Origin of the sequence: Shinella granuli, from assembly GCF_004341885.1 — a bacterium.
Taxonomy (GTDB): Bacteria; Pseudomonadota; Alphaproteobacteria; order Rhizobiales; family Rhizobiaceae; genus Shinella; species Shinella granuli.
This window is the reverse complement of the sequence record NZ_SLVX01000020.1, coordinates 56,055-113,562: the sequence shown is the minus strand read 5'-3', so window position 1 is coordinate 113,562 and position 57,508 is coordinate 56,055. Positions and strand designations below refer to the sequence as shown.

At 64.5% G+C, this 57,508-nt stretch carries 50 protein-coding genes (2 of these 50 only partly in view); 36 read left to right on the top strand and 14 right to left on the bottom strand.

What is annotated here, in order from left to right; all coding sequences use genetic code 11:
- From EV665_RS24425 to EV665_RS24415, 3 genes are all read right to left on the bottom strand, one after another.
- Nucleotides 1–971, bottom strand: partial view of a DUF6250 domain-containing protein gene (locus tag EV665_RS24425; RefSeq protein ID WP_133036037.1) — the 5' portion only. 322 nt of this gene lie to the left of the window's left edge; the window shows 971 of its 1,293 coding nt (coding positions 1–971); its start codon is at nt 969–971; the stop codon falls past the left edge of the window.
- Between the two features lie 47 nt (nt 972–1,018).
- Nucleotides 1,019–3,067, bottom strand: coding sequence for an O-linked N-acetylglucosamine transferase, SPINDLY family protein (locus EV665_RS24420; RefSeq protein WP_133036036.1), 2,049 nt, complete (start codon nt 3,065–3,067; stop codon nt 1,019–1,021).
- Nucleotides 3,068–3,247: 180 nt separating this feature from the next.
- Entirely contained in the window at nt 3,248–7,327 is a 4,080-nt protein-coding gene (locus tag EV665_RS24415) for a beta strand repeat-containing protein (RefSeq protein WP_133036035.1), read from the bottom strand.
- A gap of 749 nt (nt 7,328–8,076) precedes the next feature.
- On the opposite strand from EV665_RS24415, the gene EV665_RS24410 reads away from it, so the two are divergent.
- The 20 genes from EV665_RS24410 to EV665_RS24315 all read left to right on the top strand — a co-directional run bounded on the left by EV665_RS24410 (nt 8,077) and on the right by EV665_RS24315 (nt 26,319).
- On the top strand, nt 8,077–9,039 hold the full coding sequence (locus EV665_RS24410) for a flagellin N-terminal helical domain-containing protein (RefSeq protein WP_133036034.1): 963 nt from the start codon (nt 8,077–8,079) through the stop codon (nt 9,037–9,039).
- A 313-nt stretch (nt 9,040–9,352) separates the two neighbouring features.
- Nucleotides 9,353–10,006: a hypothetical protein gene (locus EV665_RS24405; RefSeq protein ID WP_133036033.1), complete on the top strand. Its 654-nt coding sequence runs from the start codon at nt 9,353–9,355 to the stop codon at nt 10,004–10,006.
- Nucleotides 10,003–11,217 (top strand): MotB family protein, encoded by a 1,215-nt coding sequence (locus EV665_RS24400; protein WP_133036032.1) that lies wholly within the window; start codon nt 10,003–10,005, stop codon nt 11,215–11,217. Before EV665_RS24405 ends, EV665_RS24400 begins: the two co-directional genes overlap by 4 nt.
- A 31-nt stretch (nt 11,218–11,248) precedes the next feature.
- Nucleotides 11,249–12,547 (top strand): chemotaxis protein MotC, encoded by a 1,299-nt coding sequence (motC, locus tag EV665_RS24395; RefSeq protein WP_133036031.1) that lies wholly within the window; start codon nt 11,249–11,251, stop codon nt 12,545–12,547.
- On the top strand, nt 12,544–13,965 hold the full coding sequence (fliK, locus tag EV665_RS24390; protein WP_133036030.1) for a flagellar hook-length control protein FliK: 1,422 nt from the start codon (nt 12,544–12,546) through the stop codon (nt 13,963–13,965). Before motC ends, fliK begins: the two co-directional genes overlap by 4 nt.
- On the top strand, nt 13,889–14,467 hold the full coding sequence (locus EV665_RS24385; RefSeq protein WP_064328893.1) for a transglycosylase SLT domain-containing protein: 579 nt from the start codon (nt 13,889–13,891) through the stop codon (nt 14,465–14,467). Before fliK ends, EV665_RS24385 begins: the two co-directional genes overlap by 77 nt.
- Nucleotides 14,468–14,748: 281 nt before the next feature.
- Nucleotides 14,749–15,423, top strand: a complete 675-nt coding sequence (rem, locus tag EV665_RS24380) for a transcriptional activator Rem (protein WP_064328894.1) — start codon at nt 14,749–14,751, stop codon at nt 15,421–15,423.
- 100 nt (nt 15,424–15,523) lie between these two features.
- Nucleotides 15,524–17,086: a flagellar hook protein FlgE gene (locus tag EV665_RS24375; protein ID WP_133036029.1), complete on the top strand. Its 1,563-nt coding sequence runs from the start codon at nt 15,524–15,526 to the stop codon at nt 17,084–17,086.
- 44 nt (nt 17,087–17,130) lie between these two features.
- On the top strand, nt 17,131–18,543 hold the full coding sequence (flgK, locus tag EV665_RS24370) for a flagellar hook-associated protein FlgK (protein WP_064328896.1): 1,413 nt from the start codon (nt 17,131–17,133) through the stop codon (nt 18,541–18,543).
- A 3-nt stretch (nt 18,544–18,546) separates the two neighbouring features.
- On the top strand, nt 18,547–19,587 hold the full coding sequence (locus EV665_RS24365) for a flagellar hook-associated family protein (protein WP_133036028.1): 1,041 nt from the start codon (nt 18,547–18,549) through the stop codon (nt 19,585–19,587).
- Between the two features lie 38 nt (nt 19,588–19,625).
- On the top strand, nt 19,626–19,979 hold the full coding sequence (gene flaF, locus EV665_RS24360) for a flagellar biosynthesis regulator FlaF (protein ID WP_064328898.1): 354 nt from the start codon (nt 19,626–19,628) through the stop codon (nt 19,977–19,979).
- Complete coding sequence (gene flbT / locus EV665_RS24355) at nt 19,976–20,422, top strand: flagellar biosynthesis repressor FlbT (RefSeq protein WP_024270944.1); 447 nt, start codon at nt 19,976–19,978, stop codon at nt 20,420–20,422. Before flaF ends, flbT begins: the two co-directional genes overlap by 4 nt.
- Nucleotides 20,416–20,865, top strand: a complete 450-nt coding sequence (gene flgD, locus EV665_RS24350; RefSeq protein ID WP_064328899.1) for a flagellar hook assembly protein FlgD — start codon at nt 20,416–20,418, stop codon at nt 20,863–20,865. The genes flbT and flgD overlap by 7 nt, the downstream gene beginning before the upstream one ends.
- Nucleotides 20,862–21,128, top strand: a complete 267-nt coding sequence (gene fliQ / locus EV665_RS24345) for a flagellar biosynthesis protein FliQ (protein WP_064328900.1) — start codon at nt 20,862–20,864, stop codon at nt 21,126–21,128. The genes flgD and fliQ overlap by 4 nt, the downstream gene beginning before the upstream one ends.
- A gap of 200 nt (nt 21,129–21,328) precedes the next feature.
- Complete coding sequence (flhA, locus tag EV665_RS24340; RefSeq protein WP_133036027.1) at nt 21,329–23,416, top strand: flagellar biosynthesis protein FlhA; 2,088 nt, start codon at nt 21,329–21,331, stop codon at nt 23,414–23,416.
- Nucleotides 23,413–24,165 (top strand): flagellar biosynthetic protein FliR, encoded by a 753-nt coding sequence (gene fliR, locus EV665_RS24335; protein ID WP_064328902.1) that lies wholly within the window; start codon nt 23,413–23,415, stop codon nt 24,163–24,165. The genes flhA and fliR overlap by 4 nt, the downstream gene beginning before the upstream one ends.
- A gap of 2 nt (nt 24,166–24,167) precedes the next feature.
- On the top strand, nt 24,168–24,566 hold the full coding sequence (locus tag EV665_RS24330; RefSeq protein WP_064328903.1) for a hypothetical protein: 399 nt from the start codon (nt 24,168–24,170) through the stop codon (nt 24,564–24,566).
- Nucleotides 24,567–24,850: 284 nt separating this feature from the next.
- Complete coding sequence (locus EV665_RS24325; RefSeq protein ID WP_133036026.1) at nt 24,851–25,408, top strand: rod-binding protein; 558 nt, start codon at nt 24,851–24,853, stop codon at nt 25,406–25,408.
- A gap of 15 nt (nt 25,409–25,423) precedes the next feature.
- Nucleotides 25,424–25,792, top strand: a complete 369-nt coding sequence (locus EV665_RS24320) for a hypothetical protein (RefSeq protein ID WP_064328905.1) — start codon at nt 25,424–25,426, stop codon at nt 25,790–25,792.
- Complete coding sequence (locus EV665_RS24315; protein WP_064328906.1) at nt 25,789–26,319, top strand: hypothetical protein; 531 nt, start codon at nt 25,789–25,791, stop codon at nt 26,317–26,319. The genes EV665_RS24320 and EV665_RS24315 overlap by 4 nt, the downstream gene beginning before the upstream one ends.
- A gap of 42 nt (nt 26,320–26,361) precedes the next feature.
- Here the strand turns inward: EV665_RS24315 and EV665_RS24310 are convergent, their stop codons facing one another.
- On the bottom strand, nt 26,362–27,165 hold the full coding sequence (locus EV665_RS24310) for a WecB/TagA/CpsF family glycosyltransferase (RefSeq protein WP_133036025.1): 804 nt from the start codon (nt 27,163–27,165) through the stop codon (nt 26,362–26,364).
- 526 nt (nt 27,166–27,691) lie between these two features.
- Here EV665_RS24310 and folD point away from each other — a divergent pair.
- Entirely contained in the window at nt 27,692–28,591 is a 900-nt protein-coding gene (folD, locus tag EV665_RS24305; RefSeq protein WP_133036024.1) for a bifunctional methylenetetrahydrofolate dehydrogenase/methenyltetrahydrofolate cyclohydrolase FolD, read from the top strand.
- A 74-nt stretch (nt 28,592–28,665) separates the two neighbouring features.
- Here folD and EV665_RS24300 read toward each other — a convergent pair whose 3' ends face one another.
- Nucleotides 28,666–29,694: a substrate-binding domain-containing protein gene (locus EV665_RS24300; RefSeq protein WP_064328909.1), complete on the bottom strand. Its 1,029-nt coding sequence runs from the start codon at nt 29,692–29,694 to the stop codon at nt 28,666–28,668.
- Between the two features lie 329 nt (nt 29,695–30,023).
- Between EV665_RS24300 and EV665_RS24295 the strand changes: the two genes are divergently transcribed.
- The 6 genes from EV665_RS24295 to EV665_RS24270 all read left to right on the top strand — a co-directional run bounded on the left by EV665_RS24295 (nt 30,024) and on the right by EV665_RS24270 (nt 37,026).
- Nucleotides 30,024–31,364: an ABC transporter substrate-binding protein gene (locus tag EV665_RS24295; RefSeq protein WP_380687830.1), complete on the top strand. Its 1,341-nt coding sequence runs from the start codon at nt 30,024–30,026 to the stop codon at nt 31,362–31,364.
- 188 nt (nt 31,365–31,552) lie between these two features.
- Nucleotides 31,553–32,563: a carbohydrate ABC transporter permease gene (locus tag EV665_RS24290; RefSeq protein ID WP_133036022.1), complete on the top strand. Its 1,011-nt coding sequence runs from the start codon at nt 31,553–31,555 to the stop codon at nt 32,561–32,563.
- A 1-nt stretch (nt 32,564) separates the two neighbouring features.
- Complete coding sequence (locus tag EV665_RS24285; protein WP_133036021.1) at nt 32,565–33,710, top strand: carbohydrate ABC transporter permease; 1,146 nt, start codon at nt 32,565–32,567, stop codon at nt 33,708–33,710.
- A 32-nt stretch (nt 33,711–33,742) separates the two neighbouring features.
- Complete coding sequence (gene bglA / locus EV665_RS24280) at nt 33,743–35,395, top strand: beta-galactosidase BglA (protein WP_133036020.1); 1,653 nt, start codon at nt 33,743–33,745, stop codon at nt 35,393–35,395.
- Between the two features lie 21 nt (nt 35,396–35,416).
- Nucleotides 35,417–36,508, top strand: coding sequence for an ABC transporter ATP-binding protein (locus EV665_RS24275; protein WP_133036019.1), 1,092 nt, complete (start codon nt 35,417–35,419; stop codon nt 36,506–36,508).
- 104 nt (nt 36,509–36,612) lie between these two features.
- The gene (locus EV665_RS24270; protein ID WP_084437704.1) at nt 36,613–37,026 is read left to right on the top strand and encodes a hypothetical protein; all 414 of its coding nucleotides are present in this window, start codon (nt 36,613–36,615) and stop codon (nt 37,024–37,026) included.
- A gap of 178 nt (nt 37,027–37,204) precedes the next feature.
- Here EV665_RS24270 and edd read toward each other — a convergent pair whose 3' ends face one another.
- The 5 genes from edd to EV665_RS24245 form a co-directional block, all read right to left on the bottom strand.
- Entirely contained in the window at nt 37,205–39,025 is a 1,821-nt protein-coding gene (gene edd, locus EV665_RS24265) for a phosphogluconate dehydratase (protein WP_133036018.1), read from the bottom strand.
- A 120-nt stretch (nt 39,026–39,145) separates the two neighbouring features.
- The gene (gene pgl / locus EV665_RS24260) at nt 39,146–39,844 is read right to left on the bottom strand and encodes a 6-phosphogluconolactonase (RefSeq protein ID WP_133036017.1); all 699 of its coding nucleotides are present in this window, start codon (nt 39,842–39,844) and stop codon (nt 39,146–39,148) included.
- A gap of 9 nt (nt 39,845–39,853) precedes the next feature.
- Nucleotides 39,854–41,326 carry a glucose-6-phosphate dehydrogenase gene (gene zwf / locus EV665_RS24255; protein WP_064328917.1) on the bottom strand — a complete coding sequence of 491 codons (1,473 nt, stop codon included), beginning with the start codon at nt 41,324–41,326 and terminating at the stop codon, nt 39,854–39,856.
- Between the two features lie 96 nt (nt 41,327–41,422).
- Nucleotides 41,423–42,706: an NAD(P)/FAD-dependent oxidoreductase gene (locus EV665_RS24250; RefSeq protein WP_133036016.1), complete on the bottom strand. Its 1,284-nt coding sequence runs from the start codon at nt 42,704–42,706 to the stop codon at nt 41,423–41,425.
- Nucleotides 42,707–42,802: 96 nt separating this feature from the next.
- Entirely contained in the window at nt 42,803–44,242 is a 1,440-nt protein-coding gene (locus EV665_RS24245) for a glutamine synthetase family protein (RefSeq protein ID WP_084437706.1), read from the bottom strand.
- A 169-nt stretch (nt 44,243–44,411) separates the two neighbouring features.
- Here EV665_RS24245 and EV665_RS24240 point away from each other — a divergent pair, with 169 nt between their 5' ends.
- The 3 genes from EV665_RS24240 to EV665_RS24235 all read left to right on the top strand — a co-directional run bounded on the left by EV665_RS24240 (nt 44,412) and on the right by EV665_RS24235 (nt 48,653).
- Entirely contained in the window at nt 44,412–45,593 is a 1,182-nt protein-coding gene (locus EV665_RS24240; protein WP_133036015.1) for a BaiN/RdsA family NAD(P)/FAD-dependent oxidoreductase, read from the top strand.
- Between the two features lie 159 nt (nt 45,594–45,752).
- Nucleotides 45,753–45,890 (top strand): hypothetical protein, encoded by a 138-nt coding sequence (locus EV665_RS32445; RefSeq protein ID WP_162853151.1) that lies wholly within the window; start codon nt 45,753–45,755, stop codon nt 45,888–45,890.
- Between the two features lie 240 nt (nt 45,891–46,130).
- The gene (locus EV665_RS24235; protein WP_064328920.1) at nt 46,131–48,653 is read left to right on the top strand and encodes a methyl-accepting chemotaxis protein; all 2,523 of its coding nucleotides are present in this window, start codon (nt 46,131–46,133) and stop codon (nt 48,651–48,653) included.
- 42 nt (nt 48,654–48,695) lie between these two features.
- On the opposite strand, the gene EV665_RS32440 is transcribed toward EV665_RS24235, so the two are convergent.
- Nucleotides 48,696–48,842, bottom strand: a complete 147-nt coding sequence (locus EV665_RS32440; RefSeq protein WP_162853150.1) for a hypothetical protein — start codon at nt 48,840–48,842, stop codon at nt 48,696–48,698.
- Nucleotides 48,843–48,999: 157 nt separating this feature from the next.
- Between EV665_RS32440 and EV665_RS24230 the strand changes: the two genes are divergently transcribed.
- Entirely contained in the window at nt 49,000–49,872 is an 873-nt protein-coding gene (locus EV665_RS24230) for a LysR family transcriptional regulator (RefSeq protein ID WP_133036014.1), read from the top strand.
- Nucleotides 49,873–49,926: 54 nt separating this feature from the next.
- On the opposite strand, the gene EV665_RS24225 is transcribed toward EV665_RS24230, so the two are convergent.
- Nucleotides 49,927–50,166, bottom strand: a complete 240-nt coding sequence (locus EV665_RS24225; RefSeq protein WP_023516665.1) for an SMc00767 family acetate metabolism repressor — start codon at nt 50,164–50,166, stop codon at nt 49,927–49,929.
- 101 nt (nt 50,167–50,267) lie between these two features.
- A complete protein-coding gene (gene aceA / locus EV665_RS24220; RefSeq protein WP_133036013.1) occupies nt 50,268–51,557 on the bottom strand; it encodes an isocitrate lyase in 1,290 nt (429 codons plus the stop codon).
- Between the two features lie 218 nt (nt 51,558–51,775).
- Here aceA and EV665_RS24215 point away from each other — a divergent pair, with 218 nt between their 5' ends.
- From EV665_RS24215 to EV665_RS24195, 5 genes are all read left to right on the top strand, one after another.
- Nucleotides 51,776–53,191, top strand: coding sequence for a helix-turn-helix domain-containing protein (locus EV665_RS24215; protein ID WP_133036012.1), 1,416 nt, complete (start codon nt 51,776–51,778; stop codon nt 53,189–53,191).
- Between the two features lie 169 nt (nt 53,192–53,360).
- On the top strand, nt 53,361–54,470 hold the full coding sequence (locus tag EV665_RS24210) for a polyamine ABC transporter substrate-binding protein (protein ID WP_210234668.1): 1,110 nt from the start codon (nt 53,361–53,363) through the stop codon (nt 54,468–54,470).
- A 78-nt stretch (nt 54,471–54,548) separates the two neighbouring features.
- Complete coding sequence (locus tag EV665_RS24205) at nt 54,549–55,691, top strand: ABC transporter ATP-binding protein (protein WP_064328925.1); 1,143 nt, start codon at nt 54,549–54,551, stop codon at nt 55,689–55,691.
- 4 nt (nt 55,692–55,695) lie between these two features.
- Nucleotides 55,696–56,607, top strand: coding sequence for an ABC transporter permease subunit (locus EV665_RS24200; RefSeq protein WP_064328926.1), 912 nt, complete (start codon nt 55,696–55,698; stop codon nt 56,605–56,607).
- 4 nt (nt 56,608–56,611) lie between these two features.
- The gene (locus EV665_RS24195) at nt 56,612–57,430 is read left to right on the top strand and encodes an ABC transporter permease subunit (RefSeq protein WP_064328927.1); all 819 of its coding nucleotides are present in this window, start codon (nt 56,612–56,614) and stop codon (nt 57,428–57,430) included.
- Between the two features lie 12 nt (nt 57,431–57,442).
- Here the strand turns inward: EV665_RS24195 and EV665_RS24190 are convergent, their stop codons facing one another.
- A protein-coding gene (locus EV665_RS24190; RefSeq protein ID WP_133036010.1) for an AsmA family protein crosses the window boundary here: on the bottom strand, nt 57,443–57,508 show its 3' portion. Its footprint extends 1,776 nt past the window's final position; the window shows 66 of its 1,842 coding nt (coding positions 1,777–1,842); the start codon falls outside the window, past its right edge — the gene reads right to left on this strand; the stop codon is at nt 57,443–57,445.

The following is a 57,508-nucleotide window of genomic DNA, read 5'->3' as shown; positions in this document are numbered from 1 at the left end:
CCGCCCTGGTCGAGGAAGAAGTCGTGAAGCTTCACGGCCCGCTCGGCGCTCTCCCAGAGGCTGCCGCCGAAGCCGCCCGGCGGCAGTTCGAAATGGCCGACGCCCGGTGGAATGGAACCGGCCGCTTGCTGGAAATAGGCGCAGACGCCGTTGTTCACCACATTGGCCGAGACGACGAAGTAATGCGGATTGTTCCGGCGGAACTGGATGAAGCCGTCCAGTTCGTCGATGTCGAGATAGACGATGTCGTCGTCGCATTTCAGGAACACCGCGTCGGAGAAGGCCTCCAGCCGCGTGGCGTAATAATCGTAGGCCTGCCAGTAGGGCATCTGATCGCCCGGATTGCCGATATAGCGCCGCGTGGCCGCGCCGGCATCGCAAAGCTCGAGGTCCGCACCCCAGCCGCCGCGCATGCGCACGCTCGCGCCGGCGGAAATGTCGAGCTCCGGCCAGCTGCCGATGGTCACGCCGTTGACGCGCAGCGTCGGCACGCCGGCCGCGTCGAGCGACAGCACGACATCGTTCGGCCGGCCGGGGGAGAGCACGCCGGGCGTCGGCGCGCTCCACAGATTGGTGTCGTCGCCGCGCTCGGGGTTCTCCAGCTTCTCGCGCGGGATCTTGCGCAGCGCCGAATGGGTGTTCTTCCAGCCGCCGACCACGAATTCATAATGGTCGTTCGGGCGGTCGTGTGGGGTGAGGGTGATGTGCAGGTCGTGCCGGATGCGGGCGCTGGTGCGGAACGCGGCCTGGCGCGAGACGCTGCCGACCGGCTGGTAGGGCACTTTCGCGCCCATGTAACGCACCGGGCCGAATTCCCGGCTCACCCAGGCATGATCCTTTGCCGAGCGGGTGAAGTCCCAGATGTGCCACTCGTCGATGATCCCGAGGTCCATCGCCCGGCGGACATACTGGGTGAGGATCTCCATCCGCTTCTGCCGTCCGGCAAAGGTCACCAGGATTACGGGGGTCATGTTGTCCTCGTCATTCAGAACTTCGGGTTGCGGGCGGGCCGGAGCGGTCAGGCGGCCGGCGCCGGCCAGAGGCGGGCGTCGTGCCAGAGCGGTGCGTGTTCATCGAGGCCGGCAAGCGCCGCGCGGTAGCGCTGCCGGTAGGCCTCGTCGTCCTCGAATTCGATGCCGGCGGCGGCAAGCTCGGCGCCGACCTCGTAGTAGACGTCGAGATTGCGCAGGTCGGGCACGGGCGTTTCCCCCCGCTCGGCATCGCCCTGCATCTGCCAGAACAGCTCTTCAAGGCGGCGGGCAAGGCCCGGCATGTCGCGCAGCGCGCAGGTTTCACGCTGGCGCTGCAGCGAATCCTTCACCGCCGCAAGGCTCGCCGGGTTCCGGGCGAAGGCGACGGCCTTGTGCACGTAGTCGTCCGGGCCGGCGCAGACCATCTCGGGAATGCCGGCGGCCGAAACGATGCTGGCGCAGAAGCGCGAGGCGAAGCTCTTGCCCGCGATGGTCAGCACCGGCAGGCCCTGGGTGATGGCGTCGGCCGCGGTGGAGTGGGCGCCGTAGGGAAAGGTGTCGAGGAAGAGATCGGCAAGGCCGATGCGGGCAAGATGGTCGGGATTCTGCGCCTTGCCGGCGAAGATGATGCGCTCCGGCGCGACCCCGTTCTGTGCCGCGAGCTGTTTCAGGCGCTCGTTGACGCTGTCGTCGCCGGCGAGCAGCCACAGCACGCTGCCGGGCGTTGCCAGCAGGATCGCCATCCAGCGGCCGAAGCAGGCGGCGGTGATCTTCTGCATGCCGTTGAAGCTTGCGAAGACGAAGGCGTTTTCCGGCAGGCCGACGCTGGCGCGCGTCGGGCGCGGCGAGACCGCGCGCTTGCGGTCCACCGGCTGGTTGCAGGCGATGCGCAGGACCTTCTCGGTGTAGTAGATCTCGTTTTCCGGCGGCACGATGCGTTCGTCGGCGATCATGTACTGGTGGTAGGGGCTCGCCATGGTGCCGGGATAGCCGCAGAAGTTCACGATGACGGGTGCCGGACGGTAGGCGAAGATCTTGGTGCGGGCATTGCGGGTATAGCCGTTGACGTCGACGAGCACGTCGATCTCGTCGGCGGCGATCTGGCGGGCGGCGTCGATGTCGCTGAGCGTGTCGATGTCGCGCCAGTGGTCGACCGCCAGCTTGATGCGGGCCTGGGTCTGGTCGAGGGGCGCCGGGTCGCCGCAATAATAGGCGAAGACCTCGACACTCGCCTTGTCATGCAATTCGAGCACTTCGCTGAGCGCAAAACCGACCGCGTGCTGGCGCAGGTCCGAGGAGAGGTAGCCGATGCGCAGCCGCTGCCCGGTTCCCGACCTCTGCCGCACCGGATTGCGTGTGAAGGCCGCAAGATCGGCGGGGCGGCCGACATTCGTGCGGCAGTAGCGATGAGCCTTTGCCATGTGGAAAATGGGATCGTCCGTATAGCAGGCGATCGTCATGGACGAGGTCGCATCCATGAAATGGCGCGGCGTGACATGGAGAGAAGGGGTGAAGACCGGCCATTTGCACTGGCGCATGCGCAGCGAGATCCAGTGCTGCGCGGCCTCCGGGCGCGAGGGCTGCAGTTCCATGGCCTGCCAGAGGGCGGCCTCGGCTTCCTCCAGATGCCCGGTGCCTTCCAGAACGCGGCCGATATGCTGGAGGCTGAGCAGGCGGTTGTTGATCCTGTCCGGCGTGACGTCGGCGGTCGCATCGGCATAGACGCGCCATTGCTGGACGGCCTGGCCGGTCAGCCCGCAGTCCTCCAGCGTCCTGCCGAGATTGATATGGGCCTGGCCGAACTGCGGGTTGATGCGCACGGCGGCGCGCAGGGCGTGCAGCGCGCCGGCGGCATCGCCGGCCTTCGAGAGCGAGACCGCATAGTTGAAATAGGCAAGATGCAGCAGCGGGTTGCTGTCGTTGAAGGCGATCCAGAGCTTGTAGAGTTCGCCCGCCTGTGCCGTCGCCCCGGCCGCCGTCAGGCTTTCCGTCATCTGGAACAGCTCGGTCAGCGAGAGCTGCTGGTTGCGGGCCCGCCCGAGGATGTTGAGGAACGAAGCGGCGGGATCGGCGAGAATGGGAGTGCTGACGGTCATGACATCCTGCGGCAAGGGGGCCTGCTGGCCGGGCTGTTGAACGGCTCGAAGGGAGCTCGTCTGCCTTGCTATCGGAGTTGACTTGCGTCGGGCTGATCGTTTTGCGCGAAGGAAGGGTCGCCGTCGGGGGCGGAAGAAGGAACGGCGGCGCGATATGGACCGCGCCGCCGCATGTCGGGGTTAGATCGAGGCGTAGGCCTGGATGACGGCTTCGACCTGTGCCGTGTTCATGGCCGCGATCTGCTCGGCCTTGAGGGCCATGATCTGGGCGGAGCCGAGGGCTGCGATGTCCTCGGTGGCCAGACCCTGCAGGGCCTTCAGGCTGATTGCAGCGATTTCGTCGGTCGTGAAGGTCTTGATGCCGTCCGAGCTCATCGCCTGGATGGCGGCTGCGCTGAGACCTGCGATCTGCGAGCTGGTCAAGGCGGCGACCTGGGTCGTCGACAGAGCCCCGATCTGGCCGCCGGTCAGACCCGCAATCTGCTTGGCATCGAGAGCGGCGATCTGGCCGGTGCCGAGGGCCGCGATCTGCGCGCTGTTGACCGTAGCGATCTGCTTGGCGCTGAGGCCGGCGAGCTGGCCGGTCGAGAGCGCTGCGAGCTGGCCGGTGGACAGGGCGTTCAGCTGGGTGCTGGTGAGGGCACCGATCTGCTTGCTGTCGAGGGCTGCGATGGCCGCGGTGGTGATGCCGGCAAGCGCCGAGGTTTCGAGACCGGCAAGAGCCTTGACGTTGATGGCAGCCAGCTCATCCGTGCTGAACAGAGCCAGCTCGGCCGAGTCGATGGTCTTCAGGGCAGCGGCGCTGAGCGCGGCGACCTGCGAGGTCGTCAGGGCTGCGATCTGGTCCGTCGACAGGGCTGCTGCCTGGACGCTGGTCAGGGCGCCGATCTGGGCGCTCGACAGGCCGGCGATCTGGCCGGTGCCGAGGGCTGCGATCTGTGCCGAGCCGATCGTGGCAACCTGCTTGGCGCTCAGGCCGGCGAGCTGACCGGAGCCGAGGGCTGCGACCTGACCGCTGGAGAGTGCATTGAGCTGGGTGCTGGAGAGGGCGGCGATCTGCTTGCTGTCGAGGGCGGCGATGGCGGCCGTCGTGATGCCGGCAAGCGCCGCGGTTTCGAGGCCGGCGAGAGCCTTGACGTTGATGGCGGCCAGTTCATCGGTGCTGAACAGGGCAAGTTCCGCCGAGTCGATGGTCTTCAGGGCGGCGGCGCTGAGCGCTGCGACCTGTGCGCTGTTGAGGGCAGCGATCTGGCCCGTCGACAGGGCTGCCGCCTGGTTGCTGGTCAGGGCGCCGATCTGGGCGCTGCCCAGCGAAGCGACCTGGCCGGTGCTGAGGGCAGCGATCTGCGCGCTGTTGACCGTAGCGACCTGCTTGGCGCTGAGGCCGGCGAGCTGGCCGGTCGAGAGCGCTGCGAGCTGGCCGGTGGACAGCGCGTTCAGCTGGGTGCTGGTGAGGGCAGCGATCTGCTTGCTGTCGAGGGCTGCGATGGCGGCGGTGGTGATGCCGGCAAGCGCTGCGGTTTCGAGGCCGGCGAGGGCCTTGGCGCTGATGGCTGCCAGCTCATCGGTGCTGAACAGCGCCAGTTCCGCCGCGTCGATGGTCTTCAGGGCAGCGGCGCTGAGCGCGGCGACCTGCGAGGTCGTCAGGGCGGCGATCTGGTCCGTCGACAGGGCTGCTGCCTGGGCGCTGGTCAGGGCGCCGATCTGGGCGCTCGACAGGCCGGCGATCTGGCCGGTGCCGAGGGCTGCGATCTGTGCCGAACCGATCGTGGCGACCTGCTTGACGCTCAGGCCGGCAAGTTGGCCGGAGCCGAGGGCTGCGACCTGGCCGCTGGAGAGCGCATTGAGCTGGGTGCTGGTGAGGGCGGCGATCTGCTTGCTGTCGAGGGCTGCGATGGCGGCGGTGGTGATGCCGGCGAGTGCCGCCGTTTCGAGGCCGGCAAGGGCCTTGACGTTGATGGCGGCCAGTTCATCCGTGCTGAACAGGGCGAGTTCCGCCGAATCGACCGTCTTGAGGGCTGCGGCGCTGAGTGCTGCAATCTGCGAACTGGTGAGCGCTGCGATCTGGCCGGTCGACAGGGCTGCTGCCTGGCTGCTGGTCAGGGCGCCGATCTGGGCGCTGCCCAGCGAAGCGATCTGGCCGGTGCTGAGGGCAGCGATCTGAGCCGAGCTGATCGTGCCAACCTGCTTGGCGCTGAGGCCGGCGAGCTGGCCGGTCGTCAGGGCTGCGAGCTGGCCGCTGGACAGGGCATTGAACTGGGTGCTGGTGAGGGCACCGATCTGCTTGCTGTCGAGGGCGGTGATGGCAGCGGTGGTGATGCCGGCGAGAGCTGCGGTTTCGAGGCCGGCAAGGGCCTTGACGTTGATGGCTGCCAGCTCATCGGTGCTGAAGAGGGCGATTTCCGCCGAGTCGATGGTCTTGAGGGCAGCGGCGCTGAGCGCTGCGGCCTGCGAGCTGGTGAGCGCTGCGATCTGGTCCGTCGACAGGGCTGCTGCCTGGGCGCTGGTCAGGGCGCCGATCTGGGCGCTCGACAGGGCGGCGACCTGGCCGGTGCCGAGGGCTGCGATCTGTGCCGAGCCGATCGTGGCAACCTGCTTGGCGCTCAGGCCGGCGAGCTGGCCGGTCGAGAGAGCCGCAACCTGACCGGTGGACAGGGCATTGAGCTGGATGCTGGAGAGGGCGGCGATCTGCTTGCTGTCGAGGGCGGCGATGGCGGCCGTCGTGATACCGGCAAGCGCCGCGGTTTCGAGGCCGGCGAGGGCCTTGACGTTGATGGCGGCCAGTTCATCGGTGCTGAACAGCGCCAGCTCGGCCGAGTCGATGGTCTTCAGGGCAGCGGCGCTGAGTGCTCCGACCTGCGCGCTGTTGAGCGCAGCGATCTGGCCGGTCGACAGGGCTGCTGCCTGGCTGCTGGTCAGGGCGCCGATCTGGGCGCTCGACAGGCCGGCGATCTGGCCGGTGCCGAGGGCGCCGACCTGTGCACTGTTGAGGGTCGCGAACTGCTTGGCGCTCAGGCCGGCAAGCTGGCTGGTGCCGAGGGCAGCAACCTGGCCGGTGGACATGGCGTTGAGCTGGGTGCTGGAGAGGGCGGCGATCTGCTTGCTGTCGAGGGCTGCGATGGCGGCCGTCGTGATGCCGGCAAGCGCCGCGGTTTCGAGGCCGGCGATGGCCTTGGCGCTGATGGCGGCCAGCTCATCGGTGCTGAAGAGGGCCAGTTCCGCCGAATCGATCGTCTTCAGGGCGGCGGCGCTGAGCGCGGCCACCTGCGAGCTGGTCAGGGCTGCGATCTGGTCCGTCGACAGGGCCGCTGCCTGGCTGCTGCTCAGAGCTGCGATCTGGGCGCTGTTCAGGCTCGCGATGCTGGCCGATGCGATGCCGGCAAGGGCGGAGGCATCGAGGCTGGAGAAGGCCTTGGCGTTGATGGCGGCCAGTTCATCCGTGGTGAAGAGGGCGATTTCCGCCGAATCGAGGGTCTTGAGAGCGGCAGCGCTGAGGCCGGCGACCTGCGTTGCGGAGAGGGCCGCGATCTGGCCCGTCGAGAGCGCCGCAGCCTGGCCGCTGGTGAGAGCGCCGATCTGCGCGCTGGACAGCGATGCGATCTGCGTGGTGCTGAGGGTTGCGATCTGCGTCGTGGAGAGCGTGCCAACCTGCTTTGCCGTCAGGCCGGCGATCTGGCCGGTGCTGAGGGCGCCGAGCTGGCCGCTGGAGAGCGCGTTGAGCTGGGCGCTGGAGAGGACGGCGATCTGGCCGGTGCCGAGGGCGGCGATGCTGGACGATGCGATGCCCGCGAGCGCTGCCGTGCTGATGCCGGCGATCGCCTTGGCATTGATGGCGCCGAGCTCATCGGTGGTGAACAGTGCCAGTTCGGCGGAATCGATGGTGGTGAAGACCTGGTAGCCGAGGGCCGCGATCTGCGCGGAGTTCAGCACGGCGATTTCATCCGTGGTGAAGGTCGCGACCTGGGCGCTGGTGAGAGCCGCTGCCTGCGTGGCCTTGAGGCCTGCAATGTGGCCGGAGGTCAGGGACGAGATCTGGGCGGCGCTGAGGCCGGCGATGGACTTGACGGCGATCGAGCCGATCTGCTCCGAGGTAAAGGAGAGAAGGCTGCTCGACTGGAAGGCGTTGAGCTGGGCAGCGCTGAGCGCTGCGACCTTTTCCGAGGTCAGCGCCGCGACATCCTCGGTGTTGAGAAGCTGGATCGCACTCGTGGAAAGGTTCCGGATCTGGCTCGGAGTCAGATTGGTAATGATTGAAGTCATGGACGCGCGCCCTTGTGTTAGCGGATGACAAACGTCGTTTTCGTTCCACCGACCGTGCGGGAAGAGGTTCGTTCTTCTCCTCGGGTCCCCAGGCGCGCAAAGCACCCGCCGTGTACCGCTCGGTCGAGCGCCATCGACGGCGCCAACGGTCCGGACGTCCGGTTGGACGAAAACAATGTCACATGAAACATGGCTCGAACGAGCCAGCGCATTGGAAGGGCATCATGCGCGGAGCTGAACCAGCCCCGATCCCTACGCCATCGGTCGCAAATGCCATGCATTGGCTATGCTTTTTCAGGGCAGGCAGCGCCGGGCAGAAAAATTGCCCCAGCCAGCCCTTTTCGACCACGTAAAGTTCTAATCGGCAGCGTTTAATTTTGGGTTAACAGGCGCGCAGCTCAGGTTGTATCCCATCCCGGCCGATGCTCCGACAGGCACTGTCCCGGCGGCAAAGCACGGCGGTTGTGAGGCAGCTTGCCGAAAGGGGGCGGGTTGAGCCCCCGCGTCGGATCTTCCGGCTGACTGCGAAAACTGGCTTTGGAAAATAAACGTTATCTTCACTTTTCTTCCGATGCGCCCAAGCCTGTTAACCATTTGTTAACCATTCGCCATTAACCCTTTGTTAAGAACGATGGACTGGCGCCCAGGGCAAACGAGCGGCGCCGGATGCATGAAGCCGCTTCGTCGTTACCGGTCCCCGCCTCACTCCGGCATGTCCCCCGACAATTCCTTTTTCAGGGCAAGTGCCAATGACCAGCATATTGACCAACTCCGCCGCCATGGCGGCGCTGCAGACCCTTCGTTCCATCGACAACGGACTTGAAACCACGCAGGGGCGCGTCTCGTCCGGCATGCGCGTCGAGACCGCCGCCGACAATGCCGCCTACTGGTCGATCGCGACCACCATGCGCTCCGACAACCGCGCCATCTCGACCGTCGCCGACGCCCTCGGCCTCGGCGCGGCCAAGGTCGACACCGCCTACACGGCGCTCGAGAACGTCATCGAGGTGATGAGCGAGATCAAGGCGAAGCTGGTGGCCGCCCGCGAGCCGGGCGTCGACAAGAACAAGATCAACGACGAATTGAAGGAATTGAAGAACCAGCTCGTCTCGGCCGCCCAGTCGGCATCCTTCTCCGGCGAGAACTGGCTCTATAATTCCGGCGCGGACGCGCTCGGCGTCAAATCCGTCGTTGCCTCCTTCGTGCGAACCGCGAGCGGCAACGTCAAGGTCGCCACGCTCGATTTCGACACCGCCAATTCCGTGCTGATCGATATCCAGGAGCCCGATCGCGGCTACCTCACCAGGGCCATCGACGCCGATGAACTGGTGGACGAGCCGACGGGCACCGCCCGGGAATATTATCTGATCGCATCGAACCCGGTGACCAGCGGCGAACCTATCGAGATCGACGGCAGTACGGACTATGAGGCTCTCGACGACATGATCAGCGTCGTCGACAACATCCTCAAGGACCTGACGAACGCCGCATCCACGCTCGGCGCCATCACCAGCCGCATCGAGATGCAGGAGAGCTTCGTCGCCAGCCTCAACGACGTGATCGACAAGGGCATCGGTCGTCTCGTCGATGCGGACATGAACGAGGAATCGACCCGCCTGAAGGCGCTGCAGACCCAGCAGCAGCTCGGCATCCAGTCGCTGTCGATCGCCAATTCGAGTGCCGAAAACATCCTCCAGCTCTTCCGTCAGTAAGGGCAGGCAGGTTCTCTTCCGCCCCGGCCGTTGGTCATCGGCCGAGGCGGGCGGTTGGGCCGCGTTATTTGCCCTGGCGCGGCCCAACACCTTTCATCTTCATCCTCGCACAAGTTTGACCCCCTAGGCTCGGTGGCACGATCAGGAAGATTGTGTGCCTTTCGCCTCACGGAAGGTGCGGTGTCCGAGGAGACGGGTCAGCGGTGGTGTCAGGTTCCAGTGTTTTCGAGAGCGAGCGTTGCAGCGGTCCGCGGGGTTCCCGCCGGACCTTTCATGCGTTCGTCCGGCACGCGGCGAAGCGGGAGGATGCGCGATGAGCGTGCAGCTCGCTCGTTACCTCAAGGATTTCGGCGCCCCCCCGCGCCCCAAGATACCTGCCTTCCAGCCGCCGTCCTTCGGCGAGGAGGGGGGCGGCGCTGCGGCCCAGGCCTTTGTCATGCCGCCGGCCGAACCGCCGGTGGACCTGGCTGCCGAGCGTGCCGAGGCCTTTGCGGATGGCAAGGCGGAGGCCGAGATGGAGCTTCGCAGCAAGCACGAGGCCGAGATCGCGGCCCTGAAGGAGGCGCACCAGGCCGAACTCGACAGCCTGAAGGCGCGCTACGAGAGGGACTATGCCAGCGCCCTTGCCGAGCGGTTTTCCACGTTGACGGGCGAGGTGGCCGAGCGTGTCGCTGCCGATACGGCCGAGGTTCTGGCACCGGTGATGAACGATGTGCTGGCGCGGGGCGCGGTCGCCGACCTTGCCCGCATGATCACCGAGGGCCTGCAGGGCGACGAAGGCCTGACGATAACGGTGAAGGGGCCGGCAAACCTCTTCCAGCAACTGGAAACGCATTTCGACGAACCCGCGCCGGTCTTCCGGCATGTCGAGATGCAGGATGTCGATTTGACGGTGGAGTTCGGCGAAACCGTCCTGGTAACGCGGATGGCGGCCTGGGCTGACACCGTACGCAAGGTGCTTGCATGAGCGAAGGCGAAAATCACCACCACGGCAAGAACGAGATCATCATCGTCAAGCGCCATGGCGACCACGAGGGCGACCACCATTCGGCCGCCTGGAAGATCGCCTATGCCGACTTCATGACCGCGATGATGGCCTTCTTCCTTGTGATGTGGCTCGTCAATGCCGCCAACGAGAAGACCCAGGCTTCGGTCGCCTCCTATTTCAACCCGATCAAGCTGACCGACGACAAGCCGGCCGACAAGTCGGTGAAGAAGCCGGCCAACAGCGCCGAAGGCGAGGCGACGCAGGACAAGTCCAAGGAACAGGGCCAGCAGCAGGCGAGCGGCAACGGCGCGGAAAGCGGTAAGGACGAGAAGACGACGGCCGGCGAGGAAGCGAAGTATTCCGAGGCCAACTTCTTCGAGAATCCCTATTCCGTGCTGTCGGAAATCGCGCAGGAAGTCGGCCAGCAGGCAAATGTCAGCGCCAAGGGCGAGGGCGGCGCGGCGACCTCCGGTCCGGCGACCGGCGCCAATGGCGGCGAAGCCTATCGCGATCCGTTCGATCCCGATTTCTGGACCCAGCAGGTCGATATCTCGCAGGCGACGGACGCCGGCAGCGAGAGCCAGCAGATGGCGGCTGCCAGCGACGACACCGTGAAGGAGGCTCTCGCCAGGGAAGAGGCGGAAAAGGCCGCGGTCGCGAAGGCCGAAGCGGAAAAGGTCGTCGCCGAGGCCGCCAAGGCGAGGGAAGACGAGAAGAAATCCGCCGAGGAAAAGAAGGCGGACGAATTGAAGAAGCAGTTGGCCGATGAGATCGGCACGCTCGGCAAGCTGGCCGAGGGACTGAGCGTGACGCCGGCCGAAGGCGGCCTGCTCGTCAGCCTCACCGACCAGCTTGACACGCCGATGTTCAATGTCGGCTCGGCCGTGCCCAAGCGCGAAATGGTGCTGGCGATGGAGAAGATCGGCAAGGTCCTCGAGGGCCGGCCGGGTGCCATCGCCATCCGCGGCCATACCGACGCCCGTCCCTTTGCCGGCGGCAAGAACGACAACTGGAAGCTTTCCATGGATCGTGCGCAGAGCGCCTATTACATGCTGGTGCGCGGCGGCCTGGAGGAAAAGCGCGTGAGCCAGGTGACCGGCTTTGCCGATCGTCGCCTGAAGGTTCCCGCCGATCCGATGGCGGATGCCAACCGCCGCATCGAAATCCTCATCCAGGCCGAGGGCAGCTGACGCCATGGGCTTCTTGCGGCGCTCTCTCCTGATGGGAACGGTCTTGTGCACGGTGCTTTCCGCCGTCGCGCCCGCGCGTGCCGAAGACCTCGACAATCTTGCGCCCTACAAGATGATCCGCTCGCTGCAATATGTGCAGGACACGGTGGCGCTTGGCGACCATTCGGCGATGGAGATGCAGCGCTTCCTGCTGAGCACCATCGACGAGCGGCTGCGCACCGGAGAATCCGTGCTCTTCGACGACCCGCGCAATGTGGACGCCGCGCTCGTCTATGCTATGAGCGGCGGCAATCCCGAGACGCTGGAAGTGCTGATCAGGAAGGATGTCGACGGGCATTTCGATTCCCGCCTGACCGATGCCCTGCGCAGCTACCTCAGCGGCCGCGGCACGCAGAGCGTCAAGTCGCTCGCGGAGATCTTCCCGGAATACAAGCGTTCGCGCGTCGGCCCCTATCTCGCGCTCGTCTCGGCCAATTCGGTCATGCGCAAGGATCCCGCGCTGGCACTCACCTATTTCGACTGGGCACGGCTCGTCGCCCCCGGCACGATCGTCGAGGAGGCGGCGCTGCGCCGCTCAATCTACATCGCCAGCGAGGCCGGCTGGATCGACAAGAGCATGACCTATGCCAACCGCTATGCGCGGCGCTACCTGCGGTCGCCCTATGCCAGCCAATTCGCGGATCTCTTCGTGAAGCTGGCGGTCGATCATTTCGAGGCGATCAAGGAAGACGACATTCTGGAGATACTCTCCTTCATGGACGTGCCGCGTCAGCGCGAGGTCTATCTGCGCATGGCGCGCCTTGCGGCGATCTCGGGCAAGAACAAGCTCGCCTCGCTTGCCGCCGAACGCGCCCAGGTGCTGTCCGGTGACGGGGAGAGCGTGCCGAAGGTGCTGGCGGACCTCTATTCGGGCCTGGCCTCCGTCCCTTCCGGGGACGTGGCGGCGGCGATGGAATCGATCATCGCCATCCCCGACGACAAGCTCTCGGCCAAGGACCGCGCCCTGAAGGCGGCGGCCCGCGCGGTGGCGGAGGAAGTGCTGCGTGAACCGGTGGTGCCCGTGGCGGCCGAGGCGGATCTTGCCAAGCCCGTGCGGCAGGCCGAGGACGCCTCCCATGACGGATTGAGCGAGACGGAACTCGCCGATCGGGCGATGGATCCGCGGGCGGGCATCGAAGAGACGCCGGTCGCCTCGGTCGTCGAGCCGGCAGAGGAAAAGAAAGAGCAGCCAGAAAGCGCGGGCATCGACCCCGCCTTCGATACATTCGTTTCGGGCGGGAGGTCCAAGCTCGACGAAATCGACGCGCTCTTGAAAGGAGAAGGCAGTTGAGCACCATCGGTAGCGGGGTTTTGGGCGTCGTGCAGGGGCAGGCGGCAGGAAAGGGCAAGGCTGGTCACGGCCAGGCCGCCGGCGCTTCGGAAGAGGGCGGCTTTGCCACTGCCATCGCCAGTCTTTCCGGACGGGAGGGTGACGGCGGGCGCAAGGGCGCGCGATTGTCGATTTCCGGCGCGGCCGTCCGTGGCGAGCACGACAGGGGAGAAACTGACCAGGCGCGCGTGAAGCTCGGGCGCCGCGATGGAGCGGCGCTGACCGAAGCCGCGGGCAAGCCCGGCGTGGATGCCTCCGAAGCGGACGACCGGCCTTTCGACGAAAAGGCGGCGCTCCTGCCGGAGGCTGCAGGCCGGCAGGGCCGCAGGACGCAGGGCGAGGTGCGCGACGGCAAGTCTGCCACGCTCCGTGGCGAAGATGCGGACGTGGACGAGGACGCCACGGTGGCGGCCGACGCGACGCAGGAGACTGCGCCGAAAGCCGGGTCCGATGTCGGCAATCTTCTGGAAATGCTGGCCGCGCCGAATGCCATGCCGCTGGATGCGGCCGCGAAGGCCGGTATGCCGGGCACGGTGCCGGACGGGAAGGCGCAGGCCGGCGGCAAGGGAACGGTGAGGGTCGAGGCCCGTGCCGATGCCGCGGCCAAGGCCGATGGCACCCATGTGACGGATGCCATGGATGCCGGCGACGTGCCGCAGTCGGATGCCGACCAGCTCTTCCGGCTGATCCGCGCCGACGGCAAGGGGCGGGATCTCGACATGAGCCTGTCCGACAAGGGCGATCGCGCGACCTTCCGCGATGCCAATCCGACCGGCCCGAAGGGCGAGACGGTGACCGTGGTCGATGCGCGCCGCTATATCGGCCTTGCGCAGACCGGCAATGCGGCGGCCATGACGACGGCGATCACGCAGGACCCGCAATGGGCGGCCTCGCTCAGCGCCACCGGCGGGCTCAGCCATGCGGAGACGGCGGCCACCGGCAAGGTCGTCAACACGCTGAAGATCCAGATGCACCCGATCGAGCTCGGCCTCGTGACGGCAACGCTGCGCCTGCACGGCGACGATCTCGTCGTCTCGCTGCAGGTTGAGACGGGCGAGGCCTATCGCCAGCTCATCGACGACCGGGACGCCATCGTGCGCGCGCTGCGCGGACAGGGTTTTGCCGTGGATCAGGTCAGCGTCCAGCTCGCACCGGCCGACAGGGGCGCGAATGCGCAGCAGGGCGACAGCCAGGGCCAGCAGCAGCAGTTCTCCGGCCAGCCGCAGGCCCGCGAGGGTGGTAATGGCCGCCAGGGCGGCAGTGGAGAGGGCACAGGCAATTTCGCACGCGAGGGAGCATCCCATGAAGGCACCACGTCGGACAACGCTCCTGGCCTTGCTGGCGGCCAGCCTCAGCGCTCTGGCGGCGTCTATCTCTGACGCCCAGGCCTCCGTCGGGGCGTGCGAGCGGGAAATCCTCGCCGCGGCTGCAAAATACGATGTTCCTGCCGGCATCCTCTATTCCGTCGGTCTCACCGAGACCGGCCGGAAGGGCTCGCTGCAGCCCTATGCCATGAACATCGAGGGCAAGGCCTTCTTCGGCCGCGACCGGCAGGATGCCCTCCAGGCATTCGAAGCGGCGCGGGCGCGCGGCGCCAAGCTGATCGACCTCGGCTGCATGCAGATCAACCACCACTTCCACGGCGACCAGTTTTCCTCGCCTGCGGAGATGTTCGACCCGCGCAAGAATGTCGAATATGCGGCAGCTTTCCTGGCGCGGCTGCACGCCCGGCACGAGACCTGGACGATGGCCGTCGCGCGCTATCATGCCGGTCCCAACAATGACCCCGCGCAGAAGCGTTATGTCTGCCGGGTGATCGCGAACTTGGTGGCGACAGGCTATGGAAGCTGGACGGCGAACGCGAAACAGTTCTGCCGGTAATTCTATTAAAAGTTGAGTTTTTGGGCTTGCGGCGGCCTGTGCCGTAATGTGGCAAGAATGCGCCCTGTTTTGGGATGGCAAGGCGGCTCGTTAACCTTTGTTAACTTTTCCACCGTAAAATTGTGGCAAAATCCGATGAGGCCTACTATATATAGACCAAATCGGCACGCAATTCTTAATCAACTGTTAATTCCACCCAGTCACTTCCTCTAGTTGCCGGTGATTCGCCCGATTCGTACCACTGCCTTAACGAGGCACCACACTGATTCGGAGGCGGACGAATGATCGTAGTGGTTGATGAGCGCGAGCTCGTTAAAGACGGCTATACTTCTCTTTTTGGTCGCGAGGGCGTGCCCTCGACGGGGTTCGATCCCCGTGAATTCGGCGAGTGGGTGAATACCGCTGCCGATTCGGACATCGATGCGGTCGAGGCGTTCCTGATCGGCCAGGGCCAGCTCTCCATGGAGCTGCCGCGTGCGATCCGTGATCGCTCGCAGGCCCCGGTGATCGCGGTCAGCGACACGCCCTCCCTGGAAACCACCCTTGCGCTCTTCGACAGCGGCGTCGACGACGTCGTGCGCAAGCCGGTGCATCCCCGTGAAATCCTGGCCCGTGCGGCGGCCATCCGGCGGCGCCTGAAGGCGCTGGCCAACCACACCGATATCGGTCCGATCCGCGTCTTCTCCGATGGCCGCGATCCGGAAATCACCGGCGAAGTCTTCCCCCTGCCGCGCCGCGAGCGCCGCATCCTCGAATATTTGGTCGCCAACCGCGGCCGCCGGCTTTCCAAGACCCAGATCTTCAACGCGATCTACGGCATCTTCGACGAGGACGTCGAGGAGAACGTGGTCGAAAGCCACATCAGCAAGCTGCGCAAGAAGCTGCGCAAGAAGCTCGGTTTCGACCCGATCGATTCCAAGCGCTTCCTTGGCTACTGCATCGACTGGCAGGGCTGACATGACATTGCTGGCTGGCGGGGAAGGCGGACCCCGGCAGCCAGCTTCACGCAAGGCCCGTCCCATAGGGTCCTGGTGACGAGACGAACGGGGAAATGACATGAGCCTCTACGGTACGATGAGAACGGGTGTTTCCGGCATGAATGCGCAGGCGAACCGCCTGAGCACGGTTGCCGACAACATCGCCAACGCGAACACGACGGGCTACAAGAAGGCCTCGACCCAGTTCTCCTCCCTTATCCTGCCCTCCACCGGCGGCGCCTACAATTCCGGCGGCGTCAACACGAGCGTGCGTTATTCCATCTCCGCACAGGGCACCTTCACCTACACGACCTCGGCGACCGACCTTGCCATCAACGGCAAGGGCTTCTTCATCGTGACGGGCTCGGACGGCCAGGAATACATGACTCGTGCCGGCGCCTTCACCATTATGGACGACGGCACGCTGCAGAATTCCTCCGGCTTCAAGCTGATGGGCTACGAATATTCCTCAACGACCGATCCGACGATCGTCGTCAATGGCTTCGACGGCCTCCAGCAGATCAACCTGTCCTCGGGGTCGCTGAATGCGACAGGATCGTCCAAAGGCGTGCTTGACGTGAACCTCCCGTCGAACGAGCCGGTCGGCTATACAAAGACGACATCGCTGGTCGCCTATGACCAGCAGGGCAATACTCGCCTTCTGGACTACGTCTATACGAAGGTGGCGGACAACGAGTGGACCGTGGACGTGCTCTATAACGGCACGTCGATCGTGGACCAGCCGCCGCTCGCGACGAGCAAGGTCAGGGTCACCGGTAATCTGGAGGAGGCGACCTTGCCCGCCGGCACGGCGACCGCAACCGTCAATATCCTTGACAAGGCGGGCAACCCCACGGCCCTGGACGTTGAATATACGCGTACGGCGACGGGGTGGGACTATGTGATCAGCAGCGGTGGTACGCCGATCCCCGGTGGCACCGGCAGCGTGGGTTTCGACGCCACGGGCAAGCTCGTTTCCGGCTCGCCGGCGAAGGTGACCGTACCGGGCTTCGGCGAGGTCGAGGTCGACCTCAGCGGTCTTACGATGACCAGCGATCCTACAAATATCACGATCGAAGAAAACAGTACCCTGGGCACTTCCGGCGGGCCGGTTACCCTGGAATTCGATGCCAAGGGTAAACTCTTCAAGCCGATGACGCTTTCGACAGGTGCCGTGGCGGTCAATGGTACGGAACTGGGAGCGCTGACGCTGAATATCGGCGGCTCCACACAGCTTTCCTCCGCCTTTGACGTCTCGAACGGGAAGATCGACGGCAACGGGGCCAGCAAGGTCACCGGTTACGAGATCAGCGACGACGGCATCGTCTATCTCAAATACGAGAACGGCGATCTCGTGCCGAAATTCCGTGTTGCGATGGCGAACGTGCAGAGCCCTGACAAACTCAAGGCGCTGCCCGGTAACATCTATTCGCAGAGCAGCGAATCGGGCGTCGTCGTCATGGGCTATGCCGGCACCAACGGTTACGGCAGCATCATCTCCGGCGCGCTGGAAGACTCCAACGTCGACATCGCCGAGGAACTGACGAGCATGATCGAGTCGCAGCGCAACTACACGGCCAACTCGAAGGTCTTCCAGACCGGTTCCGAGCTGATGGAAGTCCTCGTCAATCTGAAGAGATAAGCCGGCATGACGCCGCGCATGCATTCGAGAGTTAGGTAGATCCGATGTCGCTTTCAGCAGCAATGAAGACTGCTCAGTCCAGCTTCTCCAACGTAGGCCTGCAATCGGCCGTCGCGTCGAAGAACATTGCCAATGCAAGCAACCCGAACTACGCGCGCCGCGCGGCGATCCTCGCCACGGCCTCCTCCGGTGCCACCGTGGTGGAAACGCAGCGGGCCCAGAACGAGGCACTGCTGAAGCAGAACCTGCTCTCGATCTCCAAGTCGAGCGGCCAGGATACGCTTCTGGCCGGTCTCACGCAGATGAAGATGATGATGGGTGGCGAGGACTATGAACTCGCCCCCTCCACCTATCTGGCGAAACTGCGCGACAATCTCCAGACCTTTGCCGACAAGCCGAGCGAAGTCTCGCTCGCCGAAACGGTGGTGTCGGATGCGATCGACGTCGCAAACTCGCTGAACAGCACCTCGAACGCCCTGCAGAAGTTGCGGGCCGAGGCAGACGCCGACATCAACACGGCGGTGGTGGAACTCAACCGCCTGCTCAAGGAATTCAAGACCTACAACGACAAGGTCCGCCAGGGAACGGCCGCCGGCACCGACGTCAACGACGCGCTCGACCAGCGCGACAAACTGCTGACGGGCATTTCCGCGATCATCGGTGTCACCACGGTCAACCGTACGAACAACGACCTTGCGCTCTATACCAGCGACGGCACGGTCCTGTTCGAGACGGTGCCGCGCACCGTAAGTTTCCAGCCGTCGACCACCTTCACGGCGGCCGTCGACGGCAACCAGGTCCTTATCGATGGCGTGCCGGTCCAGGCAGGCGCCGGTGGCAACACCAGCGCACAAGGATCGATCCCCGCCCTCCTGCAGGTCCGCGACTACGTAGCGCCGATCTTCCAGAAGCAGCTCGACGAAATCGCCCGTGGCGTGATCGAGGTGTTTTCCGAAGGCGGGATGGAAGGGCTCTTCATCAGCAACGGCCTGCCCGCCGTCACGGATCCGGGTCTGGCCGCGGTCATCAAGGTCAATCCCGACGTCATCTCCAGCGAGGGCGGCAACCCCACGAAGCTGCGCGACGGCATCAATGCCGTCTACAACACGGACAACAATGCCAGCTTCTCCGAACTTCTGAACGGCTATGCGGCCGCCTTCGAGGCGCCGATGCCCTTCGATCCGGATGCGTCCATCGAAACGACGACGACGATCCTGTCCTTCTCGACCAGCTCGGTCGGCTGGCTGGAAGAGATCCGCAGTGCCGCGACGACGGCCGGCGGGGACAAGGCCGCGCTGCTCGGCCGCACCCAGGAAGCCCTTCTCAATGTGACGGCCGTCAGCCTCGACGAGGAACTGGCCCTGCTTCTCGATCTCGAGCAGTCCTACAAGGCGTCGGCCAAACTCGTGGCGGCGGTCGATGAGATGATCGCCGCTCTCCTCCAGGCGGCGGGGTAAGTTATGAAGACTTCTTTCGTTTCCAACATGTCCCTTCAAAATGCGATGCGGCTCACCGTGGCCAGCGCGCAGAAGGAGATGCTGCAGCTCCAGGAAGAAACGGTCACCGGCCGTCACGCCGATGTCGGCGCCGTGCTGGGCGCCAAGACCGCACGCACGCTGAACCTGCACCGCGATCTCCAGCGCATGGAATCGCTGAAGAGCACCAACGCGCTCACGACGCAGCGCCTTGCCGCCTCGCAGGAGGCGCTCAGCCTGATGTCGACGGCGGCGAACGAGGCGATGGGCGTGCTGATCGCACTCTCCGGCATCACCTCGCAGGACCAGCTCAACCTTGCCAAGGAAAACCTCGGCAACGCGCTTTCCACCTTCACCTCGGCGGCCAACACCTCGTTCAGCGGCGAATATCTCTTCGCCGGCATCAATACCGACGTGATGCCGCTGAAGGATTACCTGCAGGACCCGGCTTCGGACGCGAAGACCGCCTTTGATGGCCTTTATGCGACCCATTTCAGCGCAATCGCCGACGAAGACATCACGCCAGCGCAAATGCAGGCGTTCATGGACGATCTCGAAGACAATTTCATGGGCCCCAATTGGCAGGGCGATTGGTCGAACGCATCCGACGAAAACATGCAGAGCCGGATCAGTGCCGCCGAGACGGTGCAGAGTTCTACCAATACCAATGTAGACGGCATGCGCTATATGGCGCTCGGCCTCGTGCTGGGGCAGGAATTGCTGGCGCGCGGCATCAGCGAGCAGACCCGCAAGGCCGTCAGCGACGCGGCGATCGACTATATGGGCCGGGCGATCTCCGGCATCGACGGCGAACGTTCGAAGCTCGGCATTTCCGAAGCCCGCGTCAGCCAGGCCAATGCCTCGCTCAATGCCCAGGTCGCCATCCTGAGCACCAGCATCAAGGACATGGAAGGCATCGATACCTACGAGGCGGCGACGCGCGTCACCACGCTCGAATCGCAGCTTTCGCTCGCCTACACGCTCACGTCGAGGATCCAGAACCTGAGCCTGCTGAATTACCTCTGATGAACCAGAGGGTACGGACACACATGAAGGATGTCTGAATGTACCAGTTTTCATATGCCGAGATCATGGAGGAAGGCGTCGCCGTCTCGAAAGATCGGGAACGGCAGGTCCTCGATCGGTCGATTGCGCTCCTGAAAGCGGCAATGGCCAGCGATGGCGGCAACCAGGGCCGGGAGGCCATTGAGGCGATCTACTTCACGCGCCGCGTCTGGATCCGCTTCATCGAAGATCTCGGAGATCCGGAGAACCAGCTCGAGGCCGAGCTTCGGGCCAACCTTATCTCGATCGCCATCTGGATACTCAAGGAAATCGAGAAGATCCGCAAACGCGAATCCTCGAACTTCCAGGGCATCATCGACATCACCACCATCATCAAGGATGGCATCAAATGAAAAGTACACTGCGTATATCGCTGAAATCCGGTGAGCGCATCTTCGTCAACGGCGCAGTCCTGAGGGTCGATCGCAAGGTCGCGATCGAGTTCCTCAACGATGTCACGTTCCTTCTGGAAAACCACGTCCTGCAGCCGGAACAGGCGACAACGCCGCTTCGCCAGCTCTATTTCATCGCGCAGATGTCGCTGATCAACCCGGAAGGCGCCGAGCAGTCGATCGCCATGTTCCGCAAGTCGGTCATCATGCTGCTTTCCTGCTTCAAGAACGAGGAAGTGCTGGCTGAACTCAAGCGCGTCGATGCGCTCGTCACGCAGGGCCGCGCCTTCGAAGCGCTGAAGGCGATCCGCGCGCTCTACCCGATCGAGGATCGCATCCTCAACAACCAGGAAATGGCACCGGCCACGATCGAACAGATCCGCAGGGAGATTGCACCATGGTAACGCCCGTCGGCGCCGCATCGGCGGCAGACAAGCCCTATGTGCCGACCGTCACCGGCGCCGAATCCGGCACGGACGAACGCTCGGCGACCATCAACTACGAGAGCTTCCTGAAGCTGCTCGTGGCGCAGATGAAGAACCAGGATCCGACCGAGCCGATGGACGCGACCCAGCAGATGGCGCAGCTTGCGACCTTCTCCCAGGTCGAGCAGACCATCAAGACGAACAAGAACCTGGAAAGCCTGCTGCAGCGCACCTCGCTGCAGGAAGCCAACTCCGTCATCGGCCGCACCGTCACCAGCGAGGACGGCAAGATTTCTGGCGTGGTCACGGAAGTCACGCTATACAATGACGGCATCGTCGCGACGCTTGATTCGGGCAAGACCCTCGTCATCGGTCCCGGCGTGAAGGTCAGCGAAACCAAGGCGAGTGAGCCCGAAACGTGAATGAGGCAGACGCCCTCGACATAGCGCAGGCTGCCATCTGGACGGTGGTCGTGGCCTCCGGCCCGGCCGTGCTTGCGGCCATGATCGTCGGCGTCAGCATCGCCTTCCTGCAGGCGCTGACCCAGGTGCAGGAAATGACCCTCACCTTCGTGCCGAAAATCCTGGCGATCTTCGTGACGATCGCCATCTCTGCCCCCTTCATCGGCTCGCAGATCTCCATTTTCACCAACATCGTCTTCTCCCGCATCGAGAGCGGCTTCTAGTTCTAGGCTTGGAGCGTGGATGCTCGGCTGAAGGCCGAGCATGACGGAGGGCAGACGAAGCCGTGGTCAATGCGCCGCGCTGCGACATGTGCACCTCCCTCTGCCACCCTCGCGCAAGCTTCGCCCTGTAGGTCATGAGGTGAAATGGGCGACGCGTGTGACGCGCCGCCGCCTCTCATGACGAGACGGGACGCATTCAGATGGCGCAAGTACCGGCAATAAACCTTCCGAAGGTCAGCCCCAGCGGGCGCGATATCGCGTTCGCCGTCGGCATCCTGACGATCCTGTCGATCCTCTTCCTGCCGATACCGGTCTTCATGATCGACATCGGCCTGGCGTTTTCCATCGCCTTCTCGGTGCTGATCCTGATGGTGGCGCTGTGGATCCAGCGCCCGCTCGATTTCTCGTCCTTCCCGACTGTGCTGCTGATCGCGACGATGATCCGCCTGGCGCTCAACATCGCGACGACGCGCGTCATCCTTTCCCACGGCAACGAGGGGCACGATGCGGCGGGTGGGGTGATCGCCGGTTTTGCCAGCCTCGTCATGTCCGGTGACTTCGTCATCGGTCTCATCGTCTTCATGATCCTCATCGTGGTGAACTTCATCGTCATCACCAAGGGTGCGACACGTATCGCCGAAGTCGGCGCGCGCTTCACCCTCGACGCCATCCCCGGCAAGCAGATGTCGATCGACGCCGACCTTTCCGCCGGCCTGATCGACGAAAAGCAGGCGCAACTGCGCCGCCGCGAGCTGGAAGAGGAAAGCTCCTTCTTCGGCTCGATGGACGGTGCGTCGAAATTCGTGCGCGGCGATGCCATCGCGGGCCTGCTGATCACCGCCATCAACGTCTTCGGCGGCATCATCATCGGCTATTTCCGCCACGGCATGGAGCTCGGCGAAGCCGCCGACGTCTTCGTCAAGCTGTCGGTCGGCGATGGCCTCGTCTCGCAGATCCCGGCCCTCATCGTCTCGCTCGCTGCCGGCCTCATCGTCTCGCGCGGCGGCACCGCCGGCTCCACCGACCAGGCCGTCGTCAACCAGCTCTCCGGCTATCCGCGCGCGCTCTTCGTCGCCGCGGGCCTGATGATGCTGCTCGCCGTCATACCGGGCCTGCCCTTCTTCCCCTTCATGGTGCTCGGCAGCGTCATGGCCTTCGGCGCCTGGATCATCCCGCGCCGCATCGCCGAGGAAAACCGCGTCAAGCGCGAGCAGGAGGCCCAGCAGGTCCAGCAGAGCCGCGACCAGGAGAAGGATTCGGTCAAGTCGGTGCTGAAGACCGCGGAAATCGAACTCCTGCTCGGCAAGCAGGTCTCCACGCGCCTTCTCGGCGCGCACCAGGAACTCGCCTTCCGCGTCGGCAAGATGCGCAAGAAATTCGCCGGGCAGTACGGCTTCGTCGTGCCGGAAATCAAGGTGTCGGACGACATCTCCATCCCCGACAAGTCCTACCAGATCCGCATCCACGGCACGACGATCGCCTCCAACATCGTGCGCGTCGGTGAGGTGCTCGTCGTCACCGGCGGCGGGCGCAAGCCGAGCGTGCCGGGCGACGATATCCGCGAACCCGCCTTCGGCATGCCGGCCGTCTCGATCCTCGAAACCTTTGCGGACGACCTGCGCCGCGAGGGCTTCCACCCGATCGACAATGTCTCGGTGGTTCTTACGCACCTTTCCGAAGTCATCCGCAACAACCTGCCGCAGCTCCTGTCCTACAAGGACGTCAAGGTGCTCATCGAGCGCCTCGATCCGGAATACCGGAAGCTGGCCGACGAGATCTGCTCGTCGCACATGTCCTATTCCGGCCTCCAGGCCGTGCTGAAGCTGCTGCTCGCCGAGCGTGTCTCGATCCGCAACCTGCATCTCATCCTGGAAGCGGTCGCCGAACTCGCCCCGCATGTGCGCAAGACCGAGCAGATCGTCGAGCATGTGCGCATCCGCATGTCGCAGCAGATCTGCGGCGACCTCGCGGAGAACGGCGTGCTGCCGGTGCTGCGCCTCGGCAACAAATGGGACATGGTCTTCCATCAGGCGCTCAAGCGCGACACCAAGGGCGAAATCGTCGAATTCGACATCGATCCGCGCCAGCTCGAGGAGTTTTCCGAGCAGGCGACCCGGGTTATCCGCGAATTTCTCGATCGCGGCACGCCCTTTGTACTGGTCACCTCGCCCGAATCCCGCTCTTATGTGCGCATGATCATCGAGCGCCTCTTCGCCACATTGCCGGTTCTCTCGCATGTCGAGCTCGCCAAGGGCATCGAGATCAAGATCCTCGGCTCCATTTCATGATCACCGACCCGCAAGGCATGGTGCTGGCGCTGTTCGCCGCCTTCTGCCGTGTCGGCGGGTGCTTCATGCTGCTGCCGGGCTTTTCCTCCGCGCGCCTCACCGTCCAGATCCGCCTGTTCCTGGCGGTGGCGGTTTCCATGGCGGTGCTGCCGATCCTGTGGGACACGATCTATCCCCGCACGTCGGGCTCGCTCGACAACTACCTCCTGCTGATCGTCTTCGAGACCCTGACCGGCGCCGTCATCGGTCTCATCGCCCGCTATTATGTGCTCGGCCTGCAATTTGCCGGCACGGTGCTGACGATGATGATGGGCTTCAACGCGCCGCCGACGCCGGATGTCCTGGAAGACACGGCGGAGAACCAGCTGACGAACCTGCTCTCCTATGCCGGCCTGATGGTGCTCTTCATGCTGGATTTCCATCATGTCGTGATGCGGGCACTGGTGGAATCCTACAACGTCATGCCGATCGGCGCCGGCTTCAATCCGCAGAGCGCGCTGATCACGCTCACCGACACGCTGAGCCAGACCTTCATGATCATGCTGAGGCTCGCGAGCCCCTTCATCCTCTACGGCATGGTCTTCAACGTCGCCATCGGCCTCGTCAACAAGCTGGCGCCGCAGATCCCGATCTATTTCGTCTCGCTGCCCTTCATCATCACGGGGGGGCTGCTCCTGCTGTATTTCGGCGTCTCCTCGCTGCTCGAGATCTTTGCGGCCGGCTTCACCCCGGTCTTCCGGGGGGAATGACGATGGCGCAGAACCGCTCGGACAAGCTGAAGCGCCTCGTCAGCGTGCAGCGTCATCTGGAGAAGATGGCGGAGATCGACCTTGCCAATACCACGCGCCAGCGCGAGGAGGTGTCCGAGACGATGGAGATTGTCGCCGGCGCGATCAACTCGCTGGATCCGATCCACCGCAGTTTTTCGCGGCACTATTCCGGCCAGTACAGCAAATTGCAGCAGCAGGACCAGATGCTGGCCAATGTGCAGCAGATGCACGAGATGCGCGTGGTGCGCGAGCGCACCAAGGGCGACCGCATGGAAGAGCATCGCAAGGAGGCCCGCAACGCCGAGGAACGCGAGGCGGCCGACAATTCGATCTACGATCTGATCGACCAGCACATCGCCTACAAGGGCGATGACGACTAGAGTTTTGCGTCCGGAATAAGCCGCTGTAACGAAAGGCGATTTACCGCGGCCTTATCAAGCTTGCGTCAAAATGGATTTACCCTGCACCGCCGTCACGGCTTCGTCATCCGCCACCAGCCTCCCGTAAGGTTGAGCAGCGATAGTCGCATCAGGACGATGACGAGGTTTGTCGAAGCAGCCGCAAACGCGGTGCGGAGGGATCCGATGTCCTGAACGGTCAGAAGCCGGCGAACCGCCATGAGGACGGGGTCGGCTGACGAGAATCACCTGAAAGGCTCAAGGACGTGGCAATTTCTCCCCCCAGCGACCTGGTGCTCGATGTCGTGCGCGCTGCCGACCCGGCCCAGGTTCAGGAAGCCCAAGCCAGGCTGAAATCGAACAAGGCCGCCTTCGAGGCGACGAGCCTTGCCGAGGCCGGCGCCGGCTTCCAGGCCACCGTCGGCAGCATTCTCAACCGGGATTCGGCCGGCGCCCAGTCGGCGCAGGGCGTTTCCGCCGTCGGCGGCAAGGTCGTGCCGGAGCATCTGCGCAAGTTCGAATCCATGGTGCTGCAGAACTTCGTGAAATCGATGATGCCGACCGAGAGCGAAGAGATCTACGGCAAGGGCACGGCCGGCGAGATGTGGCGCGGCATGATGGCCGACCAGCTCGGCGAGGCGCTCGCCAAGGGCGGCGGCATCGGCATCGCCGAGAGCCTCGCCAAGAGCAGCGGCATCGGTGCGGCCTCGCCCGAGAAGGACAGGAATACCGACCGGATCGCAGCCGGCATGGTGCAGGCCCTGCAGCGGCAAGCCTTTGCCGACCTGACGCCGGGCATCAAGGAACACGAGACGAAGATCTAAGCGGAGAACAACAAAATGGAACAGGCAAGCAACGAATTGCGGATCCGCACCGTCCTCGGCCGGCTCGAAACGATCATCGACAATGAGAACGACAATATCGGCCATGACCCCGATTTCGATCTACCGACCTCGAACGCCCACAAGAGCCGATGCCTCTATGAACTGGCGATGCTGACGCGCGACGTGCGTCCGGACGAGGTGCCGCAGACCTTCTCCGGCCAGCTCGGCCGCGTGCGCGAGAAGCTCGCCATCAACGCCCAGCGCGTCTCCGCCCATCTGGAGGCCGTGCGCGAGGTCGTGACCATCCTGAAGAATGCCGTGCAGGATCTCGAGGCTGACGGCACCTATTCGCAGGAACAGTTCCGCCTGGGTTACGGCACATGATCAAGCTCATCGGCACCGGCGTCTGGATCGTCCTCATCACGCTCGGCTCGGTCTATTTCTCGCTGAAGATGGCCTCGGCTCCCAAGGTCGACACGGCGGCGGCCGAGCGCGAGGCGGCGCTGGAATTCGTCAGCGGATACACGACGACGGTGCCCGTGATCGGGGAGGGCGGCGTCAACGGCTACCTGCTCACCCGGCTCGCCTACAAGGCGAACAAGGACCTGGCGGCCAAGCAGACCGTTCCCCTGCCGCAGATGATCACCGACGAGCTCTATACGCTGCTCGTCGGCAAGAAGATGATCGATGTGGCGACGGTCGGCAGCTTCGACGTCGATGCCTTCCGCGGCATCGTCAAGGAAGGGCTGAACCGCCGTTTCGGGGCAGAGGTGATTGCCGAGGTCTATGTCGAGCAGATCGACTACATCACCACCGCCTCGGTGCAGGACCCCGCGCCCAAGCGCGGCCAGACCCTCATCAAGGGCGAGGTCCCGGCCGGCCAGCCGGCCGAGAAAAGCGGCGGGCACTAGAGCAAGTCCAGCAAGAGCGTGAAGCAGGTTTGGCCGGCCGCCTCAGAGCGTGCCGGCCTTTGCCGTGTTGGCACCGTCCCGCGCCATCATCGAGCCGGACAGCCTGTAGCGCAGCACATGGTAGGCGAAGGCGATCTGGGCCTTGCGCTGGGGCAGGCGCGACGGCTCCTTCACCAGCCGGTAGAGCCAGCCGAGCCGGAACCGGCGGATCGTCTCGGGCATCGGGGGCGTGCTGCCGGCGAGCGCGTCGAACAGCGGGCCGAGGCTGAGCACCAGCCGGGCATGGCCGGGCCCGACATGCCTGTCGATCCATTTCTCCTGCGCCGGGCTGCCCATGGAAACGAGCAGGATATCGATATCGGCCGCCCGCACCTGCTCCATGATCGCGTCCGACTGGCCCTCATCGAAATGGCCGTCGGCGATGGGCAGGAATTCGTGCCACGGCGTATGCTGGCGAAGAGTGTCCGCAGCGCGCAGCAGCGTTTCGGATTGCGCGCCGATCAGCGCGACGCGCATCGGCTTTGCGATATAGGTAAGGAGCGCCGGAACGAAGGCGATGCTCGTAAGGTTCGCCGGGAATCTACGGCCGTGGAACACCATGGAGGCGATGTCGACGCCGTCGCCATCCGGCAGGACGATCTGGCGTTCCAGCACGGCGCGGTATTCGGGATCGCGCATCATCAGATTGGCATTGCCGGCATTGATGAAGGCGATGACGCTCTGGCCGAACGGCATGGTCGCCACCTCCTCGGCGAAGGCAAAGGCGTCCGCCCAGCCGAGATCGCAGACCGGCAGGCCGAGAATGTCGCGCTGCGAGGCGGTGATGTTGCCGGACACGAGGTTCATGGCGAGGGTCCTTTCGAAACGGCCGCAGGCGGGCAGTGGCCGGCCCTCAAGGTCGTCATGACCTCGAAGGCGGCGTGTTCGACAGGATCCGTGGGATAGGGCGTCATGCTGCTCCCGCAAGGCTGCTATTGCTGCCTGCCGATTTAGCAAGTTCCCCTGAAAGGCCGTTTAAGGATTTCCCGAAAAGGCGGCGGACCATGTTCATCCATCGCTAACCATGATGGTTCTTCTCTGGAAATGCTTTTTGGAAACAATGATTTGCGGTTCAGTTTCCAGTTTCTCCAGGTCAAAGGAAACCTGCAACCTGCATCAAAAAAGGACTTCCTGCCTGATGATGAGCGGTTCCGTCATGCCGCCACCATGCCTTTCATCGCTGACAGGAAAAGACACATTCGCGGGCCGGATCCGCGCTTTCCGGCAGGATGCGCTTGAAATTATGCGTTTTGGACAGCATAGGGCGTTAAGAGGCCATCCCGGCGCGCGGGCGCCCCACTAGAGTGGGGGCACTTCATTCAGGGAGAGAAATGTGACCACCATTATCGATGGGAAGCAGGTTGCCGCTTCCGTGATTGACACCGTGAAGTCCGCCGCTGCCGCCCTGGAGAAGGATGCCGGCGTGAAGCCCGGCCTTGCCGTCCTCATCGTCGGTGACGATCCGGCGAGCCACGCCTATGTCTCCTCCAAGAGCCGCATGGCCAAGGAATGCGGCTTCACCTCCATCCAGCACACGCTGCCCGAGGAGACCACACAGGAAGAGCTGGCCCGCCTCGTCGAGACGCTGAATGCCGACGAGACCATCCATGGCATCCTGGTCCAGCTTCCGCTCCCCAAGCATCTGAAGTCCGAGCCGATCATCCAGTCGATCCGGCCGGAAAAGGACGTCGACGGCCTGCATGTCGTCAATGCCGGCAAGTTGGCGACGGGCGATCTCGACGGCGGCCTCGTCTCCTGCACGCCGGCCGGTGCCATGGTCTTCGTGCGCCGCACGCATGGCGATGATCTCTCCGGCCTCAATGCCGTGGTGATCGGCCGCTCGAACCTTTTCGGCAAGCCGATGTCCGCCCTGCTGCTGGCCGCGAACGCGACGGTGACGACCGCCCATTCGCGCACCAAGGACCTCGCCGGCGTCTGCCGCAATGCCGATATCCTCGTGGCCGCCGTCGGCCGCCCGGAAATGGTGAAGGGCGACTGGGTGAAACCGGGCGCGACCGTCATCGACGTCGGCATCAACCGCATCGCCGCGCCGGAAAAGGGCGAGGGCAAGTCCCGCCTCGTCGGCGACGTCGCCTTCGATGACGCCGCCAAGGTCGCCGGCGTCATCACCCCGGTTCCCGGCGGCGTCGGCCCGATGACCATCGCCATGCTGATGGCCAACACCGTCATCGCCGCCTATCGCAAGGCCGGCAGGACCCCGCCGAAGTTCTGAACGCCCAGCGGCGTTTCGCGGCAGGGGCCTCGCAGTCGAGCTGATTTATAACGGCGTCCCCGAAGGGCGCCGTTTCATTTCCCCGCCGGTGCCGGTCCGGTCGAGGCGCGCACGATGAGGTCCGCCTTCCAGAGCTCCTGCTGCGGCAGGGTTTCGAGCGTCAGGATGTCGGCGATGAGGCGGCGGGCGATGCGCTGGCCGGCGGCGCGTAGCGACGAGCGGGTCGTCGTCAGCGGCACCATGAAATTCTCCGGTTTCAGCATGGGCAGCACGTCGTCATGGGCGATGAGCGAGATGTCCGTGCCGAGTTTCAGCCCTGCCTGGTTGATCGCCCGGACGGCGCCGAGCGCCAGGACCGTGCTGGAGCACAGGACCGCGGTCGGCGGCGTTTCGAGCTGGAGGAAGCGCTCCATGGCGCGAAACCCGTGTTCGTCGGTCATCTGCGAATGCTGCACGCAGTCCTCGCGCAGCGTGAGGCCGTGTTCGGCCAGGGCCTGCACGGTGCCCTTCTTGCGACGGATCGAGAAGGCGAGGTAGTCCGGCCCGTTGATCAGCGCGAAATGCCGGTGGCCGAGCTGCGCGAGCAGCCGCGCGGCATCGTAGAAGGCGCCGGTATTGTCGATGTCGAGATAGGGATAGTCCGTCGGCACGCCGATCGACCGGCCGTGCACGACGAAGGGCGTCTTCAGGGTCTTCATCATGGCAATGCGCGGATCCTTCTCGCGCATATAGGCGAGGAACAGCGCATCCACATTGCCGCTCGCCACCAGCCGCCGGCAGGTCGCGACCTCCTCTTCCGGATGGCTCGGATTGATGACGAAATGAAAGTCGTGCTTGACCGCCTCGTCGCCGAGGCCGGCGAGGAACTCGCCGAAATGCACGTCGGATTCGATGCCGTCGGCCGTCGGCATGACGAGGCCGATCGAGCCCGCCCGGCCGGTCGCCAGCCGCTGCGCCGCGCGGTTCGGCCGATAGCCGGTCTCCCGGACGGCATCCAGCACGCGCTGGCGCGTCTCGGCATTGACCTCCGGATAACCATTCAACGCTCTGCTCACGGTTGTCTGGGAGAGGCCCAGCAACTGCGATAATTGCTTGAGATTCACATGCTTGGCTTTCTTGAAACATTCGAAGCGCTTTGGATGTCGTCTCTCCTCATTCCCTGGATATGTCCCAAAGCGTTTCGGCATCTAACATCAGCAAATCATTTAGGAAAAGCGTATTTGGCCTTTTTGCGCCGCAAAACTACGCTGCACTGCGTTAAATCCGGCGTTTTTATCCGCAAAGCCTTGAGGGGTACTTGACGAGGCTCGGGGGGAAATGGGATGAAAGGAAATCCAAAGCGCTTTGAATTTTGGGGTATTTTAGAGGATGCCTGCCCCGGGAGAGGGCGGGTTTGCTATGGGAGGCAAATCTCGTGAAAAAGACATTGCTGATGACGGCCGCGCTCGCTCTTTTGATGGCGGGCGGCGCTGCTGCGGCCGACTTGAAATTCCAGCCGGGCGAGGATGCCAAGTTCAACTGGCAGAGTTTCGAGGATTTCAAGAAGGGCCACGACCTCAAGGGCCAGACGCTGACCATTTTCGGCCCCTGGCGCGGTGAGGACGAAGCGCTGTTCAAGGTCGTCTATGCCTATTTCACCGAGGCGACGGGCGTCGAGATCAAATATTCCTCTTCCGAGAACTACGAGCAGCAGATCGTCATCGACACCCAGGCCGGCAGCCCGCCTGACGTCGCCATCCTGCCGCAGCCGGGCCTGATCGCCGACCTTGCCTCCAAGGGCCACCTGACCCCGCTCGGCGACGAGACCAAGCAGTGGCTGCTCGACAACTACGCCGCCGGCCAGTCCTGGGTCGACCTTTCGACCTACAAGGACAAGGACGGCAATGCCGCGCTTTTCGCCTTCCCCTACAAGATCGACGTGAAGTCCCTCGTCTGGTACGTGCCGGAGAACTTCGAGGACGCCGGCTATGAAGTGCCGAAGACCATGGAGGACCTCAAGGCGCTGACCGAGCAGATCGTCGCCGACGGCGGTACGCCCTGGTGCATCGGCCTCGGCTCGGGCGGCGCCACCGGCTGGCCGGCGACCGACTGGGTGGAAGACCTGATGCTGCGCACGGCTTCGCCGGAAACCTACGACAAGTGGGTGACGAACGAGATCCCCTTCACCGATGCCTCGGTGGTCGGCGCGCTGGATGAATTCGGCTGGTTCGCCAAGAACGACAAGTTCGTAGACGGCGGTGCGGCGGCGGTCGCCTCCACCGACTTCCGCGACAGCCCGAAGGGCCTCTTCGCCTCGCCGCCGAAGTGCTACCTGCACCACCAGGCCTCGTTCATCCCGTCCTTCTTCCCGGAAGGTACGGTGGTCGGCGAGGATGCGGACTTCTTCTACATGCCGCCCTATGCCAGCAAGCCGGAGCTCGGCAACCCGGTGCTCGGCGCCGGCACGCTCGCCATGATCACCAGGGACACGCCGGCCGCGCGCGCCTTCATCGAGTTCCTGAAGACGCCGATCGCCCATGAGGTCTGGATGGCGCAGACCAGCTTCCTGACGCCCTACAAGAGCGCCAACAAGGAAGCCTATGCCAATGCGCCGATGAAGAAGCAGGGCGAGATCCTGCTCGATTCGACGACCTTCCGCTTCGACGGCTCGGACCTGATGCCGGGCAAGATCGGCGCGGGCGCGTTCTGGACCGGCATGGTCGATTTCGTCGGCGGCAAGTCCGCGGCCGATGTCGCCGGCGGCGTCCAGAAGGCCTGGGACGCCATCAAGTAACATCCCGGCGAACCGGCCGGCAGCCGCCGGCCGGTTTTCCCGAGCATGCGAAAGTGCAGCCGGACCATGCGGTGATGAAGCCGCGTGAGCGGTCGGCGCCGCGTCAGAAGACGTCAGGTAAACGACTGAGGCCGCAGTGCTGCGCGAGAAAAAGCCGTAGGGGACGTTTCCCAGGGGGAGGGACTGCCATGCAGCAATTGTTATTCGCCATCTTCACGATGGTCGGGGGTGTTCTCGCCTGCGTCGTCTATTTCTTCGGAACGAATTTCCTGCTGGATAAAATGTTCCCCTCCAAGGGACTGACGGGCGCGCAGGCCTCGAAGAACCTGCGCATCACCAATGCCATCCGGCCCTGGCTGTTCATGGCGCCCGCGCTCTTCGCGCTCACGGTCTATCTCGTCTATCCCGTCTTCGAATCCGTCCGGCTTTCCTTCCATAACCGCTCCGGCCAGCAGTTCGTCGGCTTCAGCAATTTCGCCTGGATGATCAATGACGGCGAGTTCCGTCAGTCGATCTTCAACAATTTCCTCTGGCTGCTCGTCGTGCCGGCCCTCTCCACCTTCTTCGGCCTGATCGTCGCCGCGCTGACCGACCGCATCTGGTGGGGCAATATCGCAAAGACGCTGATCTTCATGCCGATGGCGATCTCCTTCGTCGGCGCCGCCGTCATCTGGAAGTTCGTCTACGACTACCGCGCCGAAGGCTCCGAGCAGATCGGTATCCTCAACGCCGTCGTCGTCGCTTTCGGCGGCACGCCCGAGGCGTGGATGACCATTCCTTTCTGGAACAATTTCTTCCTGATGGTCATCCTGATCTGGATCCAGACGGGTTTTGCGATGGTCATCCTCTCGGCCGCGCTGCGCGGCATTCCGGAGGAGACGATCGAGGCAGCCGTCATCGACGGCGCCAACGGTTTCCAGATCTTCTTCAAGATCATGGTGCCGCAGATCTGGGGCACGATCGCCGTCGTCTGGACGACGATCACCATCCTGGTGCTGAAGGTCTTCGACATCGTGCTCGCGATGACGAACGGGCAATGGCAGACGCAGGTCCTGGCGAACCTGATGTTCGACTGGATGTTCCGCGGCGGCGGCGATTTCGGGCGCGGCGCGTCCATCGCGGTCGTCATCATGATCCTCGTCATCCCCATCATGGTCTGGAACATCCGCAACGCCACCAAGGAAATGGAAGGCCACTGAGATGATCGCCTCGTCCCGTTCGCCGCTTGTCTTCGTCGTCCACCTTTCCGTCCTCCTGCTCGTCGCGCTCTGGACGCTGCCGACCGCCGGTCTCCTCATCTCCTCGCTGCGCGACAAGGACCAGCTCGCCGTTTCCGGCTGGTGGACGGCGCTCTCCACCTCCTCGCAGAACCTCACCGGCCGCGCCGCTTCGCCGGAGACACAGGTTGAGCGTGACGGCAAGTTCGTCATCGCGGGCAGGCTGATCGAAGAGGGCGATACAAAGGTCTCGGCCTTCGGCTTCCGCCCCTTGCAGCCGACCGCCTTCGAAGCGGGCGCCGAGGCCGATATCGGCGACGGCCAGACGCTGACCGTCAGGGAGGACGGCAGCTACGAGATCGTCTCGCCGACGAAGATGGAAGGCACCCGCGGCCAGCGCATCTTCTACACCGCCTCCGTGCCGCCGCGCTTCACGCTCGACAATTACCGCGAGGTGCTGAATGCCGAGGGCATCGGCGCCTCCTTCATCAATTCGCTGACGGTGGCGATTCCCGCCACCATCATCCCGATCCTTGTCGCCGCCTTCTGCGCCTATGCGCTGGCCTGGATGCCCTTTCCGGGCCGGGCGATCCTGATCGCCGTCATCGTCGGCCTGCTCGTCGTGCCCTTGCAGATGTCGCTGATCCCGCTGCTCCGGCTCTACAATGGCGTCGGCGCCTTCTTCGGCGTGCCGGCAAAGACCTATGGCGGCATCTGGCTCGCCCATATGGGCTTCGGCCTGCCGCTGGCGGTCTATCTCCTGCGCAACTACATGGCCGGCCTGCCGCGCGAGATCATGGAATCGGCCCGCGTCGACGGCGCGTCCGATTTCGACATCTTCGTCAAGATCATCCTGCCGCTGTCCTTCCCGGCGCTCGCCTCCTTCGCCATCTTCCAGTTCCTGTGGACCTGGAACGACCTGCTCGTCGCCATGGTCTTCCTCGGCGCGGGCAATGAGGAGCTGGTGCTGACCGGGCGCCTCGTGAACCTCCTGGGTTCGCGCGGCGGCAACTGGGAAATCCTCACGGCCTCCGCCTTCATCACCATCGTCGTACCCCTGATCGTCTTCTTCAGCCTGCAGCGCTATCTCGTGCGCGGCCTGCTGGCGGGTTCGGTCAAGGGCGGGTGACGTAAAAACAAAAAATATACAGGGCAAACAGAATGACGATGTCGGATTCCACCCTCCTCGTACCGGACAAGGACTGGTGGCGCGGGGCGGTGATCTACCAGATCTATCCGCGCTCCTACCAAGACACCAACGGCGACGGGATCGGCGATTTGCGCGGCATCACCGAGCGCCTTGCCCATGTCGCCTCCCTCGGCGTGGATGCGATCTGGATCTCGCCCTTCTTCACCTCGCCGATGAAGGATTTCGGCTACGACGTCTCGGACTACCAGGACGTCGACCCGATCTTCGGCGTGCTCGCCGATTTCGACGCGCTGATCGCCGAGGCCCATCGCCTCAACATCCGCGTGATGATCGATCTCGTGCTGTCGCATACCTCCGACAAGCACCCCTGGTTCGTCGAAAGCCGCTCCCGGCGCACCAATCCGCGGGCCGACTGGTATGTCTGGGCCGATTCCAAGCCGGATGGCACGCCGCCCAACAACTGGCTGTCGATCTTCGGCGGCTCGGCCTGGCAATGGGATCCGACCCGCCTGCAATATTACATGCACAACTTCCTGACCTCGCAGCCGGACCTCAACCTGCACAATCCGGAAGTGCAGGACGCGCTGCTTTCGGTCGCCCGCTTCTGGCTGGAGCGCGGCGTCGATGGCTTCCGCCTCGACACGATCAACTTCTACTTCCACGACAAGGAGCTTCGCGACAACCCGTCGCTCGCCCCCGAGCGCCGCAACGCGCAGACCGCCCCGGCCGTGAACCCCTACAACTACCAGGAACATCTCTACGACAAGAACCAGCCGGAGAACCTGGAATTCCTGAAGCGCTTCCGCGCGCTGATGGAGGAGTTCCCCGCGATTGCCGCCGTCGGCGAGGTGGGCGACAGCCAGCGCGGCCTCGAAATCGCCGGCGAATACACGTCCGGCGGCGACAAGATGCACATGTGCTACGCCTTCGAGTTCCTGGCGCCCGATCCGCTGACGCCGGCCTTCGTCGCGGAGACCCAGCTTGCGCTGGAGAAAGCCGCGCCCGAGGGCTGGGTCTGCTGGGCCTTCTCCAACCATGACGTCATGCGCCATATCAGCCGCTGGGGCGGTGCCGTCACCGATCACGAGGCCCATGCCAAGCTGCTGGCGAGCCTCCTCATGTCGTTGCGCGGCTCGGTCTGCATCTACCAGGGCGAGGAACTGGCGCTGCCGGAGGCCGAGCTTGCTTATGAGGACCTGCAGGACCCCTACGGCATCCAGTTCTGGCCGGATTTCAAGGGCCGCGACGGCTGCCGTACGCCGATGGTCTGGGACAGCGGCCAGCCGACGGGCGGCTTCAGTGAGGGAAGGCCCTGGCTTCCGGTTCCGGCCGTGCATCTGGAGCGCGCCGTCGACGTGCAGGAGGGCAACGCGGCCTCGGTGCTCGCGCACTACCGGCGCTTCCTTGCCTTCCGCAAGCAGCACGCGGCATTGGTGAAGGGTGAGATCGCGTTTCAGTCGGCCGAGGGCGCGATCCTTTCCTTCGTGCGCACGCACGGCAACGAAAAGGTCTTCTGCGCCTTCAACATGAGCCCGATCGCGCGTCTTGCGGACCTGCCGGCCGGCACCCTGGAGGCGCTGGAGGGCCACGGGTTTGAAAGCATGATGCACGCGGAAAGTATCGAACTTCCGGCATGGAGCGGGTTCTTCGCCCGTTTCGTCTGAGGAATTAGAGGGGAGAGAGACATGACAGGGCTGGTACTCAAGGATATCCGCAAGTCCTACGGCGCAGTGGACGTGATCCACGGCATCGATCTCGATATCAAGCAGGGCGAGTTCATCGTCTTCGTCGGCCCGTCCGGCTGCGGCAAGTCGACCCTGCTGCGCATGATCGCCGGGCTGGAGGAGATCACCGGCGGCGACATGACGATCGACGGCGAGCGCGTCAACGACGTGCCGCCCTCCAAGCGCGGCATCGCCATGGTGTTCCAGTCCTATGCGCTCTATCCCCACATGACCGTCTTCGACAACATGGCCTTCGGCATGCGCATCGCCGGCGAAAGCAAGGAGGAGATCGACCGGCGCGTGCGCTCGGCCGCCGATATCCTCCAGCTCACCAAATATCTCGACCGCCTGCCCAAGGCGCTCTCCGGCGGCCAGCGCCAGCGCGTCGCCATCGGCCGCGCCATCTGCCGCAACCCGAAGGTCTTCCTGTTCGACGAGCCGCTGTCCAACCTCGACGCGGCGCTGCGCGTCGCCACCCGCATCGAGATCGCCAAGCTCAACGAGCAGATGGCCGACACGACGATGATCTACGTGACGCACGACCAGGTCGAGGCCATGACGCTCGCCGACCGCATCGTCGTGCTCTCGGCCGGCCATATCGAGCAGGTCGGCCCGCCGCTGGAGCTCTATGAGCGCCCGGCGAACCTCTTCGTCGCCCGCTTCATCGGCTCGCCGGCCATGAACATCATCCCCGCGAAGATCACCTCGGCGGGTGCCTCTACGGCGCTGGAGCTGACGGGCGGGCGCATTTCCAGTGTCGATATCCCGACGGCGGCCTCCGAGCTCGGCAAGACGGCGAGCTTCGGCGTGCGGCCGGAGGACCTCCAGATCACGACGGGCGAGGATTTCCTGTTCGAGGGCACGGTGTCGATCGTCGAGGCGCTCGGCGAGGTGACGCTGCTCTATATCGAGGGCCTCGTGCAGGGCGAGCCGATCATCGCCAAGATCCCCGGCATCCTCGACGTCAAGCGCGGCGACCGGGTGCGGTTCACCGCGGACAAGGCGAAGCTGCATCTCTTCGATGCCGCCGGCAAGAGCTACCGCGCGTCCTGAGCGGAGGGGAGGCGGCAGGATTTAGCCCTGCCGCTCAACCCGATGTTAAGCGTTGTTCCCCTAGGCTTTTGCCGAAAGCAGACAGTGCCGGGGGCAACAGGCCGATGGGTATTCAGGGATCCGTACCGCGTAACAATTACCTGAACAAGGAAGAGTCCTTCATGTACGATCGGGAGAAGAGCTTCCCGATGGAGGACACCTGCAACGAGGCGCGCATCGAGTTCACCGAGAATGGCGGCCTCGTCAATCTCGTCTCCCGCCGTTGCCTCATCACCAAATTGTCGCGCAGTGGCGCCATCATCACGATGACGACGAAATTCCAGCTACCGCGCAATTTCTACCTCGACATCGTCAGCGCCCGCCTGCCGATGATCGGCTGCCTTACGCAACGCGTCTATACCAATGACATCGTCGAAGCCCGCTTCCTGCGCCTGCTCTCCGACAAGGACCTGCAGCGCATCTTCGTCTATTCGACGCACCGCAACCATCAGGGCCGGACGCTGGATATCTATAGCTGAGGCGTGAAGAGGCGCGCGCATCGGCCCCCTTGTCGACGACCGCCCAGCGCCCACTTTCGTCATCCTCGGGCTTGACCCGAGGATCCAACGGTACGCGGAGCATGGATGGTCGGGTCAAGCCCGACCATGACGGAGGAGGGGTTTGCGAGCTTCAGGATATGAAGGACGCAGGGCGCCTTCACGCAAACAACACGCTCGCCCCATGATCGGCCGGCCCCGCGATGGCCCGGAAGGGTGCGAACAGTTCGCGGCCCATGCCGAATTCGTTGCCGGAAAGATCGGCCGTCGCCTGCGGGCGCGCGGCGAACTCGGCGGCGTTCACCAGCACCTCGATCGTGCCGTGGGTGGCATCGAGGCGGATGATGTCGCCGTTGCGGATGCGGCCGATCGGGCCGTTGTCGACCGCCTCGGGCGTGACATGGATGGCGGCCGGCACCTTGCCCGACGCGCCGGACATGCGCCCGTCCGTGAGAAGCGCCACGCGCTGGCCGCGATCCTGCAGGATGCCGAGCACGGTGGTCAGCTTGTGCAACTCCGGCATGCCGTTCGCCTTCGGGCCCTGGAACCGCACGACGGCAATGAAATCGCCCGTCAGTTCGCCGGCCTTGAAGGCGGCGTTGAGTTCGAGCTGGTCGTGGAACACCTTTGCCGGCGCCTCGATGACGTGGCGCTCGGGCTTGACCGCCGAGATCTTGATGACGGCGCTGCCGATATTGCCGGTCAGCATCTTCAGGCCGCCGGTCGGCTGGAAGGGCGTCTCGATGCTGGCGAGCACCTTCGGGTCGTGGCTGACCTTCGGGGCCTTGTCCCGCACCACTGCGCCATCGGCGCCGAGCTTCGGATCGATCGTATAGGCCTGCAGGCCCTGGCCGTAGACGGTGCGCACGTCATCGTGCAGCATGCCGGTCTTCAGGAGTTCCTGGATGAGGAAGCCCATGCCGCCGGCGGCGTGGAAATGGTTCACGTCGGCAAGGCCGTTCGGATAGACGCGGGCGAGCAGCGGCACGACGTCGGACAGGTCGGAAATATCCTTCCAGGTCAAGAGGATGCCGGCGGCGCGCGCCATGGCGATGAGGTGCAGCGTGTGGTTGGTCGAGCCGCCCGTGGCGTGCAGGCCGACGACGCCGTTGACGATGGAGCGTTCGTCGATCATCTCGCCGGCCGGCGTGAATTCGTTGCCCTGCGCGGTGATGGCGAGCGCGCGCTTCGCCGCCTCCTTGGTGAGAGCGTCGCGCAGCGGTGTGCCGGGATTGATGAAGGAGGCGCCGGGCATGTGGAAGCCCATGATCTCCATCAGCATCTGGTTGGAATTGGCGGTGCCGTAGAAGGTGCAGGTGCCGGGGCCATGATAGGACTTGGATTCGGCTTCCAGCAGCTCCGCCCGGCCGGCCTTGCCTTCTGCAAAGAGCTGGCGCACGCGGGCCTTCTCGTCGTTCGGCAGGCCCGAGGTCATGGGACCTGCGGGAATGAAGACGGCGGGCAGGTGGCCGAAGGTGAGGGCCGCGATGGTCAGGCCCGGCACGATCTTGTCGCAGACGCCGAGATAGACGACCGAATCGAACATGTTGTGCGACAGGCCGATGCCGGCGGCCATGGCGATGAGGTCGCGCGAGAAGAGCGACAGCTCCATGCCCGGCTGGCCCTGCGTGACGCCATCGCACATGGCGGGTACGCCGCCGGCGACCTGCGCCACGCCGCCCGCCTCCCGCGCCGCCTCGCGGATCAGCGCCGGATAGGTCTCGAAGGGCTGGTGGGCCGAGAGCATGTCGTTGTAGGAGGTGATGATGCCGAGGTTCGGGACGCGGTCGCCGGCGAGTGCGTCCTTCTCGGCGGGGGAACAGACGGCGAAGCCGTGCGCGAGGTTGCCGCAGGAGAGCACCGAGCGATGCACGCCCTTGGAGATGGCGGCGCGCACGCGCTCGAGATAGGGCAGGCGATGCGGCTTCGAGCGTTCGACGATGCGGGCTGTAATGGCTTCGATGCGTTTGTCGGCGGACATGGGAGCTATCCTGACCTCTCTCGATTGCATTTTGGCACGGGCCGGCGCGCGGGAAAGCTGCGCTGTCCGCTGTTCATCGGCGTCGTACGCCGGGCGGAGCCGGCCGTGGCCGGCAGGCGCTCAGGGCGCCCAGTAGATATCGACCGGCGCCGCGGCGCGGCGCAGGATGGCGCGGATCGGCATGTCGGTTTCCGGTCCTTCGCTTTCCGCCGCGGCCAGCACGTCCTTCTTGCCCTGGCCCTCGATATGCAGCACCAGGAGGCGGGCATCCTGGAGGCTGGCGAAGGTGAAGGTGAGGCGGGTCTCGCCGGCGCCTTCCGCCTCCATGGTGATCACGCCGCGCGGCGTTTCGGGCGAAATCGCCTCGGCCAGCCGGCTGCCGCCGGGGAAGAACGAGGCGGTGTGGCCGTCCGTTCCCATGCCGAGGATGACGACGTCGAAGGGATGGCCGAGCGCTTCGGCATCCGCCGAAACGATCCTCGCCGCCTCTTCCGCGCTGCCGGCGTCGCGATAGAGCGGCAGGAAGCGCGCAGCCTTCGCCTTGCCCTGGAGCAGGTTGTCGGCGACGAGCAGGTGGTTCGAGCGCGGATTGTCCGCTGGCACAAACCGCTCGTCGACGAGGGTGATCGTCACCTTGCTCCAGTCGATGTCGCGGCTCGACAATGCCTTGAAGAAGGCCTTTGGCGTCGAGCCGCCGGAGACCGCGATGCTGGCGCGGCCCCGCGTGGCGACGGCGTCCGCCAGTGCGCCGGAGATCCGGTCCGCCAGTCCCTCGGCCAATGCCGCGCCATTCTCGAATTCATGCAAATGCGCGCTCATCGGACTTCCTTATGCCTCATGCCAGGTACGGCCGTCGCGCTCGATGAGGGCGATGGATTGGCTCGGCCCCCAGGTGCCGGCGGTGTAGCCCTGCACTTGCTGGCCGGTGGCTTCCCAGGCCTTCAGGATCGGATCGACCCAGTGCCAGGCGGCTTCCACCTCGTCGCGGCGCATGAAGAGCGTCTGGTTGTTCCGCACGACATCGAGCAGCAGTCGCTCATAGGCATCGGCGTTGCGGGCGTCGAAGGCTTCGGCGAAGCTCATGTCGAGCGAGACATTGCGCAGGCGCATGCCGCCCGGGCCGGGATCCTTGATCATCAGCGACTGCTTGACGCCTTCATCCGGCTGGAGGCGGATGATGAGCTGGTTGGCTTCGATGCGGCCGGCCGTGGGATCGAAGATGGAGTGCGGGATCGACTTGAAGGTGATGACGATCTCCGACATGCGCGCGGCAAGCCGCTTGCCCGTGCGGATGTAGAAGGGCACGCCCGCCCAGCGCCAGTTGCCGATCTCGGCCTTGATGCCGACGAAGGTCTCTGTGTTGGAGACGCCGCCTTCCAGCTCCTCGAGATAGCCCTTGACCGGGCCGCCGGCCGAGGCGCCGGCGCGGTACTGGCCGCGCACGGTGAGGCGCTCGACATTGTACTGGTCGATCGGCTTGAGGGCGCGCAGCACCTTCAGCTTCTCGTCGCGCACGGCTTCCGCGTCCATGGAGGAGGGGACTTCCATGGCGACGAGGCAGAGCAACTGGAGAATGTGGTTCTGCACCATGTCGCGCAGCGCGCCTGCCTTGTCGTAGTAGCCCGCGCGGCTTTCAAGCCCCACGGCTTCGGCGACGGTGATCTGCACATGGTCGATATGGGCGGAGTTCCACAGCGGCTCGTAGAGCGCGTTGGCAAAGCGCAGCGCCATCAGGTTCTGCACCGTCTCCTTGCCGAGATAGTGATCGATGCGGAAGATCTGCTCTTCGCGGAAGACCTTGCCGATCGTGTTGTTCAGCTCGTTGGCGGAGGCAAGGTCGCGGCCGATCGGCTTTTCGACGACGATGCGGGTCTGCTTGGTGATGAGCTTGTGGTCGCGGATCTTTTCCGAGATGTCGCCGAAGATGGCGGGCGCGACGGCCAGGTAGAAGGCGCGCACGCGCTCCTTGCCCTCGTCGAGAAGCTCCTTCAGCTTGTCCCAGCCCTGGTCGGACTTGGCGTCGACGGCGACGTAGAACAGCCGGTCGCAGAAGGTCTTCACCTGCTCGTCGTCGAATTCGCCGGGCTTCAGGTGCTCCCTCAGCGCATCGACGGCGAACTTGCGGTATTCCGCGTCCGTATAGGCGGTGCGCGACGCGCCGATGATGCGCGTCGGGTCGGAAAGCTGGCCGGCGAGCTGCCGGTGGTAGAGGGCCGGAAGGAGCTTGCGTTCCGCAAGATCGCCGGTTCCGCCGAAGACGACATAGTCGAAGGGCTCAACGGGAATGATCTGGCTGCTCATCGGATATCTCGATCTCGTTCTGTTGCCGGGTGTTATAATCTAATCGATTTAAAAACACCAGAGTGCAACGCAACAAAATCGGTGCTTCCGACTCGATCAGAGCTTGTCGCGTAGCGCGTACCACGTCATGGCGAGGAACAGAAGCGGCGAGCGGAACCGGGCACCACCGGGGAAGGCCGGGATTTTCAGAGCCTTCAGGTGGTCGAGTTCCGCGCTGCCGCCGGTCACTTCCTCGGCATAGAGCTTGCCGCAATAGTTTGACAGCATGACGCCGTGGCCGGAATAGCCACCGATCGAGGTGATGCCGGGCATGACCTCGCGCACATAGGGCTTGCGCGGCATGGTGATGCCGACGGAGCCGCCCCAGGCATGGGTCAGCTCGATGCCCCTCAGCTCCGGATAGACCTCCTCGATCTGCCGGCGGATGGGCGGCGTCATGTCGTCGAGATTTTCCGAATAGGCCTCCCGGCCGCCGAAAAGCAGGCGGCCGTCGCGGGTCTTGCGGAAGTAGCGTACGACGAAGCGCGTGTCGGCGATCGCCTCGCCGCCGGGAATGATCGACGGGAACTTGTCGAGCGGCACGGTCGCGCCGATGAAGGAGCGGATCGGCATGACATGCGCGGCCGTCTTCGGCTCCAGGTTCCCGATATGGGCGTTGCAGCAGATCAGCGCCCTGTCGGCACGGATCGTGCCCTTCGCGGTGGTGATGACAGCCTTGCCGCCCGTCCGTTCGATCTTCAGGGCAGGGGTCTTCTCATGCAGGCCGGCGCCGGCGGCCCTGGCCGCGCGGGCGACGCCGACGAGGAGTTTCAGCGGGTGGATATGGCCGGTGCCGGTATCGCGCATGCCGAAGAAGAAGCGCTTCGAGCCGACGCGTTCCTCGGTCTCCGCCCGGTCCATGTAGCTCAGGTGCTTGTAGCCGAAGCGGGTCGCGGCGATCTCGATATGGTCGCGGAATTCCTTCTCGTAGCTTGCCTTGTGGCTGACATTGAGCTGGCCCGGAACATAGTCGATGTCGAGGGCCTGGCTTTCGGCGAAATCGTGGATGTGCCGCTTGGCGTTCTCCGCAAGGTCGAACAGCGCCTTGGCGCGTTCGAAGCCGAGCTCGGCTTCCAGGCTCTCCGCCTCGGCGCGCTGGCCGGTGCCGAGCTGGCCGCCATTGCGGCCCGACGCGCCGTCTCCGAAGCGGTGTGCCTCGATGAGCGTGACGCTGACGCCCTTCTTCGCAAGATTGTAGGCGGCCTGCAGGCCGGTGAAACCGCCGCCGACGATGGCGACATCGGTGTCGACCGAGCCGTCGAGCGGGGCATATTGGGGACGTTCGCCGACGCTGGCCTCATACCAGGAGATGCCGGGAGAAATCGGGCTTTGCCAGGGCATTGCACACACTCATGTTCGAGAGGGTGCGGCGGCGCGCCGGGGCGCCGGCCGCTCTGAGACTCGGATCTTGTCGGGCGGCCCGGACCGCCGGGCCGCTCAGACGTTGAGCAGCAGGAATTCGCGTTCCCAGGGGCTGATCACCTGCATGAAGGTCTCGAACTCGCCACGCTTCACGCCGGCATAGAGGCCGATGAACTCCGCGCTCAGCACCTCGGCCAGCGCCGGGTCGGATTCGAGCAGCGACACGGCTTCGAGAAGCCCGCGTGGCAGGTCGATCGATCCTTCGTTGGCGGTGTCCTCCGTCGGCGCCGTCGGCTCCAGCTCGTTCATGATGCCGAGCAGGCCGCAGCCGAGCGAGGCCGCCAGCGCCAGATACGGATTGGCGTCCGATCCCGGCAGGCGGTTCTCGATGCGCCGTGCGGCCGCGTCCGACACCGGCACGCGGAAGGCCGTCGTGCGGTTGTCGTAGCCCCAGGCATTGTTGACCGGCGCCGACATGTCCGGCGTCAGGCGCCGGTAGGAGTTCACATAGGGCGCCATCATGACGAGCGTCTTCGGCACATAGGCCTGCATGCCGCCGATGAAGTGGAAGAACTCCTTCGACGCCGAACCGTCAGGGTTGGAGAAGACGTTTCTCCCCGTCTCGATCTCCACCACCGACTGGTGGATGTGCATCGCCGACCCCGCCTGGCCCTGCATGGGCTTGGCCATGAAGGTGGCATAGATGCCGTGCTTCAGCGCCGCCTCGCGGATCGTGCGCTTGAACAGGAACACCTGGTCGGCAAGCTCGATCGGATCGCCATGGCGCAGGTTGATCTCAAGCTGCGCCGGCCCCTCCTCGTGGATCAGGGTGTCGATCTCGAGCCCCTGCTTTTCGGAGAAGTGGTAGATGTCGTCGATCAGCTCGTCGAATTCGTTGATCCCCGCGATGGAATAGCCCTGGCCGCCCTGGATGGAGCGGCCGGACCGGCCCTTCGGCGGATGCAGCGGATAGTCGGGGTCGTCGTTGACGGCGACGAGATAGAACTCGATCTCGGGCGCCACGACCGGTTTCCAGCCGCGATCGCGATACATCTGCACGATGTTCTTCAGGACGTTGCGCGGCGTGTAGGGCACATTCTCGCCGGTCGAGCCGACAATGTCGCAGATGACCTGCGCGGTCGGGTCTGTCTCCCACGGCACGACGGACAGCGTCGAAAGGTCGGGCAGCAGCTTCAGGTCGCTGTCGCGCGGCTCATAGCGGAAATTGCCGGTCTCCTCCGGATAGTCGCCGGAAATCGTGTGGCGATAGAGGGCGGAGGGCAAGGCGAGCGACGTGTTGGAGGTGAACTTCGACGACGGCATCATTTTCCCGCGCGGAACCCCTGCGAGGTCCGGCGTGATGCATTCGATGTCTTCGATGCCGCGGGCGCGAAGCCAGTCTGCGGCGTCCTTCCAGGTCTTTACCCCGCGCGGCACGCTGATGGCGGGAGGGATTTTGGTAGAGCGTGCGGCTTTTTCGATTGTGGGGGTAACGACTTTCTTTTTGGACGGCATGAGACACCGGGTTTGATTGACGATAAAGCCATCATAGACGGAGTTTATTCCTTGGCTAGCTCCCCCCGGGGGGTAGAAAACGCGAATTTTTCAAGAAAATCTGTTTTTCCCGCCCCGATTGACTTTCGGCCGCGATGGCGGAAAGGAGAGGCAAACAAGGATCGCATACGTGGCAGAACGGCGGGACGTCGTCATCATCGGGGCAGGCGCAGCGGGCATGATGTGCGCCATCGAGGCGGGCAGGCGCGGGCGCCGCGTGCTCGTCGTCGACCATGCGCGCGCACCCGGCGAGAAGATCCGCATCTCCGGCGGCGGGCGCTGCAACTTCACCAACATCCATGCCGGGCCAAAGAACTTCCTCTCGGCCAATCCGCATTTCTGCAAGTCGGCGCTCGCCCGCTATACGCCGCGCGATTTCCTCGATCTCGTCGAGCGCCACCGCATCCCCTGGCACGAGAAGACGCTGGGCCAGCTCTTCTGCGACAATTCGGCGAAGGACATCATTGCCATGCTGCTCGCCGAGATGAAGGCGGCGGGTACGGAGCTCAGGCTGTCCACGCCGATCGGTGCCGTCGAGCACGACGGCCGGGCGTTCCGCGTTGTGACGGAGCACGGCACGGTCGAGGCTTCCTCGCTCGTCGTCGCCACGGGCGGCAAGTCGATCCCCAAGATGGGGGCAACCGGGTTCGCCTATCGCATCGCCGAACAATTCGGGCTTACCGTCACCGAAACCCGCGCCGGCCTCGTGCCCCTGACGCTCGATCCTGCAATGCTCGCCGCCCATGAGGGCTTGCCGGGCGTGGCGGTCGATGTCGTCGCCCGCCATGGCAAGGCGGAGTTCCGCGAGGCGGCGCTCTTCACCCACCGGGGCCTCAGCGGCCCGGCCATCCTGCAGATCTCGTCCTATTGGCGGGAAGGGGAGGAGATCGCGCTCACCCTCTGCCCCGACGTGGACTTCGCCGCGGCCATTGCGGCGGCGCGGCGGGAAAACGGCCGGCAGGCGGTGCAGACCGTGCTTGCCGAGCACATGCCGAAGAAACTCGCCCAGCTCCTCGTCACCGAGCTCGGCATCGACGGGCCGCTTGCCGAACAATCGGGCCGCCGCATCGAGGCGCTTCTCCAGCGCCTCAGGGATTGGCGCCTGCGCCCGCCGGGCTCCGAAGGCTACCGGACCGCCGAAGTCACGCTCGGCGGCGTCGACACCGCCGCGCTCGATTCCCGCAGCATGGCCGCCAAGGCGGTGCCGGGGCTTTATTTCATCGGCGAGGCGGTGGACGTCACGGGCTGGCTCGGCGGCTACAATTTCCAATGGGCCTGGGCATCGGGCCATGCCGCGGGCGGGCACGCCTGACTTCGCGAGGCGGTCTTTACCGTCTTTTAAGACCTCGGGGCGGATGCTCTTGCAATGTCGGCGTTTCCGGCCTTCCACCGTGGTGGCGGAGACAACATGATGTGGGCCGGCTGGCCGGATCATCCGGGTGTCTGTTTTCGCGTAACGGAGTATCGCCCAATGCCTGCAAGACGCCGCCCCGCCCGTGCCATTGCCGTCGCCGCCGCTTTGGAAAGCCGTCGCCGTCTCGTTCTCATCGGCATTCACTGCTCGCTTGCCGCCGGTCTCGTGCTTGCCCTCGCCATTGCCGCGCTCTGACCACCGATTGTCATAAATCGGTTTAAATGGTGATGGAATTTTAAAGATTGCCGTCGATCATCCGCCGCATAGGGTTCCGGATGCCGCGTCCCCATGACGGATGTCGACGCGGCTGGCAATGACTGCTCCCCCGGATACGCGGCATTGCGGCCGCATGAAGTCGGTAATCCGGCGTCCGAATCCTGGGGAGGCCTCGAAAGGAGGCAGGGGTGGAGCACGCCGACAACGGATGTTCCGCCAATGTTCATTGACAAGATTCTCGCCCGCTTCAAGATCCAGACGAAGGTCCTGGTCTTCATCCTGCCCTTCGTGCTCAGCATCTGCGCCGTGGGCTTCACCGGGCTCTATGCCTCCGGCCTGCTGCAGGGCCGCATGGAGATTTCCAACAGCGTCCTCCAGTCGCTGAGCGGCTTCAAGGACGTCTATGCCGGCATGAACCGGTTCCTGCAGAACACCAGCGAAGAGAGCCGCGATGCCGTGCACGAGCGCCTGAAGGCGCAGGATGCGGTTCTCCAGGCGACGATCGATGGCCTTGCGCCCGACGCCGACAAGTCCAAGCTGGTGGACGCGCAGGCGCAGACCAAGGATATCGAGGCCCGCATGGACGGGCTCTGGTCGCTTTATGTCAGCGAGAACGGCCTGCATGAGACCATGGCCAAGAACCTCAACTACCTCTCCAGCGAGCAGGTGAAGATCCTCGACGAGGCGACGAAGCTGCAGCGCACGGTGCGGCAGAACGAGAATGCCGCAAAGAGCATGCTGCGTGAGGCCGAGCGCCTGACCAATGCCAGCAAGTTCTTCGGCGACCTCCTCTCCGAGTTCAGCCGCGGGGCAACGCCCGACGACCAGCTAAAGGTCATCAAGGAGCGCTATCCCTTCATTTCCAAGACCGAGCGCTCGATCGCGATGATCCTGCCGAAGAACCAGAAGGTCGTCTCGATCACCATCCGCAATACGATCGACGAGCTGGGCGGCCTGCTCTCCTCGTCGGATCCGGCGAGCGTCACGGTGCCGGAAATCGCGCGCCGGGTGAACCGCTTCCGCCAGGTCACCATCCAGCTCCAGGGCGCCGCATCGGAAAAGATGCGTGAGGCGACCCGCATCTTCAGCGAACTCGACGAGCCGATCATCAAGTCCGAGGCGGTATTGTCGGCCACGCGCAAGCTGGTGTCCTCGATCGACGACATCGAGGTCGCCGCCGTCCGGTTCCTCGGCCAGACGTCGGAGCAGAACCGCGTCAAGCTGCTCGGCAACCTGTCCATCCTGCGCATCGACATGAAGGCGCTGAGCGGCAGCGCGAGCGACCTTCCCTTCTTCGACGCGGTCGACGACGCACTGCGCCCGGTGCTCGATCGCATCGATGCGGACAGCGCCGCGCTGGTGAAGATCAGCACCGAGCGGACCGCCGATTTCGAGGCCGCCGGCCAGTCCATCGACACGATCTGGAACCTTCTCAGCCAGTTCGCCGAAGAGCAGAAGACCAGTGCCGGCACCGAGCGTGAAAAGGCCAACCAGGTCTCGATCCTCGCGACCGTCGCGGGCGCCGCGATCGCCGTCCTCGCCGGCATCGCGCTGGTGCTGACGCTGAAGGGGCCGATCAGCCAGATCACCGGCGCCATGCGCCGCCTGGCGGACGGTTTCCTCGACACCGGCATCACCGGCGAAGGCCGCGCCGACGAGATCGGTGACATGGCCCGCGCGCTCGGCGTCTTCAAGGAGAACGCCCTGTCGAAGATCCGCGTGGAGGCCGAAAGCGAGCAGCAGCGCAACGCGGCGGAAGCCGAACGCGCCCGCAACGATGCCGAAAAGCAGGCCTTTGACCGCGAGATCGACTTTGCCGTCAGCGCGCTGGCCGCCGGTCTCGAACGCCTGGCGCAGGGCGACCTGTCGCGCCAGATCGACACGCCGTTCTCCGGCCGCCTGGAACAGCTTCGCCAGGACTTCAACGTCTCGCTGACGCGCCTCCAGGACACGCTCGGCCAGATCCGCAACAATGCGCTGTCGATCCAGCGCAGCGGCGCAGAGATGCTGCAATCGGGCGATGCGCTCGCCAAGCGCACCGAATCCCAGGCGTCCTCGCTGGAGGAAACGGCCGCCGCCGTCGAGCAGATCACCGCGACCGTACGCTCCTCCGCCGAGCGGGCGCATGAGGCGAACATCGTCGTCGGCACGACCAAGCGCAGCGCCGACAGCTCCGCCGCCGTCGTCAGCAATGCGATCGCGGCCATGGGCCGCATCGAGGCCGCCTCGCGCCAGATCGAGCAGATCATCGAGGTGATCGACGACATCGCCTTCCAGACCAACCTGCTTGCCCTCAATGCCGGCATCGAGGCCGCCCGCGCGGGCGAGGCCGGCAAGGGTTTTGCGGTCGTCGCGCAGGAAGTGCGCGAGCTTGCCCAGCGCTCGGCCAGCGCCGCCCGCGAGATCAAGGGCCTCATCGAGAAATCGACGAGCGAGGTCAGCGCCGGTTCCCACCTCGTGCAGGAGACGGGTGCGGTGCTCGCCGCGATCAGCCAGCAGATCGTCACCGTCAGCCAGCATGTGGACATGATGGCGACGGCGAGCCGCGACCAGGCGGCGGCGCTCCAGGAGGTCAATGGCTCCGTCAACCAGATGGACCAGATGACCCAGCAGAACGCCTCGATGGTCGACGTCACCACGGCGGCGAGCCGCAAGCTGGCGAACGAGGCCGACACGCTGATGATGCTCGTCGAGCAGTTCCGCCTGGAAGCGGACGAGCAGGCGATCTACCGCGCGGCGTGAGGCCGGCCCACCAAGCGAGAGGCCCGGCTTTGCCGGGCCTTTTCATTTCCGCAGACCCAGGGCTCTTGCAAGGCGACGGAGCCGGGTGCGGACCGGCGTGGTATCGAGCAGGTGCACGAATTCGTGTTTTCGGCGCGCGCTCTTCCGGGAAAGCTCCACGAGCACGACAAGTCCGAACAGGTCCGACATCTCTGTCTCCTTTCAAAGGGCAACGGCAAGCCGCGGCGCCGAAGGCGCGTCGGGCTTTCGATTGGGGAAGGGTGCTGTCCGCGCCGGGTTTCTAGAGGCAGATTACCGTTCAGATTTTCATTCACGAACGGCAAATTCCGCACTATGTTTTTCATTCATGAAAGACATGTCCTGGGAAGCCTATCGCATCTTTCTCGATGTCGCCCGGCAGGGCGGGCTCACCGGAGCCGCGCAGGTATCCGGCCTCAGCCCCGCGACGGTGGGCCGGCGCGTGCTGCAACTGGAGGAGGCGATCGGCCGGCCGCTCTTTTTGCGCAGCCAGACCGGCTACAGGCTCACGGGCGACGGGCAGGCGCTGTTCGGCCAGCTTCTCGCCATGGAAGCGGTCGTGCGCGGCGTCGAGAGCTGGCGGCAGGAGGGGCAGGGCGCGAGCGTCGTGCGGCTGATGGCCGGCACCTGGGTAACCTGGCTGATCTGCGAGAACTTTTCGGCCATCTGCACCGAGCGCGATCCCTTCCGCCTCGACCTCTCCGTCTCCGAGCGCCGCGCGACACTCGCGCACCGCGAGGTGGATGTCGGCATCCGCGCCATCCAGCCATCGGAACCGACCCTGGTCAGCCGGCTCGCAGGCGAGGTCGCCTATGCGGCCTATCGGCGGAAAAATTCCGGGGAGGCACTCGCTGGCCGGTGGCTGGCCGTGTCACAGGAGGATGCGGTCTCCGCCTATCTGCGCTGGCCGCACGAACGGGCGGAGGGCACGATCGCCGTTCTCGTCAGTCGGCCGCGCTCGCTGCTCGACCTCGTGCGCGCCGGGGCGGGCCTTGCCGTGCTTCCCTGCTTCGTCGGCGATCTCGATCCGGAGCTGGAGCGGGCGGGAGAGGAGATCCGCGCCCTGCGGCATCCTCAATGGATCGTCGCAAACGGCGAGGACCGGCACCGGCGCGACATCCGCATCGTCTGCGACCGCCTGTTCCGGCTGCTCAAGAGCCATGCCGATCTTTTCGCCGGCAAACGGCCAAGCCGCATATGAAATCCCCGGCGCGCAGGGCGCGCCGGGGATCTTTGCCTCGACGGGATTTGCCTGTCAGCCGCGACCCTGCGTGACGATCACGGGGATCAGCAGGTCGCCCCAGTTGCCCTCGCCGCCGTGGTGGCGGGCGGAGCGGACGAGCTCCACGGAGACCCCGGCCTCGACCGCCTTCATGACGGACTGGTTGAGGCGGTGCAGGTCGTTGGCAACCATGCGGATCATGGCCTGCTGGTCGGGGGTCATGGCGGAAGCCTGTTCTTCCGCGCGTTCCTTGACTCGGGTCTGGACTGTCATGGCATTTCTCCTCTTATTTGAGCATTTTGCAGGCAGGCGGTACGCCTGCCGTCGCAGGAATGCGGCTCTGTCGGGGGTTCTTGAACGGTTGACGGGTCGGGTTATTCGGCGGCCGGGCGGAACTGTTCGTGCTCGGTCGATTCATGCATGGCGGTCGTCGAGGACTGGCCGCCGGTGATGGCCATGGACACGGCGTCGAAGTAGCCGGTGCCGACTTCGCGCTGGTGCTTGGTGGCGGTGTAGCCGTTGACCTCGGCGGCGAATTCCGCTTCCTGCAGCTCAGAATAGGCGGCCATCTGGCGCTCCTTGTAGCCGCGGGCGAGTTCGAACATGCCGTAGTTCAGCTGGTGGAAGCCGGCGAGCGTGATGAACTGGAACTTGTAACCCATCGCACCCAGCTCGCGCTGGAACTTGGCGATCGTCGCGTCGTCCAGGTTCTTCTTCCAGTTGAACGAGGGCGAGCAATTGTAGGCGAGCAGCTTGCCCGGATGCGCCTTGTGCACGGACTCGGCGAATTTTCGCGCCTGTTCGAGATCCGGCTTGCCGGTTTCCATCCAGATCAGGTCGCAATGCGGCGCATAGGAGATGGCGCGGGCAATGCAGGGTTCGATGCCGTTCTTGACCTGGTAGAAGCCTTCGACCGTACGACCCTTGTCCTGATCGACGAAGGGCTGGTCGCGCTCGTCGATGTCGGAGGTCAGCAGCTTTGCGGCCTCGGCGTCGGTGCGGGCGATGATCAGCGTCGGCACGCCCATGACGTCGGCGGCAAGGCGCGCGGCGTTGAGGTTGCGGATATGGGCCGCGGTCGGGATCAGGACCTTGCCGCCGAGATGGCCGCACTTCTTTTCAGACGCGAGCTGGTCCTCGAAGTGAACGCCGGCCGCACCGACCTCGATGAAGGCCTTCATGATCTCGAAGGCGTTGAGCGGGCCGCCGAAGCCGGCTTCCGCGTCGGCGACGATCGGGGCGAACCAGGTGTCGACCGAAAGGCCCTTGCCTTCTGCGGTCTCGATCTGGTCGGCACGCTGCAGCGTGCGGTTGATGCGCTTGGCCAGTTCCGGCGCGGCGTTTGCCGGATAGAGCGACTGGTCGGGATACATGGCCGAGGCCGTATTGGCGTCGGCGGCGACCTGCCAGCCGGAGAGATAGATCGCCTTCAGGCCGGCGCGGACCATCTGCATGGCCTGGTTGCCCGAGAGCGCGCCGAGCGCGTTGACGAAGTCCTCCTCGTGGATGAGCTTCCACAGCCGGTTCGCACCGTTTTCAGCCAGCGTGTGGCGGATCTGGACCGAGCCGCGCAGCTTCTCGACCGTCTCGGCCGTATAGGGGCGCTCGATGCCGTCGAACCGGCCCTGCGGCGCGCTCGGGACGAGGTTGTAAAAATCAGTCATAGTATCCTCCGGTGCGATGTCTCGGGATCGGGCTTGGCTTCATTTACTGCCCGATTTCATGTGACAGTATTTACATCGCATCGCACAATCGGGCGAGAGAAAACCGGAAAATCAGCGGGATAATCGGGTAATGATGTCTTGTCTTTGACAATTGAGCTCTGTAAAAAAGTAAAATTGTAAATCTTCTGATCGCGGCGTCGGTGTAAAGGATTTGACATATGGCGGAGAACAAGATTTTTGCCGGCCCGAAGGTCCGGCGCATCCGCAACGCCCTCGGCCTCACCCAGACGGCGATGGCCGAGGGCCTGTCGATCTCGCCGTCCTATCTCAACCTCATCGAGCGCAACCAGCGGCCGCTGACGGTGCAGCTCCTCCTGCGCCTCGCCTCCGTCTACAAGGTGGACCTCGACGAGCTGCAGGGCGAGAGTGCCGGCAATGCCCGCCAGCTGCGCGAGGTCTTCGCCGATCCGCTGCTTGCGGGAGAGCTTCCGGGCGACCACGAGCTGGTGGAAATCGCCGATGCCGCGCCCAATGTGGCGAGCGGCATCCTGAAGCTCTATCGCGCCTATCGCGAGCAGGCCGCCCGCCTCACCGACCTTGCCGACCTGCTCGCCCGCGAGGGCCATGCGACGACGCTGTCAGGCACGCTGCTGCCGATGGACGAGGTGCGCGACAAGCTGGAGGGCCGCCCGAATTATTTCGACGCCATCGACGAGGCGGCGGAACGGTTCCATGCGGCGCTGGCGCCGGGTGACGACCTCGCCGCCGCGCTGAAGTCCTGGCTGCGCAAGGAGCATGGCGTCGTCGTGCGCCTGCTGCCCGTCCACACCATGCCGAACCTGCGCCGCCGCTTCGACCGCCACTCCATGCGGCTCTTCCTGTCGGAGCGCCTGTCGCCCTTCGACCAGTTGCGCGAGATCGCCATGGAGACGGTGCAGCTTGCCCTCCAGGACGAGATCTTCGCCGAGCTCGACCGGCTCGCCTTCTCGACGGCGGAGGCGAAGCGCATCGCCCGCTTCGAGCTGGCGCGCTATGCCGCCCATGCGCTGATGATGCCCTACGAGGCCTTCCATTCGACGGCCCAGCGCGTGCGCTACGATATCGACGTGCTGCGTTCCCGCTTCGGCGTCTCCTACGAGCAGGCGGCGAACCGGCTGACCATGCTGCAGCGGCCGGGCAGGGCGGGCGTGCCCTTCTTCATGCTGGAGATCGACAATGCCGGCAACCGCTTCCGCCGGGCCGGTGCGCAGGGTTTCCCGCAAGCGCGCTTCGGCGGAAGCTGTCCCAAGCTCGGCGTCCACTCCGCCTTTTCGCAGCCGGGGCAGATCCTCGTCGACCGCGTGGAAATGCCCGACGGCGCCACATTCCTGGCGATCTCGCGCACGCTGGAGGGGCCGCAGGGCGTCTTTGCCGAGCGTGTGCGCCGCACGGCACTGCTCATCGGCTGCGATGCCGCCCATGCGGAAGAGACGGTCTATGGCGAAGCGGTGCGGCGGGAAGGGGCGGTGGCGGTGGGAACGGCCTGCCGGCTCTGCGAGCGCCAGGGCTGTCTTGCACGCGCCGAACCGCCCGTCACGCGCCCCCTCGGGCTCGACGAAATGGTCGCCGGCCTCAGCCTTTTCGACTTCCAGTGACTTTTCGCTTGATTTCCATCGCCGTTAGGGCTTCAAATCTGATAGGAATGGGAACAATGTGATATCAAAATTCGCCCTATGTTTGCGTAGAATGCCGCTTGTCGCCTCTTGAAAAACATCCATAATCGGCGACTGTTCTTCATACGAACTCATAGGCCCGAGAGAAAAACTGGGAGATAAATCAATGATAAGACGTACTCTTTTGGCGACTGCCGCCACGCTTGCGCTGTTTGGCGCGGGCGGCGCGCTCGCACAGGAAAAAGTCGTTAACGTCTACAACTGGTCGGACTATATCGATAGTTCGATCATCGACGATTTCACCAAGGAAACCGGCATCAAGGTCGTCTACGACGTCTATGACTCGAACGAGATCCTGGAAACGAAGCTGCTCGCCGGCGGCACGGGCTATGACGTGGTGGTGCCCACCAACACCTTCCTGCAGCGCCAGATCGCGGCGGGGGTCTATCAGAAGCTCGACAAGTCGAAGCTGCCGAACCTGAAGAACATGTGGGACATGGTGAGCGAACGCATGCAGCCGTTCGATCCCGGCAACGAATATTCGGTCAACTACATGTGGGGCACGATCGGCATCGGCTACAACAAGGCCAAGCTGAAGGAAGCCCTCGGCACCGACGAGATCGACAGCTGGCAGGTGGTCTTCGACCCGGAATATGCCGAAAAGCTCAAGGACTGCGGCATCAACTTCCTCGATTCGCCGACCGACATGATCCCCGTCGTGCTGGCCTATCTTGGGGCGAATCCCGACAGCCATGACCCGGCCGATCTCGCCAAGGCGGAGGAGGCGCTGCTGAAGGTGCGGCCTTTCGTGCGCAAGTTCCACTCCTCCGAATTCATCAACGGCCTTGCCAACGGCGATATCTGCGTTGCGGTCGGCTGGTCGGGTGATATCTTCCAGGCCAGCGACCGTGCCGAGGAAGCCGGCAACGGCGTCGAGGTCGGATACGTCATCCCGAAGGAAGGCACGCAGATGTGGTTCGACCAGATGGCGATCCCGGCCGACGCGCCGCATGTCGAGGAAGCGCACGCCTTCCTCGACTACATCATGCGTCCCGACGTCATCGCGAAGGCTTCGGACTATGTCCACTACGCGAACGGCAACAAGGCGTCGCAGGAAGCCCTCGATCCCGAGATCCTGAACGACCCGGCGATTTACCCGGATGAGGCGACGCTGGCCAAGCTCTTCACCAACACGACGCTGGATGCGAAGACGCAGCGCCTGTTCACACGGACCTGGACCAAGATCGTGACCGGTCAGTAACCGGCCAGAACGAATTGCCCGGAAGCCTCTTCCGGGCAATTTCATTTGTGCTGCCAAGAAAAGAGATGGGGACAGGCAATGAAATCTCTCGGCAATATCCGTCGTTCCTTCGCACCGTGGACGGATCCGGACGCAAAGCCATTCATCACGTTCCGCAATGTCACGAAAAGGTTCGGCGATTTCACTGCCGTCGATGATCTCACCCTCAACATCTATCACCGCGAATTCTTTGCCCTGCTCGGCGCGTCCGGCTGCGGCAAGTCCACGCTCCTGCGCATGCTCGCCGGCTTCGAGCGGCCGACCTCGGGCGAAATCATCCTCGACGGCCAGGACATTGCCGGCATCCCGCCCTACAAGCGGCCGGTCAACATGATGTTCCAGTCCTACGCGCTCTTCCCGCACATGACGGTGGAGAGCAATATCGGCTTCGGCCTCCGGCAGGACGGCATGCCGAAGACCGAGATCGCCGAGCGTGTCGCCCAGATGCTGAAGCTGGTGAAGCTGGAAAAGTTCGCCAAGCGCAAGCCGCACCAGCTCTCCGGCGGCCAGCGCCAGCGCGTGGCGCTTGCCCGTTCGCTCGCCAAGCGCCCCAAGGTGCTGCTGCTCGACGAGCCGCTCGGCGCGCTCGACAAGAAGCTGCGCGAGGAAACCCAGTTCGAGCTGATGGACCTGCAGCAGGAACTCGGCCTCACCTTCGTCGTCGTCACGCACGACCAGGAGGAGGCGATGACCATGGCCGACCGCATCGCCGTCATGAGCCATGGCAAGGTCATCCAGGTGGCGACGCCGGCGGAAATCTACGAGGCGCCGAATTCCCGCTTCGTCGCCGACTTCATCGGCGATGTGAACATTCTCGACGGCAAGGTCTCGGCGAGCGGCAACGGCAAGATTGAGCTTGCCGTCAACGAGGGCTTCACCATCCGCACCGCGACCGGCCACGCCCCCGCGGCGGGCAGCGCGGCAGGCTTCGCCATCCGCCCGGAAAAGCTGAAGGTCACGCGCGCCGCACCCGTGGACGCTTCCGTCAATGCGGCCGAGGGCGAGATCTGGGATATCGGCTATCTCGGCGACATGACGGTCTTCTACGTCAAGCTCGGCAGCGGCAAGGTGGTGAAGGCCTCCATGCTGAACGCCCAGCGCGAGGTGGAGGATCCGATCTCCTATGACGAGAAGGTCTGGGTCTCCTTCGGCGAAACGGCCGGCGTCGTGCTGAAGGATTGACCCGATGACCAAGCTCGGCTCCGCCATCTTCAGCCGCCTCGTCATCATCCTTCCCTATGCCTGGCTGCTGTTCTTCTTCCTCGTTCCCTTCTTCATCGTCTTCCGCATCTCGCTTTCCACCACCGCGATCGCCCAGCCGCCCTATGAGCCGGTCTTCGCGCTGGCGGACGGTCTTTCCGGCATTGTCGCGAAGATCGGCCAGTTCAGCCTCGCCAATTACGTCTGGCTCACCGAGGATGCGCTCTATCTCAACGCCTACCTGTCGAGCCTCTGGATCGCCGGCGTCTCGACCTTCATCACGCTCCTGATCGGCTATCCGATCGCCTACGGCATGGCGCAGGCGCCGCGCACGCTGAGGCCCACGCTGCTGATGCTGGTCATCCTGCCGTTCTGGACGAGCTTCCTCATCCGCGTCTATGCCTGGATCGCCATCCTGAAGCCGGAGGGCCTGCTCAACCAGTTCCTGATCGGCATCGGCGTCATCGATACGCCGCTGGTCATCATGAACACCAACTGGGCGATCTATATCGGCATCGTCTATTCCTACCTGCCCTTCATGGTGCTGCCGCTCTATTCGGCGCTGGAGAAGATGGACAACACGCTGATCGAGGCGGCGCAGGATCTCGGCTGCCCGCAGATATCGGCCTTCTGGAAGATAACTTTCCCGCTCTCCATTCCGGGCGTCGTGGCGGGCTGCATGCTCGTTTTCATCCCTGCTGTCGGCGAGTTCGTCATCCCCGACCTGCTCGGCGGGTCGCAGACGCTGATGATCGGCAAGACGCTGTGGAACGAGTTCAACGCGAACCGCGACTGGCCCGTCTCGGCCGCCGTCGCCACCATTCTGCTCCTCATCCTGGTCGTGCCCATCGTGTTCTTCCAGAATGCGCAGGCCAAGGCCGAAGAGCAGGGGAGGTAAGCCCATGAACAGTTGGTCCCGTTTCAACATCGTCTCGGTCGTTCTCGGCTTCGCCTTCCTCTATCTGCCGATCGTGCTCCTAGTCATCTTCTCGTTCAACGAATCGAAGCTGGTCACCGTCTGGGCCGGTTTTTCGACCAAGTGGTACGTCTCGCTCTTCAACAACCAGGGCCTGATGGATGCCGCCTGGGTGACGATCCGCGTGGCGCTGCTCTCGGCGACCATCGCGACGGTCCTCGGCACGATGGCGGCGCTGGCGCTGACGCGCTACACGCGCTTCCGCGGCCGGCTGCTCTTTTCCGGCATGGTCTATGCCCCGCTCGTCATGCCCGAGGTCATCACCGGCCTGTCGCTGCTGCTGCTCTTCGTCGCCATCGGCTTCGACCGCGGTTTCGTCACGGTGACGCTGGCGCACATCACCTTCTCGATGTGCTTCGTGACGGTGGTGGTGCAGTCGCGCCTGCTCTCCTTCGACCGTTCGGTCGAGGAGGCGGCGATGGACCTCGGCGCGACGCCGGTGAAGACCTTCTTCGAGGTGACGCTGCCGATCATCGCACCGGCCGTGCTGTCCGGCTGGATGCTGGCGCTGACGCTCTCGCTCGACGACCTCGTCATCGCGAGCTTCACCTCCGGCCCGGGCGCCACGACGCTGCCGATGAAGATCTACAGCCAGGTACGCCTCGGCGTGACGCCGGAGATCAACGCGGCCTGCACGCTGCTCATCGGCCTCGTCGCCGTCGGTGTCGTCATCGCCTCGATCCTGACGAAGCGCCGCGAGGTCCAGCGCCTGCGCGACGAGCAGGCGGCCTTTGCCGGCCGCTGATAGTCGCGCGGACTACTGGCGGGGCTGCTGCCCCATCAGGATGGAGATCGGCGAGATCACCGGCTCCGGCCACGAGCC

Excerpts from the sequence above, each read along its gene's own strand:
- EV665_RS32445 (WP_162853151.1), top strand. The coding sequence starts at position 45,753 with ATGCCTGCAAGACGCCGCCCCGCCCGTGCCATTGCCGTCGCCGCCGCT.
- zwf (WP_064328917.1), bottom strand. The coding sequence starts at position 41,326 with ATGAGCAGCCAGATCATTCCCGTTGAGCCCTTCGACTATGTCGTCTTC.
- EV665_RS24330 (WP_064328903.1), top strand. The coding sequence starts at position 24,168 with ATGGCGCAGAACCGCTCGGACAAGCTGAAGCGCCTCGTCAGCGTGCAG.
- EV665_RS24250 (WP_133036016.1), bottom strand. The coding sequence starts at position 42,706 with ATGCCCTGGCAAAGCCCGATTTCTCCCGGCATCTCCTGGTATGAGGCC.
- bglA (WP_133036020.1), top strand. The coding sequence starts at position 33,743 with ATGACGATGTCGGATTCCACCCTCCTCGTACCGGACAAGGACTGGTGG.
- flhA (WP_133036027.1), top strand. The coding sequence starts at position 21,329 with ATGGCGCAAGTACCGGCAATAAACCTTCCGAAGGTCAGCCCCAGCGGG.
- fliR (WP_064328902.1), top strand. The coding sequence starts at position 23,413 with ATGATCACCGACCCGCAAGGCATGGTGCTGGCGCTGTTCGCCGCCTTC.
- EV665_RS32440 (WP_162853150.1), bottom strand. The coding sequence starts at position 48,842 with ATGTCGGACCTGTTCGGACTTGTCGTGCTCGTGGAGCTTTCCCGGAAG.
- EV665_RS24385 (WP_064328893.1), top strand. The coding sequence starts at position 13,889 with ATGAAGGCACCACGTCGGACAACGCTCCTGGCCTTGCTGGCGGCCAGC.
- EV665_RS24195 (WP_064328927.1), top strand. The coding sequence starts at position 56,612 with ATGAACAGTTGGTCCCGTTTCAACATCGTCTCGGTCGTTCTCGGCTTC.
- EV665_RS24295 (WP_380687830.1), top strand. The coding sequence starts at position 30,024 with ATGACGGCCGCGCTCGCTCTTTTGATGGCGGGCGGCGCTGCTGCGGCC.
- EV665_RS24200 (WP_064328926.1), top strand. The coding sequence starts at position 55,696 with ATGACCAAGCTCGGCTCCGCCATCTTCAGCCGCCTCGTCATCATCCTT.
- EV665_RS24365 (WP_133036028.1), top strand. The coding sequence starts at position 18,547 with ATGAAGACTTCTTTCGTTTCCAACATGTCCCTTCAAAATGCGATGCGG.
- EV665_RS24215 (WP_133036012.1), top strand. The coding sequence starts at position 51,776 with ATGGCGGAGAACAAGATTTTTGCCGGCCCGAAGGTCCGGCGCATCCGC.
- motC (WP_133036031.1), top strand. The coding sequence starts at position 11,249 with ATGGGAACGGTCTTGTGCACGGTGCTTTCCGCCGTCGCGCCCGCGCGT.
- EV665_RS24310 (WP_133036025.1), bottom strand. The coding sequence starts at position 27,165 with ATGAACCTCGTGTCCGGCAACATCACCGCCTCGCAGCGCGACATTCTC.
- aceA (WP_133036013.1), bottom strand. The coding sequence starts at position 51,557 with ATGACTGATTTTTACAACCTCGTCCCGAGCGCGCCGCAGGGCCGGTTC.
- EV665_RS24235 (WP_064328920.1), top strand. The coding sequence starts at position 46,131 with ATGTTCATTGACAAGATTCTCGCCCGCTTCAAGATCCAGACGAAGGTC.
- EV665_RS24400 (WP_133036032.1), top strand. The coding sequence starts at position 10,003 with ATGAGCGAAGGCGAAAATCACCACCACGGCAAGAACGAGATCATCATC.
- EV665_RS24410 (WP_133036034.1), top strand. The coding sequence starts at position 8,077 with ATGACCAGCATATTGACCAACTCCGCCGCCATGGCGGCGCTGCAGACC.
- EV665_RS24405 (WP_133036033.1), top strand. The coding sequence starts at position 9,353 with ATGAGCGTGCAGCTCGCTCGTTACCTCAAGGATTTCGGCGCCCCCCCG.
- flgD (WP_064328899.1), top strand. The coding sequence starts at position 20,416 with ATGGTAACGCCCGTCGGCGCCGCATCGGCGGCAGACAAGCCCTATGTG.
- rem (WP_064328894.1), top strand. The coding sequence starts at position 14,749 with ATGATCGTAGTGGTTGATGAGCGCGAGCTCGTTAAAGACGGCTATACT.
- flgK (WP_064328896.1), top strand. The coding sequence starts at position 17,131 with ATGTCGCTTTCAGCAGCAATGAAGACTGCTCAGTCCAGCTTCTCCAAC.
- pgl (WP_133036017.1), bottom strand. The coding sequence starts at position 39,844 with ATGAGCGCGCATTTGCATGAATTCGAGAATGGCGCGGCATTGGCCGAG.
- EV665_RS24315 (WP_064328906.1), top strand. The coding sequence starts at position 25,789 with ATGATCAAGCTCATCGGCACCGGCGTCTGGATCGTCCTCATCACGCTC.
- EV665_RS24320 (WP_064328905.1), top strand. The coding sequence starts at position 25,424 with ATGGAACAGGCAAGCAACGAATTGCGGATCCGCACCGTCCTCGGCCGG.
- EV665_RS24420 (WP_133036036.1), bottom strand. The coding sequence starts at position 3,067 with ATGACCGTCAGCACTCCCATTCTCGCCGATCCCGCCGCTTCGTTCCTC.
- EV665_RS24375 (WP_133036029.1), top strand. The coding sequence starts at position 15,524 with ATGAGCCTCTACGGTACGATGAGAACGGGTGTTTCCGGCATGAATGCG.
- EV665_RS24285 (WP_133036021.1), top strand. The coding sequence starts at position 32,565 with ATGATCGCCTCGTCCCGTTCGCCGCTTGTCTTCGTCGTCCACCTTTCC.
- EV665_RS24270 (WP_084437704.1), top strand. The coding sequence starts at position 36,613 with ATGGGTATTCAGGGATCCGTACCGCGTAACAATTACCTGAACAAGGAA.
- flaF (WP_064328898.1), top strand. The coding sequence starts at position 19,626 with ATGTACCAGTTTTCATATGCCGAGATCATGGAGGAAGGCGTCGCCGTC.
- EV665_RS24275 (WP_133036019.1), top strand. The coding sequence starts at position 35,417 with ATGACAGGGCTGGTACTCAAGGATATCCGCAAGTCCTACGGCGCAGTG.
- edd (WP_133036018.1), bottom strand. The coding sequence starts at position 39,025 with ATGTCCGCCGACAAACGCATCGAAGCCATTACAGCCCGCATCGTCGAA.
- EV665_RS24290 (WP_133036022.1), top strand. The coding sequence starts at position 31,553 with ATGCAGCAATTGTTATTCGCCATCTTCACGATGGTCGGGGGTGTTCTC.
- EV665_RS24245 (WP_084437706.1), bottom strand. The coding sequence starts at position 44,242 with ATGCCGTCCAAAAAGAAAGTCGTTACCCCCACAATCGAAAAAGCCGCA.
- EV665_RS24230 (WP_133036014.1), top strand. The coding sequence starts at position 49,000 with ATGAAAGACATGTCCTGGGAAGCCTATCGCATCTTTCTCGATGTCGCC.
- EV665_RS24205 (WP_064328925.1), top strand. The coding sequence starts at position 54,549 with ATGAAATCTCTCGGCAATATCCGTCGTTCCTTCGCACCGTGGACGGAT.
- flbT (WP_024270944.1), top strand. The coding sequence starts at position 19,976 with ATGAAAAGTACACTGCGTATATCGCTGAAATCCGGTGAGCGCATCTTC.
- EV665_RS24225 (WP_023516665.1), bottom strand. The coding sequence starts at position 50,166 with ATGACAGTCCAGACCCGAGTCAAGGAACGCGCGGAAGAACAGGCTTCC.
- EV665_RS24415 (WP_133036035.1), bottom strand. The coding sequence starts at position 7,327 with ATGACTTCAATCATTACCAATCTGACTCCGAGCCAGATCCGGAACCTT.